Raw genomic sequence first — 57,671 nt, forward strand, 5'->3', positions numbered from 1 at the left:
TTCAGCTAGCTCCCGTTCTACCCGATAGGTGGCAGGTTCAGGAACAAGTAAAATTATTGGTTCCCCTGGACAATCTGTCATGACCTGACGTATGCGCTCATATACGGCACGTGTCTTGCCTGATCCAGCCCGTCCATAATAGACGCTAATACTCATGAGACCTCCCTAGTGAAACTTTCACCATCTCAATTGATGTAATTCACAAATGTATGTTGCTCATATCATTTAACGCATTAGATATAGCACTACACAAATTAGTTGTAGCACTATACGAATTAGATATAGCATTAAACGAAGTTTTTCGATATAATAAATTACTATACTGATTATTATTATATAGTAATATGACATTCTATGGCTAATTGTACAATATTTGACTCATCTGATTATATTTATTTATAATTAAGATAATATTTTATATTTTATTTACAATTAGCATGAATTCCTATATAATACAATTTAGTATCTGTGTTATTTGTAAAATCATGTATTTAGGAGTAAATTATTATGAACAAAAAACATTTAGCAACTGCTTTTGCAGTATTTGCAGCGACAACAATGTCTTTCTCTGCTTTTGCTGCAACTATCGATGCTAATGCACGCGCTTATGAACGTGCTTCAGCAGAGCAATATTCTTATCCTGCACCACAAGCGGCTACGCCAGCTTACCAAACTAGTTATGCCACAAGTGCACCGCGCCCTGGTTACAAACCATTGCCAGCAGTGCCTTATACAGCAGGCGATATGGCTCAACAAATGCCTGTATCTAAAGAATTAGGTGATCCAATCTTTGTGGCACCACAAACAACAGCTGTAGGTCTTCAAATCATGGATCCTATCCCTACTGAAGCCCAACCGGTATACCAAGAAACTGTAAACTCCGTAACAGCTAATGGCAACGGCAGCTCCTACATTTCTCGCTACAAAGCTAACCAATTAAATGCGTTTGACTTATTGTTAAATGGCAAAACTTACACATATGACTTGCCTGCATACACTAATGGCTACCAAGTTAAAACTGCTAGCTCTTACAACCGTGCTGGCAACGGTGTTGCGAATGTATTCTCTACAAACGTAATCACTGAAGCAGTTGTAAATAACAACTCTTTGCGCATCACTGTAAACATGACTCAACCAACAGCTATAGCAGCTGCTAAATTGCGTTCCATGCAACAAACTGGTCAAGTAGCAAATGGTGAAGTAGCTGCATTGTTCGCTTACAATGAAAGCTATGATGGTGTAAAACAAGCGGCTCATTACGATATTTTCAACAATAACGGTCGTTACATCGTTGTTAAATCCGGTGCTGTAACTGTACCAAATGGTGCGCAACATCCTTACGCAACTGCATTATTCGCAGTAACTGAAGACACTGTAGCAGCTGTAACCGTATCTGGCAACACTGCTGAAGCTTCTGATTTAGTAAAAGGCACTGCATACGCAATTGCACAATCTGCTAAGGTGTCCAATAACAAAGTATCTACTAAATCTAAAAAATAATTCGTTACGAATTTAATTTTATCTGGTGAAAGCCCCCAACTTTCACTAGCACAAAAGACTATAAATCACTAACTCCCCCAATGAGGCAACTCATTAGGGGAGTTTTTATGTTCTTTATATTACGTTGTATTATAGTCCCGTTCCAGTTCTATTATAGCTCCGTTATAATCGCGTAAAGACCTCTAATGCCTTATACGCCATTAATCGATAACCACGCTCGTTGGGATGAACCTCTCCGGCAAAGACAATTTGTCCAATTTGATCTGCTTCAAACAAGGTAGTATAGAAATCTATAACTTTAATATTATGCGCCTCTGCGTAAGCTTTTAGCTGTTCATTAACCTCTCGTACAACCAGATCCAATCCGTCCATATCGCTATCAATTTGAGTTTCTAAACCGATGATTACCTTCCCTTTTGTACTAGCCAGCTCAATAGCTTTCACCAAAGCCTTGTACACATAGGTACTATCTCGACCTTGTAAAATATCGTTAGTGCCACACATCAAGAAAATATAACGTGTTGGATCGGATACAGCAGTAACCGCCCAATTTTCAATATTATATATCATCCCCTGTACGGAGCAGCCATCTTCACCATAATTTGTAAAATTAACACCCTCTATGGATGCATCACAGATTTCGACCCAACCCCGTCCATAAGGCACATCATAGCCACGCGTAATGCTATCGCCAAAACAGATGATTTCCATTTACATCCCTCCTGTACTATGACTCAATCATATAATAAAAGAACACCATACACAATATACATATTAATTACAAAAAGGACCCGTTTTGAACTGCCCTCCAATTAGATACAATTTTTAGAAAGGCAGTTCATTTACGGATCCTTTTATATTATTTAAGACGAATGAAGAACAATGCACATGCACCGATAATAGGCGCTATAGCGATAGACATCAAAGACATTTGGTAGCTACCCGTCATGACAAGGACATTGCCCAAGAGAAGTGGTGCCAAGAGTGCACCAATTTGGTTAAACAAATTTACAAAGCCCGCTGTTGTGCCGCGTAAATGAGGCGCTGCAGATTGAACTACAAGGGCATTGGTCAACGCACTATGCATAAAGGCACCTATACCGAGGATTGGACCTGTTACAAAGAGCATATTTGGATTTGCCGTACTTGCAAACAAGATTAAAGCTGGCGCAAATAAGAACATAACGAGCGCCGCTAAATGGTTCTTCTTAATTGGCAAAATATCAGATAAAATACCGATCGTTGGTTTTGCAATTAGCGCAGCCGTACCGAACACGCTCATGACTTGGCCTGCATAGATAGCCGTTACACCTAATTGTTTAACCATGTACAAGTTCGCCCATTGCGTTACGCCCCAAGTCGTACCTGTTGCGAAGAAGCCAGCAATCGCTAAGCAACGAATATTGCGGTTAGAAACGATGTGCTTCAAGTTTTCTACTAAAGACGTTTGTCCTACGCCAAGCTTAGCAGCCGCTTCAGAAGCCTCTGCCTCTCGTTGTGCGAGAACTTCTGCACTAGGCTTACGCACCGTGAAGTAACATAACACGAGTACTACCAATGGCAAGATTGCTGTAGCAAGGAATGCAGTTTGCCAACCGTAATGTGTAGCCACATACGGTGCGTAAAGGTTTACCGTAGTAATACCAAAGGAAGTACAACTCATGAAGATACCTACGGCCGCACCGCGTTGGTTCGGACCGAAGTGATCGCCGATAGCACTCAAGCAAGAAGCTTGTACAGGGCCAGACATAACACCTAGCAAGAAGCGCAAGCCCCAAGCCATGTTATAGTCTGTAATGGTACTCATCAAAGCCGTTACAGCAGCCATACCAATCAAACTAAACAAGATAGTACGTCTATAACCGATTTTATCGGCTAAGATGCCACCTGGTAATACCGTTAACGCATACCCAAAGTAAAAGGCCGAAATGTGTTGAGCCCCCATCTTAGCTGTAAAATGCAACGCCTCATTGAGGATAGGCATAACAGATGCCCAAGACAAGCGCATAACAAAGCTCAACAAGAACGTGAGCCACACGCTAGCGAGAATTAAAATCTGAGTTCGCGAGAAACTAAGTCGATTCATACGAGCTCCTTTCTACAGAATATCTAATAAATATATCGATAGCATACCATAGTGAATAAAGATTGAAAAGCCCTCTAGGCATAAACCTAGAGGGCTTTATTATGGCGGAGAGGGTGGGATTCGAACCCACGGCCCCTTGCGGAGTCACTGGTTTTCAAGACCAGCTCCTTAAACCACTCGGACACCTCTCCATAACGGTACTATTATATCAAATTGACCTAATAATAAGCAATAACGTAATACGTAAAGAAGCAATAATATAATACATAAGCAAGCAAAAAAGCCGACTTGCAGCCAGCTTTTTCATTTGTATTTAACATTTAGTATTGCCCTAATCTTTTAGTTATTTGTCATATATGCTAGAATAGGTCTTTTTTCCACATGCCTATGATAGCAATGATGGAACACACCACGGAAATACCTACTACTTCGTAGAATCCATTCGGATCATCCTGGAACGGCAACGCCACATTCGTTCCCCACAGACTGAATATGATTGTGGGCACCGCCAAAGTAATCGTAAGGGCCGCCAACATTTTCATAACCATGTTGAGGTTGTTAGAGATGATAGATGTGAAGGCGTTCATCATGTTCATCAAGATATTGGAATACATTTCAACCATCTCGATGGCCTGTTTATTCTCGATGATAACGTCCTCTAGTAAATCTTCATCCTCTTCGTACATCTTGAGCAAATGTCTATAAGTGCTGTGACCACGCAAGCGCAATAGGCGTTCCATAACAGTTCCATTCGTACGCAACGCAGAGGTAAAGTATGTCATGGATTTCTGTAATTCCAATAGTTGGAAGAAGTCTTTATTCTTCGTTGTATGACGCAACTGAACTTCAATATCGTCGGTACGGCGATTAATTTGTTGCAAATAACGTAAGAACAATGTGGCTGTACGGTACAAGATTTGGAACAAGAACCGCGTCTTTTTATATGTATAGAATGTAGACAGTTGGTTTGAAATGAACGGATACAACACCTCGGATTCTTCAAGACATACAGTAATGAAGAAGTCAGGCGTCAAAAAGATACCGAGCGGCACCGTATCGTACATATCATTACCGCGAATCGCAGGAATGTTGATAACCACGAAAATATAGTTGTCCTCTAACTCCACGTGAGAACGTTCTTCCATATCGAGGGCGGTCTTTAAAACGTCCGTTGGAATTTCCGTCAAAATATTGATGAGGGACAACTCATCGGGGTCTGGGTTCACCAAATTTACCCAAGAACCTTTTGTGGCATCTGATACAGTGCAGTCCGAAACTAACTCTTCTTCTATGTGTTTGTACACCGTGATCATGCTATCCCTCCTTTCAACGAACATATAGTAATCATCTAATAAATTATATACTATTTTATAGCTATTATTCAATTCAATTGTGAAAGTTTTGTTTATGTAGTATATACATAAATCACTTTATGTCTATTAACAATGCACAATTGTATATGTTAAAAGCATCTCAAAACATCCTTTTATCAAATCTACCAAAAAATCTAGCGAGCACATAGATTAATAAAGCTGCTAAACTAAAAAATCCACCAAAAGATTAAACCACTAAAACTTACAGTGAGTAAGTATGCAAACAAATAATCAGCAATATATCATTAGGTTAAATCTTATAAAAATAACCTCTATACTAGCTTATCGCTAATATAGAGGTTATTTGTTTTATCCTACTCTGTCAAATCAGAATCATGTCATTTGTTATATTTCTGCATTAATCTATAAGATTACTTTCACCAAATTAACGGCGCAAGATACGAATAGAGTTCAAAATACAAAGAATGGATACGCCAGTATCACCGAATACCGCCCACCACATGGATGCATAGCCCATAAGGCCTAGCGCCATGATAAGAATTTTAACGGCAATAGCGAATACTACATTTTGCCAAGCAACACGCAATGTTGCTTTGGACAAGTCTAGGATATGTGCAATGGCAGTCAAGGATGGACGCATGAACACAACATCTGCCGCCTCGATAGCCGCATCAGCACCACTACCCATCGCGCCACCTACATCAGCACCTGCAAGTACTGGAGCATCGTTGATGCCATCCCCTACGAACATAGTTGGACCATATTCAGAGCGAATATCTTGTACAACAGACAATTTATCTTGAGGCAACAACTGAGCACGTACAGCACTTACGCCAGTTTCTTTAGCAATGTAATTTGCACTTGCTTCAGCATCACCTGTAAGCATAACAGTTTTAATATCTTGACCATTAAGATTAGCAATCGCTTCAGCAGAGTCTGGGCGAGCTTCATCGGCGATGATGATACGACCTAAGTATGTATTACCTTCTGCGACAAGAACTTCTGTGCCATATTCAGCAGCTTCTGTTGGATAGCCTTGCACATTATAGCGTTCCATAAGACGACGGTTACCAATAAGTACTTGTTGACCATCTGCCATACCTACCATACCTTCACCAGCTAACTCTTGAACGAAATCAGAAGGTTCCACTGTAAGGCCTTGATCTTTTGCTTCAGACACGATGCTTGTTGCGATTGGATGTGTAGAAACGGCTTCGATAGCTGCCGCCATGGATAACAATTGACTGGAACTTACATGAGAGCCTACAGTTTCTACGCTGTGAACTTTGAACTCACCAGATGTGATAGTACCAGTTTTATCAAGAGCTACTGCTTTCACATTAGCCAACGCCTCGATAACTCGACCACCTTTTAATAAGATACCGTGTTTAGACGCATTGCCGATACCGGAGAAGAATGCAAGTGGCACGCTAAGCACCAATGCACATGGGCAAGAAATAACGAGGAATGTTAAGGCTGTGTAGATCCATTTATGCCATTCACCAGTAATAAGGGATGGGATGATAGCTACAGCCAATGCAAAAGCTACAACGATTGGTGTGTATACGCGAGCAAAACGAGTAATGAAACGGTCGATTTTAGGTTTAGAGGATGCTGCATTTTCCACGGCATCAAGAATTTTAGTAACCATGGATTCTTCAAGAACCTTATCTACACGCATTGTAATGCGACCAGATTCGTTGATACAACCAGACATAAGTTGAGTGCCAGGTACGGCGCGAACAGGTACAGGTTCACCTGTTACAGGTGCTGTATTAACGCGTGTTTCACCTTCAAGCACTGTGCCGTCTAGAGGAATTAAATCGCCAGGACGAACTTCGATAGTCCAGCCTACTTCAACCTTTTCAGGAGCCATAACTACGATTTCACCACCGCAGTCTGTATCTACAACGCGCACCTCTTGAGGACGCATATCAACAGCGTTCATGATTTCTGTACGACTACGATCAGTTGCTTTTTCTTCGAAGAACTCACCGATACGGTAGAACAAGATAACGCCTACGGCCTCAGGCAATGCATCGATAGCAATAGCACCCAATGTAGCGATAGACATCAAGAAGTTCTCGTCGAACACTTGGCCTTTTAAGATATTGCGACCTGCGATGCGCAATACTGGGAACGCAAGAAGAATATACGCAACATAGTAAATTGGAGTTTCAATACTCTCTGGTAAGCTGATGGATGGGACAAAGGATGACAAAACATCATAAATCATAAATAACAAGCCTGCTACGATGACTGCAATTGTTACAGCATCACCATCACGATCCTGGTCAGGACCATGATCATCCATAGCCGCTTTGGATTTACGTTCATAATCTGCTACGGTTATGCCCTCTTCGATGGCATCACAAATGTCTTGAATGTCACGTTTAAGAGCTTCACGGTCTTCCCAAGAGCCGGTTAATTTTAATTGATGTGTAGCAAGTGTGAAATTGGCAGTCTCTACCACATCCATTTTACAGATACGATCTTCAATTTTTGCTGCGCAGTTCGGACAGTTCAAATCCTTCAATAACAATGTTTCTTCCATGATATCTCCTTTGATAATAGTGAACGCTTCTATCCTGTATTGTAAGTTAATAGGTAATATTTTTCTAATACTTATTAGACATATCTTGTTTCATATCTTGTTATATATGTTCCTAAACATTTTTCATCAGATATTTTTATTTATATGAATACCTGTTCATATGTTTATATTACATCAAAGGAGATTAAATGTCAATACAAAATCATATTCAACATATATCAAATTTTATTTACTTTAGTTCTAACTATATTCACCTTATATCAAATTTCGTTCTACCAGGAATTTATGTGCTACATCAGCTGGTAGTTGATGTTCCGTTTCAACGGCGTAATTCATCTTCGCCATCTCTTGATCTGTAATCGTATGATTCAAACTTTCTAATACAGGGCGCAGTTCAGGATGAGCAATCAATACTTCGCTACGTACCACATTGCCAGACATATAAGATGGATATAAATGTTTATCATCTTGTAACACCGTAATCGGTGCGATACTTAATTGACCATCAGTCGTGAATATCGGCATTACATCCACCTCATCACGACTAATAGCCGTATATTTTAGCCCTATATCCATATCTTTAGTAGCTTTAAATCTCATGCCATACACGCGTTGTAATCCAGCATAGCCATCTTCACGTCCAAAGAAATCATATTCCCCTCCTAATGTTAGGGATGGTGCTATACGAGCAAGATCAGAATACGTTTTTACGCCATAACTCTGAGCAATTTCATTACGCACCCCTATGCCATAGGTATTATTAAAACCGTACATGCCGACCCACTCAAAATTATATTTCTCTTTATAGGCCTGTGAAAGCTCATTAAATAGACTTTCATCATACGTATCCGTACGTTTTAGCACAGCAGACCAAGCTGTACCAGTATATTCAGGATATATATCAAATTGGCCAGAAAGCATAGCTGGTTGAATATTTGATGTACCACCACCGACACCTTCTGTAACCTCTACGGTTAAATCAGTCTTCTTCTCGATCAATTCTTTTAAAACATTCCCCAAAATAAGCTGTTCCGTCATGGGTTTCGTTGCAATATGAATAACATCGGTCTTCACATGACGGCAATACATAGCCCAACCACCTATACCCATCGCAATTATCATCATCATCGAAACAAATATAATCGTATAGCGCTTCATATGAGGGCTAATACGCGTTACTCTTTCACCTAAAGAAAAGAGAGCATCAACGGTAATGGCTAATAGGGCAATCAGTAGACTGCCTGCAATTGTCAAAGCACTTTGATTCGTTGTAATCCCCCTATAAATCGCTACACCTAAGCCACCAGCACCAATAAAGGACGCAATACCTGTCAAGGCAATGGTCATAACGAGCATGGTCCGTATACCAGCCATAATAGTCGGCATAGCCAAAGGAATCTCTATATTCCACAAACGTTGAATCCGCGTGAGCCCTAATGCAATCCCCGCTTCACACATGGCTTGATCAATCTGGTTAAGACCAGTAAATGTATTTCGTACCATCGGTAATAAAGCATATATAACCAATGCAATGATAGCCGTCGTATTACCAACACCTGATACGTACAACAAAAGGCCTAACATCGATATAGATGGAATTGTATATAGGAAATTAACCACTACCATAACTGGCGCAGCTAGCCGTTTATATTCGTATATAAACACACCCAATAAGCCACCGATGATGGTAGCAATAACAGAAGCTAATACTGAAATTTCTATATGCTCCCATAATAGCTGGAGGAAAAAATCATAGCGATTTATAAGTAATGATATGACATCATGCATTACATACACCGCCTTTCTAAGTCAAAAACACGAAAAATTATATAGGTATATTAGAGTCAACAAAACTAAAGAAATCTTTATAAAGCTATATTTACCCATGATACTATTGTATACCTAATTATTTCTTAACTCTAGTCTATTTACCATACACAGTAAAAGCCATCATTTATATTTATATATCATACAAGTTTAGCTCTTTAATATATCTGAAAGGAATAACAGTTCCTTGTACAGATAGAATTTGTAATTGCTCACTAATCATATCAACAGCTCCTATAAGTTCCGTATATTTTCGTTTGTTGTAGTAAACGATTCGTACCCACTCCCCACAACGTACAGATTGTAAAACTGTATTTAACTCGTCTATTTGATCCTCTGATAACTCTGCCCGATTTTCTTTTGGCTTTGCTACAGCGGCTAATAACGCTTCAAATCCCCTCAATGCCGCAAAGGGCATAAATTGTTTTGCTCGCTGTAACCGAGACATGCGATGTTTCATTAATGTATACCTCCCCTTACGCGACTAATGTATTTCCAATGTATCCATTATAATATCTATTCCCCATTATGACCGCCTACCAAGGTATTTCTAAAGCGCATGGTTCCTTCCTCTTGTAAGCTCGATGCACGCAAAATAGAATTCTTACCAAACTGTTTCTTAATGGATAGCATAGCCTCTTGTACCTGTCGCTCTTTTTCCTCTTCATTTGTAGTAAGAGTGCTAAATAGGTCCACCTCTTGAGGTATGGCGGATCGATTGACTAAATCCTCAAAGCTGACCCCTATACGCCGTATGAGCTCATTCTTATGGCAATGCTGCTCGTATAATTTAATAACCGCCGTCGTCAAGGTCTGTAGAGAATCTGTATACTGCTTAAGCTTTTTAGAACCTCCTGTAGAGCGCATCATTTCATTAGCATAGCCGATATGAACATAGATATGATTTGTAACCCCTTTAATTTGTAAAAGCTCTAACACCAAGGACTCTACCATTTCACGCATAGGCACGCATGCCTCTTCATAGGTATAATTGCGCAACAAAATCTGACTGTGCGAGATAGAGTGCTTAATGGGGCGATACGCATGGATATCCGCAATCGTACAAGGCTCACGGCCCCAAGCATGGTCAATGATGAGCTCTGCATTAATGCCAAACTCCTTGTACAACTTCGCTTCTGGAATCATGGTAATACCATGTAAATCATAAGCACCATACTTATGCAAACGATTAGCTATGCCCTTACCAATCTGCCATATATCGGTCAAGGGCTGATGATACCAAATTTTCTCTTTAAAAAGGCTTTCATCAAGATAACCTATAAAATCAGGTGCATGTTTCGCCAAAATATCGAGGGCAATCTTGGCGAGAAACAAATTCGTTCCAATCCCAACGGTGGCATAAATCTTCGTTGCCGCTAGCACCGCATCAAGCAACATCTGCGCCAACTGACGAGGCGTCTTTTTATATAATGGCAAATAAGGCGTGATATCGATGAAATACTCGTCGATAGAGTACACATGTACATCTTCGGGCGCCACATACTTGAGCAAGGTTCCATAAATCTCAGCAGATACCTGCATATACCGCTTCATATGTGGCTTCACCGTCAAATACTCAATATGCGGTGGAATCTGAAATAATCGGCTGCGATTTTTAACACCTAACTTTTTTAAGGCTGGAGAAATAGCCAACGTAATAGCCCCCTTGCCACGAGAACCATCGGCCACCACCAAAGGTGTTGTAAACGGATCCAGTCCCAAATCGGCGCATTCTACAGATGCGTAAAAACACTTCAAATCAATACACATATACAGCCGATCCGTATCAGCTGAACCCATACAAACACCTCCCTAAAGCGCTAAACAACTAGCTTTTACAAAAATTAAGAACACAAGAATTTGTATGACTAGTATAACAAAAATTCGCAGTATTTTCAAACATATGTTTGTCTTTATAAAGGTAATTTTATAGAAAAATAAAAAGCACCTAACACTAGATATATAATCTAATGTTAGATGCCATATGTTTAACAAACTATTAAAGATAGCTAATTTATTTCTATCAAAACAAACTTAATAACACTAATCCCCCTAATACAATTGAAACAGCGCCATACTCAATAGTTATCGTCACATTATCTATACTTACTTCTCCATTTTTTGCAAGCACACCTGTCGGACTAAATTGAACCATAGGTCCACTGGTTGGTGCAAAAGGAATATAAAACTCTACACTCTCAGCAGTATGAGTTTCACCATTCAAAATATACTTAATATCATAACCATAAATATATCTATCCGCACCAATCACTCTAAATGGTATTTCCTTTGTAACTCGTGGAAGTATAGACACAATCGTTACTGGAGTTCCATTGCGACGTAATAAAAATCGTTTGATAATTAAATACAACCCACTAATTATTAACCCAAGAGCCACACAAAAGAAGTAAAACACAAAAAACTCAGTACCTCTAACCATCATACGCTCCTCTCCCAACAATACAACGAAAACTATCGAGTGCCACTATATTGATGGGACACCTTCATATCTACAGTGATAAAAAGAAAGGACTATACTTATGCAGCGACATCAGGTCACGAGGAGCAAAGAAGTATAGTCCTTTCTTTTTAATTAAAATGTAGCTATGTCACGGGGCCCCATCAATATAGGCCCCCCCACGATAGTTTTCATTATTGTTCCGGCCCTAGGTCTCGGAATTCTACGTCTCTAAATTGTGTTAATTCTCCAACGAATTGGAGTTCCACAGTACCGACGGAGCCATTACGATGTTTACGAATGAGGACCTCTGCATTGTCCCCTTTTTCAGAGTTTTCATCGTAATATTTATCGCGGTACAAGAAGATAACGATATCCGCATCTTGCTCGAGGGAACCAGATTCACGAAGGTCCGAAAGTACAGGCCGTTTGTCTGGTCTGCTTTCAACACTACGAGATAACTGAGACAAAGCGATAACCGGTACGTTAAATTCACGAGCAATCAATTTAAGATTACGAGAGATTTCGGACACCTCTTGTTGACGGTTCTCGCTGCCCTTGCCAGCGTTGCGACCTTGCATCAACTGAATATAGTCGACGATAACGAGATCAAGACCATGTTCCACCTTGAGACGGCGCAATTTGGAGCGCATATCTTGTACGGTAAGACCCGGCGTGTCATCGATAAAGAGCTTGGATTTACTCATGCGGTCCGCTGCGGCAATAACCTTTTCCCAGTCAGCAGGATCCATGTTCGCACGGCGCAATTTTTCAGAGCTCACACCTGCCACGGAGGACAAAATACGACCAACGAGCTGTTCCTTGCCCATTTCCAGGGAAAAGAACGCCACCGTCTTGTCGTACAACATCGTTACGTTTTGAGCGATGTTCAAGGTGAAAGCTGTTTTCCCCATCGCAGGACGAGCCGCTACGAGGATGAGGTCAGATTTTTGTAAGCCGTTGAAAATATGGTCCACATCTTTAAAGCCTGTTGGCACACCTGTAATAGCACCATCATGCTGTTGCAGTGCATTAAGTTTATCTAGATTAGATAAAACCACTTCACCAATAGCTGCAAAGGAGGATTCAGACTGAGTTTGACCGCTTACGTCTAGCACCATTTGCTCTGCCTTATTGAGGATTGCCGTCGGCTCATCTTCGCCAGCATACGTCATGCCTACGATTTTATTCCCTGCATCGATGAGGCGGCGCAACTGAGCTTTCTCGCTGATGATTTTCGCATGTTCCTCTACATTGTAGGAAACCGATTCATTCGCAAGAGATGTAATATAAGCAAGACCACCTACTGCATCAAGGCGCTTACGACGGTCTAGTTCTTCACCAACTGTGATAAAGTCAGCCGTCTTATTGGCATGCACGATTTCTAGAATAGCATCGTAAATAATACGATGTGCATCTCGGTAAAAATCTTCAGATTTAAGAATACTCGTCACCGTATCTACAACGGCACCCATATTGGATCCATTAGTTAATAAAGCCCCCAAAACGGCCTTTTCCGCATCTAGATTATGCGGTGGAATGCGTACATCCATGATAATCCCCTTCACACAACCACTATGGATAAAAGAATTCACCATACTCAAAGAGCATGGTGAATACTATTATTCGGCTACTACATTAACCTTGATAGTACTTGTAATTTCAGGATGAACACGAACTAATACGTCATGTACGCCCAATGTTTTCAATGGTTCTTTAATTTCGATTTTCTTTTTATCGATATCTACTTTGTATTGAGCTTTAGCAGCATCAGAAATATCTTTAGCAGTAACGGATCCGAATACACGGCCTTCTTCGCCCATACGAACTTTTACAGTTACTTCAACCTTAGTCAATTGAGCTGCCAAGATCTTAGCTTCGTCATTTGCAACGGCTTTATTATGAGCAATGGATTCTTGTTTTTGTTTCGCATTATTTACGTTAGTTGCTGTACCTTCAAGGCCGAGGCCTTTTTTGATCAATACATTACGACCATATGCGTCGCTAACTTCAACGATTTCGCCCTTTTTACCAACTTTTTTAACGTCTTCTAACAATACTACTTTCATTGTTGTTCCTCCTCTTGTTCTACGGAATGAAGCGCATCAAGAGCATGCTCCAAAATGGCCTGCTTCGCTTCCTCTATGGTCATACCTTGTAATTGAGCACCAGCCACAGTTCTATGACCGCCACCACCCAAGGCTTCCATTACAACTTGTACGTTCACCTTGCCTTTGGATCGAGCGCTGACGCCGATACCGCCATCATTTAGGGAATATAGTACAAAAGCTGCTTCAATATCTTCATTACTAATGAGCATGTCCGCACTTTGTGCAGCCAACGCCATCATATCCTTCAAACCTTCAGGCGCTACGGAAATAGCAATCCCTTCAGTACGACTTGCTTCAAATACCATTTTAGCACGCAATTGGATAGAATCGAAAGTTTCAATAAACAATTGTTTAACTCTGTCGATATCCGCTCCTGCACGGCGCAAAAATGCTGCAGCCTCAAAGGTACGCGCACCAGTTTGTTGAACAAAGTTCTTCGTATCTAATACGATACCTGCATAAATGCCTGTAGCTTCCGCTTTTGAAAGTTTCACAGGAACACCTGCATATTGTACAAGCTCTGTTACGAGCTCAGATGTAGACGATGCAGATGGTTCCAAATAGGTAAGTAATGGATTTTCTACAAAGTCCGCTGCACGACGGTGATGGTCGATAACGATGCGTCGTTCAGAAATTTCAAGCGCCTCTTGAGCCGCCACCATTTCCTGACGATGCGTATCACACACGACAGTGAGCGTATTCGCATCTACCCATACTCTTGCAGCTTCTGCAGTAATAATATTCTCTTTCCAGAACTCTGACTCGTTAAGAACATTCACCATTTTATCAATGGCGCTAGTTTCTTTTGAAAGTGCAATGCGCACGTCTTTACCAAGTGCTCGAGCAATGGCGGCTACACCGATAATACCACCTAATGCATCGTAGTCTTCACGTTGATGCCCCATGATAAGAATCTTATCAGAATCAATCATAAGCTCATGTATTGCTTGAGATACAACACGAGCACGAACGCGCGTATTCTTTTCAACGCCTGCCGTATTACCACCAAAGAAACGTGTACTTTCACCATCCATAATACAGACTTGGTCACCACCGCGACCTAAGGCGATATCTAAGGCTGCACGAGCACGACCAGATACATCTTTCACAGAGCCTACATTTTCACTAATACCAATGGAAATCGTAGCTGGTACTTGACGTGGAGATGGTACTTTACGGATTCGTTCGAGCACTTTAAAACCATCTTCCTCCATCTCATGAAGCGCACCACGAGAAATGGCAAAGGTATACATATCATCTTGGAAGTTACGAATAAAACCTTCGTAGCGATCGATTTCATCCATAATGATATTATTTATATCTGTCCAAATACTAGTATACTCACGATCACTAAGGCCTTTTGTCAATTCTTCGAGATTATCGATTTGAATCATACCCCATACAGGTTGCCCCTCTTCGGCTTTAATACGGGCTTTTTCTAGGTCTGTAATGTCCTTGAAGTACAATGCCATCACTGCATGTTCTGCCAGTTCATCTTCACTATCAATATCTGATCGGGTATCCCGAGGATCGATAAATTTATAAATAATTTGAAAATATCGATTTTCATATTTTTCCGTCATATATCCGGACTTACCCCAGATTTTATCGATACGGAAACCAGGTAACAAGGCAGACATTTTTTGGAGCTTATTCCAGTCGACCTTAACCCAGTCAGCGAAAACACTATTATTCCACACCAATGTGCCTTGTTTATTAACAAGAACAATCCCCATTGGCAAATTTTGTAAAGCAAAATTAGAAGCTTGTGTGACATTTTTCATCATCGCACTAAACTGTTCTCTTGCTAAACGACGCCGGTTATGAAGGGTATTATAATTAACCAAATACGCCGCTACTACAATGATTAATGCTAAAATCGCAATAGCCCAATTTAAATAGGCCAGCAATAATAGCAATAATACGAGAACGGCAACAATGGTAATTTCTAAACCTTTCCATCTCCGTTGAAAGGATTTCATAACGGCCTCCTTTCTATTATGAGCTACGTTTTTCGAAACGTGCTCTCATATCTAAAAACATATCAAAAATACCATAGAAAACAAGACCATACGGACTCATTGTATATAAGAAGAAAAGAATTATAAATTGAAAGAATCCATTTACTCCATAGTTTTTCATAACTGCCATTAAACAGGTAATACCATTAACTAAGCAAATGAAATCCCCCACAAAAGCAACATTCATTCCGATATCTTTAAGTAAACTATTATCATATCCAATATAGGATAAGCCATAAATAATAATAATCCCTATGGCTAGAACTCCAGCACCCCAAATCGGCATACGCCAAGTAGCCATGGGAGGTAATTCTCTATGAACTGTATTAGTTCGACGACCAATATAAGATACTAACTTAGCCATGATATACGTTATGATAGAGCATGCACAGAACCATAATGACAACATCATACGTTCTGCTTGAGCAAATGAATAATTAAGTTGCTGAATCATCGTATCAATCTGTTCTTGCGGTGCTGATTGCTGTCGTATAGACTCAATCATAGCTTCTTTTAACTCATTATTTACATTTTGTCCTAAGCTAATAAAATCTACAGATGCAAAACTATTAGCAACCACTAATTGTAAGAGGCCCATACCAAGCAATACAGCAGCAGGCACTAATATTAACTTTCTAAAAGACCAGTTTGCTCTAAAAGCTTCCCCCAAAAATATACTAGGCAATGAATATACTAAAATGGTAGACATAGCAATTAATGGTCCAAGAAAGAGTGTTACTAATATAAAGGCTACTATTGAGGAAGTACAGCTATATCTACTACCCCAACGGATACCAATGATAGAAATACCTGCTGGAGCTACCATAGTTGCTAGAAAAGCTGAAAACGGCATGACTGCCCCAATTATAGTCAACATAGCAACAATGGTCGATACAAAGGCAGTTTCCACCATCGCTCTTGTATTTGTTTTATTCATAAATCACCATTCTTACATAAGAAGATATATTAATTGGTATCTTTTAATTATAACAGTTTAAAACGGTAACTTCAAATACCCCATATAGTAGACGAATGCGATAGCAGTGCTATTAATGGTAGTTTTTATTGCTCTTTTAAAATGTCAAAAGTACCACACCATGAGGTGCGGTACTTTTCTGTATTATATAAGATTATACGTCTTGAATAATCGGCAAGATCATAGGACGACGACGGGTTTTATCATAGAAGAATTTACCCAATGCATCACGTACGTTTTGCTTAATAGTTGTCCAGTCTTTGATGCGTTGCATTTCGCAATCTTCAAGAACTTGTTCTACGCGGCGCTCTGCAGCAAGCATAAGTTCTTCTGCGTCACGAACGTATACGAAGCCACGAGATACGAGGTCTGGACCAGCTACGATAGTACCGGAAGCTTTGTCCATCGCCATAACAACGATAACCATACCTTCTTGTGCCAATTGTTGACGGTCGCGGATAACGATATTACCTACGTCACCAACGCCAAGGCCATCAACGAAGATAGCGCCAGCTTGTACGCGGCCGCCTTTGCGACCACCATCTTTATCAAATTCAAAGATTTGACCATTATCACCGATAAGAACTTTCTTAGGATCTACGCCCATGGCCACACCAAGTTCACCATGACGACGCAACATACGGTACTCACCATGAACTGGGATAAAGTATTCTGGACGAACAAGGTTAAGCATTGTTTTAAGCTCTTCTTGGCTCGCATGACCAGATACGTGGATACCACGGTCTTTACCATATACCACATTACAACCTAAACGAAGTAAGTTATCGATAGTTCTACCTACAGCACCTTCGTTGCCTGGAATTGGTGTAGCGGAGATGATAACAGTATCATTCGGTGCCAATTCTACAGTACGATGATTGCTTGTTGCCATACGGGACAAGCCTGCCATCGGTTCACCTTGAGAACCAGTCGTTAAGATCATGATTTGGTCATCTGTGTAGTTGTGCATTACATCTACGTCGATAATTGTATTTGGTGGAATATTCAAGTATCCGCGCTCTTGGGCGATTTCTGTAACATTGACCATGCTGCGGCCCATAACTACAACCTTACGGTTGAACATAACCGCCGCATCAATAGCTTGTTGGATACGGGATACGTTGGATGCGAATGTTGCCAAAACAACGCGGCCTTTTGCTTCTCCAACAGCTTGTTTAATCGCAGGACCTACAGAACTTTCAGAACCGGTAGTACCTGGTTTTTCTACATTTGTAGAGTCCGATAATAGCGCTAATACGCCTTTGTTACCGAGCTCAGCAAATTTGTGCATATCCATCAAACGGCCATCAACTGGGGTTTGGTCAATTTTAAAGTCCCCTGTATGAAGAACCGTCCCGATTGGTGTATTAAAGTATACAGCGCAGGAGTCAGGAATGGAGTGATTTGTTTGGATGAAACCAACAGTCACTTGACCAATTTGAACTTCATCGCCGGCAGCAATCGTACGAAGACATTTTGGAGATACCTTATGTTCTTTAAACTTGCCTTCGATTAATCCACAAACGAGGTTTGTTGCGTATACTGGGCAACTAATTTCTTTCATAAGGTACGCCAAAGAACCGATATGGTCCTCATGACCATGAGTAATTACGACAGCTTTCACGCGGTCTTTATTCTCGATGATATAGCTCATATCAGGAATAACGATATCTACGCCAAGCATATCTTCACTAGGGAATGCAAGCCCTGAATCAAGAACGATAATTTCGTCCTCGTATTGGAAGATGGTCATATTTTTACCAATTTCACCAAGCCCACCTAATGGAATGATTTGGAATTTTCCCTTGTTGGCGCCATTTGGCGTACGACCGACTAATTCCACTTGTTCCTCTTGATTATTCCAACCTGTAGAACGGTTATTTGGGCGGTTATTATTGCGGTTCTGACCATTTTGACCATTGCGACCATTATTAGTACGCGTATTACGTGTATTTTCACCACGCGGTGCACGAGTTTGGCGAGTTTTGCGTTCTTGACCTTCACCTTGTTCGGCATTGCGACGTGTATTTGTACGGCGAGTCGTATTAGTACGGCCACCATTCGCACTTGTGCGAGTATTTGTAGAACGGCGTTGGCGTGTTGCACCCTCACCTTCACCAGCTGTTTGTTGGCGCGTACGACCTTCGCCAGCAGGGCGGCGTGTATTTGTACGGCGACGCGTTTGTTTTTGCTCGCCTTCAGCCGCAGCTGTAAGAGTAGCAGTTTTTGCTACTGTTGGTTCTGCTTTCACTTGCGCAGTAACCTGATTATCTGTTGTATTCACAGTTCCTCCTAAAATTTTGTTCATTAATTTATTTAACATAGTTTTTCTCACCTATCACTTGAATTGATCTATGCCACGAGGAAATGTCACACAAAGAAAAAGGCGCTATTATACTAGCGTCTCGTCAAATGGGCGCAAAAATGCGCTATCAAATTTTGCCGTTCCTAGTTTGTGTGCCATTTGCCGTAGCAAATGAGTATAGTGCACTATCAGATGCTTCAACCGCAAGAGACTTCTATTTTTATCTCAATCCGATACGCAGTGCAATATAGTCCGATCTGTTTTGATGAAAGCCTCACTTTCATACGTTGTGCTCATTATAACATAAAAACAACATAAACAAAAGAGTTCTACGCTTGATTCATCAAAAGTAACATAAAATTTTACTACTACTTAAAAGGGCGGCTCAAACCGAACCGCCCCAAAGCATTTCATTATTTATCATCTGGCATACTTTTATAAAATCCTTCAATATGCACTCACCAGCAATGCAACGAGAATTCGAGTAGTGAAAGCGCTACTCGTAGGCGATATCTTCATAATAGATGCCAACCGTTTGTCAATGGCGATGTTCCTCAACGCCTCACCATATTGATTGGCCTATAGCTTTAGCAAAACCTTCACGGTATAAATTAGCCCCACCGTTAGCCGGATGTCTAAGACCGATGGCTGAAAGGCCGAATCGACCCATCGTATCCGCCGATTTTTGACCGACGGCGAGCACAAGCGGTTTCGGTCCTCCTAATTCGGTGTGCAATGCCAACAGTTTTTTCGTATATTCCCAACCCAACTGCTGCTCCGACTCAGTCGGCGTCCGGTTAGTGAGCGGTTCTCCCGCCTTATGAGGATGAAAGGGAAATATATTCCACAGCAACGCATCGTACGGATCAATCCCCTGTTCGATGATGGCACTCCATACTACCGTATCCGTAGGTTCGTTGAATCCCTGTTCCTGCTGGGTCCGTTTCAGCATAGGGCTCGCAGGGGAGCTGGTTCTTTGTAATGTAACAGGCGTTATCTGATGGGCCCGAATTGTTTTATGCTTATCCAACAACATACGCTCACAGGTAATGGCAATACCCGAAAAACGCCCGCCTTGATATCCGACAGCCTCCGCCACCACAAAGATTTTGGACCGTCCCAACCGCGGCAACAAATACGCCATCAAATTGTTACGACGCACCTGAGCCGCATCAAAGTCAGGTCGAACCATTTCGAGGTCAGGGTTCACCTCACCCCACGGATTGTGAACAAGCTCTCCTCTATATTGACTGAGCCAATCTACAAACTGCTGTACTTTTGCAATCTGATTCGTATCAAACGAGGCCATATATTCATCAAAAGACATCTTCTTTTCTTTCTCTGATGCAAATAAGCACATAGGCTCTCCTCCAATTTATACTACCGAACTATATAATAAATAATGCTGTATATCATGATTACCAAGCTTTTATATACTGTATTTATACACTAAAACCTATAGTAATACAATCCATATATTACGATGCCCAATCATGATATGTGATACTATATCCGATAATCACGCACTACATAAAATGTTGCTGTTACTATATTTATAATAGCACCTATTTCTGAAAGTTTGATGCAAAATTAATATTCAAAATATCCACATACAACATCATATTTATATATAAAACTCGATTTTGTCTTCTTTGGCGAGTTGGAATTGTTCAAATATGTGGTTTCGAATATTGACGAAGGATGCCGAGGTCCTGTCCGTCCTATCGATGAGATTGACAGGGATGATCGTTTGCACCCGTCCCGGATTAGCGGCAAGCACTACAACACGGTCTGCAAGAACCACCGCCTCTTCGATATCATGCGTAACGAATACGACCGTTTTACCCTCTTCACGGCAGATACGGGAGATTTCATCCTGTAAATTGATGCGTGTCAACGCATCGAGGGCCCCTAGCGGTTCATCCATGAAGATAATATCCGGATCGACCGCCAACGCCCGCGCAATGGATACACGTTGCTGCATCCCACCGGACAACTCCGCCGGATAGCGATTGCGCGCATGGTCGAGTCCCACCATTTTCACGTATTTGTCGATGATAGCAGGTCGCTCTTCCTTAGGTACGTTCTTGCTTTCAAGACCCAGTTCAATATTGCTTTCCACCGTTCGCCACGGCAACAGTCCGTAATTTTGAAAGACCGTTACATACCGCAGTTGAGGTGCTTTCACCTCCGCGCCGTCGATGGTAACGGAGCCCGAGGTAACGAGCTCAAAGCCTGCCATAGCATTTAAAAGCGTACTTTTACCTGACCCAGAAGGACCTAAGAGACAAATAAATTCACCTCGTTCAATGTCCAGATTAATATTTTCAAGGATGGTGAGCGGTTCTCCATCTTTCATAAATTTCTTGTGTGCATTGCGCACCGAAATGTAACCCATGTGTCCACCTCCTATTTCTCAATGCCCCAACGTCTATAAATCCATTTTTCGATGAGGGACACGCCCCAATCGAGCAAAAGTCCCACAAAGCCAATCGTCAAAATCGCCACCATCAGAAGATCGTTACGCAAATTATTCCGCATATCGATGATGAGGAATCCAAGACCCGTCTGAGAGCCTACCATTTCCCCTGTCACCAGGAAGATCCACGCCGTGCCGAGCGCGATGTGAAGGCCCGATGCGATGCCGGGAAACACGGCGGGCAATACAATTTTAAATAACAGTTCCGGCTGCTTGATGCCAAAATTTCGAGCCACCTTGATGTATACGGGATCAATATTCTGAATCGCGGACACCGTGGACAACAGAACTGGGAAAAACGCCGCGATAAAGATGATAACGATGGCCGGCGCCTGTCCGATACCGAAAAACAGTACGATAAACGGCAACCATGCCACCGGTGAAATGGGACGAATCACCTGAACGATGGGATTTATATAGCTCCAAATGCCTTTATACCAGCCTAAAATAAGGCCTAAAAACACGCCGGCTACGACGGAAATGACATAGCCTATGAAAAAGCGCACCAAACTGTCTGCAACATCCTTGAACAACACGCCGTCTCCGATGAGCTCCCCAAAACCGAGCAACACTTTGTATGGCGTCGGCAGCAAGGCTTCGTTAAATCCGCTGAGGCGAACGATTAATTCCCAAATTAGCCACGCTGCGATAAATGAGCCTGGCACATATGTATATTTCTTCATGGTCCCCCTCCTATGGTAACAATGTTTGATCTACAAACTCTGAATAGCTCGGCACGTTTTTGATTAAATCAATATGTGTCATGTGATGCACGAGCGCATTGTAACGCTCCTCTGTAAGGGCTAAATCTTTAAACCCAATCACTTTGAGGGAACGTTCAATAACAGGATCCTTAAACTTCATGTATTTTAAGGAAATCTCCTTTTGCGCCTCCGGATGCTCGTCTAAATATGTACCTGCATCGAGATAAGCTTTTGTGAAAGCCTTCGCCAAATCGTGGTGTTCATCGACGAATTGACCGTTGAACACGAGGGCGCAACAGATATTGTCATGCCATAAGTGATCAGGGTCTTCAAAGACCTTCCCAGCTCCCATTTCTATAGCAAGAGAACCAAATGGCTCCGCCACGCTATAGCCAGCGATTTGACCGACCGACAATGCGGACGGCATTTCAGGAGGGCTCATCTCCACTATCTGTACGTCCTTCTCGCTAAGACCTGCCCGTTCAAGCATGAGGTCTACGAGGATTTTTTGAGTTGATTGCTTATGAGGGATAGCAAAGGATTTACCTTTCAAATCCTGTACAGAGTTAATATCGTTATTTACAACGATAATGTTGCCTTCCGTATGACCTAATGCCGCCGCGCGCACATCTATGCCCTGTTCACGAGCCTTTACGCCGAGCTCAACGAGAACGGCTGCAGCGTCTACTTTACCGGTGTTGAGCGCATCCATGAGTTCCGGCCAGGAACCGTATTTAACAAGCTCTACATGGACAGGACCATCTGCTGTCTCCAATTCCTTCGTAGCAAATACCGGCAGCGCATGAGTAATCGGTAAATACGCAACGCGCACGGTCTTCAGCTCCTGTGCTGACTTCGGTACCGTATGCTGATAATATGCATACGCCGCACCTCCGATAACGAGAAGCACAACAGCAATGATTAGATACCAAATTTTCTTCATAATGTCCCCTCTTTCTACCTCACAACAAGGGGCGTTTATGACTCATATCAATTTCCGCATTTTTCTAAACCTTAGATGAAATCAGGCTTTAGAACACCTCGTCTTCTAAACTTAATATAACCTACTATAACAATATGTATTAATTATGTCAATAAATCATATTAATATTGTAGGTATTATTATTTATGTACGAAAAATGTCAATATAGACAAGAGCCTATTCATTTAAATAAGCATTTTAATATAAAAGGCAAATAAATAGATAGTATGTAGAGGATCAACACCAGTAAACGTTCAGATAACATAAAGCTGCAAGATTTTAATTAACCAAAAACAGCAAACAACTAATTAACAAAAAGTGGTAAGGCGCTAATTAACAAAAAACAGGTAGCATCTATTGGATACTACCTGTTTTTAATGTTTATTAAGTTTTCACAATTATTTGAATAGAGTCTTTTTATTTAATACGTAAACTTCTGATGTACCCGCTTCACTAGACTCAGATACATGTGGATAAATGGAGGACTGACGGAAATGCTTAATTTCCCCTTTTGGAACGATTAACATAAGTGGCTTACCAGATTCGATAATCTTGTTAAATTCCTCTTCACTTACTTGTTCCATAAGATATTTCTTCTGCCATTCAGCGCTACGTTTTTTTAATTTATCTCGATCATCCCAGCGGCTTTCATCACCATTAATCTTGATAACCTTATGGCCCGTATAATACACAACAGCCGTACTATAGCCGTTATAGTAATAGACATCCCCTTCATAGGAATCCACTACTGGAACAACATCAATATTACTACGTTGCTTAACGAATGGCTCTAAACCTTCCATAACAACTATAGAAGATATAACCATCGTACCAAGGACAATAATTGTAACTAAACGATATCCTCGTTTCGTATACCATGTATAGAACATAGCCAATATTGCCATAGCAACCACGACATAGAGCAAACAATAAAAACCCCATGGTGCGAAGAAAGAACCTGCTACATAAGCAATCCACAAAAGCAACGTCGGCCCCATAATAATCCATTTTAAGGCTCTAGATTTGCCTTTGCGAATAAGCTTCATAACGCCCAAAGCACCGATAGCACTAAATGGGACTAAGCTAACAAAGGTATATAGAGGGTATTTTGTTGCCATCAAGGTGTAGAATAGCACAATTCCAACACCCCAAGTCATATTATAGATAAACCCTGTATGACGTTGTTTAAAGCCATCGATTATACCGTAAATAACAGCACCCGTCCACGGCATAGAAGCACCAAGGAAGATAGCGAGATAATACCACCACACATTATCTTCTGGATGTTCCGATTGAGTAGCACGCGTTACATTGTGAAGTCCTAAGAAGCCATTGATAAAGTCTTGACCATGAACGCTATACATGTACACATACCACGGCAAACAAACTACACAAAAAGCTAAAATGCCACGCCAATTGAAGATGGCTTTCACCATAGACCAAGAACGATTAATACCTGCAAAAACAAGCAGAATCATACCAGGCAACACAATGGCTACCGGACCTTTAGTGAGTACGCCTAACGCAGCAAATACATAGGCTACAATCATGGCATACGGTTTCTGTTCCACCAGTCCCTTGTAGGAGTAAATCATGACCATCAATGTCATATAAAGGAGCACCATATCTGTAACAACGCCATGAGCTACGGTCCAGAACATGAGAGATGTGCCTAGAACGGATGCCCCAATGAGACCAAGCGCCCACTTACCGCTCATGGTACGCGTAGATTGATACATGGTCGCCACCGACAAAGCACCGAAAATAGCACTCGGTAGGCGCACCACCCAATCAGCAATTCCAAAGACTTTAAAGCCAAGAGCAATGAGCCAATAAATCATGATTGGTTTATCATACCAATAAGTACCATAAATCTGTGGAGATAGCCAATCACCAGAAAGAACCATTTCCTTTGCCGTTAACGCATAATTAGATTCAACGGGATCTGTAACAGGCAACATATTATTGCCAAACATATAAAACACTAGCCACACAATAAATACGACTGGTGTTAATCGAGAGAGTTTCATAAGGGGTCTCCTTATCGACGATTACGATAGTATCTAAAGCCCAGCACTGCAGCTATAATGACAAATACAACGATCATACCAATCAAGAACTCATGATTGTACTCGATAAGGTCTTGCCAATTTTCACCAAGTACCTTGCCTAAGTAAACGAGCAAAATCGTCCAAGGAATCGTACCGAGTACCGTCCAGATGATGAAATGCCACATGGGATAGCGTGCCATTCCTGCCGGAAAGGAGATAAAGGTACGAACACCGGGTAAAAGTCGACCAAAAAATACAGCTACACCGCCATATTTATTAAACATCTTTTCTGCCAGTTCAAATTTATGTTCATTAAAAAATATATATTTACCATATTTCAATAATAAAGGGCGCCCACCATGCTCACCCATCCAGTAGGATACTATAGAACCAACAATCCCTGCTAAGATACCTACTACCATTGTCGTATGCATATCAAATATGCCTTGAGCTATCAAATACCCCGCAAAACCAAGTACGATTTCACTCGGAATAGGCACGTTAGCATTTTCTAGAACCATTGCAATAAACATGGCCGTATAGCCATATGTTTCCATAAACGAAATAATATATTCCACTATTTTACCTCACTAAAAATCCCCATCCGGGTTCTATAATGTACTTATTCTTGTACATCATTTCGTGAAAGTTTCACCCAACCATTTGGTATACCATATATTTTACCATAATAAAGAGACCCTCACCACAAGTGGGGCCTCTTTAAGGTATAAACAGTATGTGATTTTCGCAATAGCTTTTTTTGCTATTGTGTACAGCTCATTAAAACAACTAACAATTAACTAGCTATACGGCATCCAACCTCCTCTGTTTAAGCAAGACCATATGGTACACATATAGGACATGTTTCTTCACTACGAGGACTTTGTAAAATATCCGCTTTAATGCCGAACCAATTTGCTAGATTCTCTGCAGTCATCATCATATGCGGAGCTCCATCACCGACGATAGTCCCCTCTTTGATGGCAATAATGCGGTCACTATAGCGCAAAGCTAGATTCAAATCATGTAGCACCATAACGACCATGATATTTCGTTCCCGCTGTGTACGTTTAACCAGTTCCATCAATTCAATTTGATGACGACTGTCAAGATAGGTAGTCGGTTCATCGAGGAGTAAAATATTTGGTTCTTGAGCCAAACTTAATGAAAGCCATACGCGTTGCCGTTCACCGCCGGATAGTTCCCCTATGTGACGATACCGATATTTCCATACATCTGTGCATTTCATCGCCTGCTCCACAGCAGCTAAATCAGCATCAGATAGTTCCTTAAAAATCGATACATACGGATTTCGTCCGGATCGAACCAACTGCTCAACTAACATTCCTTCAGGGGCTGTCGTAATTTGCGGTAACAAAGCTATATGGCGCGCTAATTCCTTTGTATTCCACGAATGTAAAGATTTTTCATCTAGCGATATGGAGCCTTGTTTTAGCTTAATAAGTCGGGCCAAAGCTTTCAAAAACGTTGATTTTCCCGAACCATTCGGACCAATGATAGATATTATTTCCGGTTTATCAAAGACGATGGATTGATTCTCCAGTATCAATCGTTTTCCATAGCCTACCGTTATATTATCGACTGTTAACACACTCATCTTCGCCCCACCCCTTTCAATAGATACAAGAAGAATGGAGCACCCAAAAAGCTCATCAGTACGCCTACAGGGATTTCACCAGGCGCAATCATCATGCGCGCCAAAGTATCGGCATAAACAATTAATATGCCACCAAAAACCATAGACGTAGGAATCAAATAACGATAATCCACACCTACAATGAGACGCGCCACATGAGGCACGATAAGGCCTACAAAGCCCAACATTCCCGACACGCTCACCGCTGATGCGGCTAATAAAGAAGCTAATACGAGTAAGGACAATCGACATCTTTCAACATGCACACCTAAAGTGCGCGCCGTATCATCGCCTAAACTAAGCAATGTAAGCCATCTGATAGATATCATAGATCCAATAATTCCTATAGCCGTATAAGGCCAGATCATCATTACATCGTCCCAGCTGCGCCCTACAAAACCACCTGCCATCCAGCTCACCGTTCCTTGAACACGATCTGGATAAAATACGGATAGAATCGTATTAAACCCGCCAAAAAAAGCAGCCACAGCCACACCGGCCAAGATAAGGCGCAACGGATTGAGCCCACCTTGCCAAGAAATCCCATAAACCAAAAACGATGCCACTAACGCACCAACAAAAGCGCCAATAGGAACAAGCATAACGTAAGTAGGCATGAGAATCATGATAATCATAGCCGCCAAAGCACCGCCAGAGGTAATGCCGATAATTCCGGGATCCGCCAAAGGATTTCGCAAGATACCTTGTAAAATCACACCAGCTAAGGCAAGATTCATGCCAGCTAAAAAGCCCACTACAACACGTGGTAAGCGTATAGTCATGATAATTTGACCAATTTTCGATGTGTCGCCACCCGTTATGATTTGGTATAATTCGCCCCAAGTTAATGGAACGGCGCCCAGTTTCATACTCAGCAACACCCCTGCTATTAACAGAATCAGCGCAGCCACAAAAACGCGTAGGCCACGACGTTCCTGCACATTAATGAGATTGTCCATATAACACCTTTTCCGCATATAATAACACTTGATCCATTCGAGCGGTCGGCACCGACGCAAACAAAGGACCCGGCAAGACCTCTATATTCCCATTAGCAACAGCAGGTACATTCTGCCATGCCGGCGTTTTAAAAGCCTTTTTAAAAGCTGCTATATCTTTCTCACCGCTACTACCATGATTAATCAAGATAACCTTGTCACAATCAAGAACGGCCATCGTCTCCAGATTAAGCGGAATATATCCATCCAAAGCATTCTCCGATACATCCTGCGGCAAATATACATCAGCCACATTTTTTGCCCCTAATCTTTGGAGAATATCTCCCACATATGTTTTACTGGAGGCTAGTTGGTAACTCGTAGGTGTCCCAAAAACGATGAGGACACGCGGTGCAGACTCATCTTTATGACGCTGTATGATTTCCGTTAGGATATCATTATATTTCTGGACCAACGCAGCCGCCTCCCTATCATGACCAGTCATGGTGCCCACATGTCGAATATGGTCCATGATGTCATCATAATTGGAGGATAAGTGGTAAAAGCTAGGAATATGATTCGCATTAAAAGCTTTGCGCAACGCCGTTTGAAACGGCATGGCAATGCCGATAACGAGATTTGGGTCGGACATAATAATTCGTTCAATACTTGGAGATACAGCACTATTCATATTCGGATACTGTGCAATTTTAGCCTGCACATCTGCCGGTAACTCCCTTGAATTTACTACGCCTACGGGGCTAACACCTAAAGTGATAAGCAATTCACTATCCGCCGAAGAAATAGATACTACACGACTTGCTATGTTTGGCAACGACACAATTTGCTTCGTATCATCTTCAATCTGAATAGCACCTGCCTCGCTGAATACCTCTCGCTTGCCTTCAAAGCTCATAACCGTAGTGAAAGCCCCCACAACGGCAACAATCCCCAATAAACATAATAACGGCTTATTGATAATGATCACCTCGCAGATTACTTATGCAAGCTAAACCTCATACATTATAGTTTCAAATTAATGCCACTATATTACATACACCAATACATATGCATGTATTTCATTCATACATTAAGGCCTCAGCATTTCATGCGTACATTAATGTCTCACTATTACATACGCAAGTTAAGGCCCATGCGATAAGTAGCACCATGAATATCCCGTAAGTCTTGTTTTTCGCCAAATATATTTTCAACCCCTACATACATGGATGCATTATCATTCAACTGACGAGTCACCATAACATTCCAAGTTTGAATGTTTTTCTTCTTCGGAATACTGAGACGTGGGTTAACAACGATAGCATCAATGCCATCAAGGTAGTTAATATAATAATTACCCCAGAACGCGCCAGTCCAGCGACCTTGATGATAATTAACACCACCACTGAATACATGACGACCACGATTTAACAGACGATTATGGGTAACGTCATTCTTCGCATCCAAATAAGTATAGTTACCGAATACATCCCATTTATCATTGAGTCTATGATTTACAGATAATTCCACACCTTGCAATACAGCACGAGGTAAATTGGAATACGAAACATAAATACGGCGATTTGCCATATCAATACGATTGGCACCACTTTCAATATAATTTTTAATCACATTGTGGAAATAGGACGCCTTAACATTTGTCCGTTTCCAATCTTTTTCTACGGAGAAATCAAAGTTATAAGAGCTTTCAGGTTTCAAATTAGGATTACCTTGCAAATATATATCGAAAGCCCCTAATCGCCCTCTTGGCACATTAGATGCCATAAGCCAATGATGATACATTTCCGTCATACCAGGTGTGGAGTAGCCTGCACCATAGTTCATTTTAAAGCGAAGACTATCATTTGCTTTATAGGTAACACCAATCTTAGGCGACCAATGGCTATCAAATGCATTTGACGTATCATAGCGAACAGCAGGAATAATTACCCATTTACGACTAGGTTTCCATTGATGTTGCACAAAGTAACTACCGTAATTAATGGTTGCCTTACCCGCGGTATCTGTAATGCCTTCTCGAGTTCTTGACCATGCTATGGAGCCATTATTAATACGTGTACTAATCGCTTCTTGACGGCGGAATTGAACGCCATACGTCAAGAGATTCTTCTTATCAATTGCCGTGTTAACCTGTGCCTCTGTAATCCATTCTTTATTATAATATTCATCCCAAATGGATAGTTTTTTTATGCCACCCGTGCGCTTATATTGATCATAAGTGTCTTTGTAATGATTGTAGTAAGACTGCACCATAAGCGATGACCGGCCGCGACGGCCATTCCAACGAAGACCTGTGCTTGTAGTAGTCGTATTTTTATCAACCGATTGAGTCAATGCGCTACCCTTTTTCGTATTCATGTCCAAATCTTCAGTTTCTCGATCTATAAAGAAGGAAAATTTATCCCTTTTTCCCGCTTGATAAGATACGTCAAAATGAAGCGGTATTCGGTCACCATGATAGTTATTATCCGATCCAGAGTCATTATTTCCCGCTATATTCCTGCGAATACCGGCACCAATCGATCCGTTCCACTTTCCTTGTTGTCCACTACGAGCCAATACATTGAAGTTATATCCTGTTGCACTCGATGCATCACGCCGGGAAATTTCAGTATTAACCTCTACACTTGGCTTTCTGGATTGTTTTGTAATAATATTAATAACCCCACCGTTCGCTTCGGAACCATAAAGGGCACTCGACGGACCACGCGTTATTTCGATGCGCTCCACATTATCCATGCCTTGACGAAGCCAACCCATGGCATTAGCTCTCGTTTTCGTCAACTCTCCAGTAACACGTCGTCCATCAATAAGAATTAATGTATGACGAGATTCGGCACCACGCATTGTAATATTTTGTCCACCGTGAGCATCAGTGCTGAAAGCAACGCCTGGCACACTTTGTAAGGCTTGCTCTAAATTACGATATTGACGATCTTTAATTTCTTCTTGTGAAATAATCGTTGTCGCAATTGGCACATCCCGAACTAAAGCCTCCGTACGAGTAGCAGTAACCGTAATATCTTTCATGCGTCTCGACTGCTCATCACTCGCATTATTTTGAGATTCATTCATACTAACTACACTTGTAGAACTATTATTTTCTGCACCTACCACACCTGCAGCAGATGTTAGATACACAACACACAATAGTGCTGCCCATGATTTTTTCATCACACACCTCCAGAAAATATATTAGGGCTCTAATAGCATAAAACGATATCTAATCTCAATTATATATTCATTAAGAATAACTATCAATATTATTTTATGTTATCAAAGTAATATATATACATATAAAAAAACTAGTATCTATAAAGATACTAGTTTTTCATTATACTTATAAATTATAGTGAATTGTGATATCTGCATATTGCTGTGTACCTGTAGAATTTTCAGCGCCACCCACACTATAAGCATATTCCCTAGCATGTTCTGATAACATAGGGTCATCAGAGTTAAGAACTTCCACACTGGCAACACTGCCACCTGGGGCAAAATAAATTCTTAGTGTTACATCACCTTGAATTCCCATAGTGTATGCATCTGTAGGGTAATTACTATTAATTGCACTTTGTAAATTACTCCAATACCCATCATAACTGAATGTGCCGCCACCACCGACATCAACTTCAGTACCTCCGGTACCTTCACGATCGCTAAGCCCTTCTCCGCTACCTGTTGATGCATACCCGATCCCAGAACCTTCAGCTCCGACAAGTCCACTCCCCGTATTGCTACCAACAGAAGATTGTTTAACCGTTCCTATTTCACCAGCACTCGCTTGTTGACTAGACGGACTTACATCACTTTTTGTAGGAACAGCAGAGTTGCCATTTTGTCCTCCATGACCGGCTCCTCCGTTATCAAGTTGAACATTATTATTTTCCAATTCTTTTGAGTGTTGGATCTCATGAGCTTTTTCTTCTTTAATTTGCTCTTTAATTTCCTCTACTTGTTTCTCTGCTTCCTGTTCCGTTAGAAAATTAATTTGTAACGATCCAGTCATTTGAGATTCGATATAATCAGAAAAAGAAACAAAGGCAACACCAACCGTAATAATACTTATAACTGTAGCAATAACAAAGGCTTTTTTATAGGTCATATGTGGATATTTCCACACATCTACATATTTTTTCGCCATAGCATCACCTATTTATTAACAGTGGCAATACTAATACTTGCAGCGCCGGCTAATTTCATCTCATCCATTAATTCCACAACCTTGCCATAACTCAAATCCTTGTCAGCACGAATAAGGAAGTTTTGATTTTTATTCTCTCCAATTTTGGCTTTCACAGAGCTAATAAGCTGTTCTTTCGTCACATATCCATCATCAATCATCAGCTGCCCAGATTTTTCAAAATCAATTAAAACCGGGCGCAACTCTGCGGACTGTTGTGTTTTTGTTTTTGGTAGCATAATAGACAAGGATTGTTGCGGAATCGTATATATGGTGCTAATCATAAAAAATACGAGCAAGAAAAAGATGATATCAATCATAGGGATAACCATCAAAGTAGGCTTTTCTCCCTCCATACGGCTCATTCGTTTCATGCAGCATGCCCCCGATCATAAGAATCTAAGACACGAGAAAATGAATCTTCTAAACGAGATATTGTCATACGTACATGATGAGTAAATCCGGCATGAAAACACAATGCCACAATAGCCACGCAAAGACCAGAAGCAGTTGCGACAAGGGCTTCCCCCACACCACCGGTAATAGCAGTAGGTACCGCACCGTCAGCACCGAACACCTGAAAGGCACCGATCATCCCCGTTACAGTACCAAGCAATCCTAATAATGGTGCTATCGTAACAATGGTAGAGAGCCAATCAAGACCACGGGAAGCGTGCGTATAAACATGGGCCACCATATCCTCCATTTTGGATTGCAATACATTGCGATCATGACACTGTCCAAGCACGCGAGTCAGATTATACGAAATATTAGCTGTATATTTAGATTCTAAGCTAGTTAATAAGGATTGCCAATTTATTTCGCTCTCTTCTAATGCATCATTCAAAGCAAACATTTCCCGCTTCAATTGTCGATAATAAGCTATACGTTCTATCGCTATAGCTACGGTTATGATAAGTGCCACTAGTAGCGGCCACATAACAAATCCACCATGTAAGAATAATTCCCACGCCTCTTTCATCGTAAACCTCCTTTATAAGTAGCTTAATTCTATATACTAATTTCCTACACTAACAAACTGATTATAAATAGACTATCCTATTATAAATTGATAAATAAAATCACTTAATAAGTCTATCACATCATACTACATTTTCCAATCTTATATGTATAACAAGCACTTTAGAGAACATTATAATCTATGAATCTGAAATAATTTTGAATTTATATCTCAATTAATGCGCAAAAAAAGCGACCAGGATTTCTCCATGATCGCTTTTATACTACCTTTAGATTATATTTGTACCTTTCTAGACTACAGCATAGAAGCAGTACTATTGCAATTCAGTAGTTTGTGTCTTTACTTCACGAGCTGTAGTAAATGCTGCTAATTCTGCATCACCAGAACCAAGAATTACTTTATTAGCCACTAACGCATTAGCCGCTGTTTTAGCATCTTGTAAAGTAATTCCAGCACGAGGAGCACTAATTGTGACTGATGTGCTTTTACCACCGACCGTAGAAAATGTAAGATATACAACGCGTTTTTCCGCCATGTGGGCGCCTCCTTTCACGTTTCATAAACAAGTTCATCGAATCTAGATAGGCTGTAAACATGTTAGATTACAAGTATACGTATCTTCGATTCATATCAATAAGGATGGGAATGTGTGGACTTGCTATTTCTACACCTCTTTACGACTATCTGAGAATGTACGAATCTAGCAATAAAATGTGTTTGGAGCACCTAAAACAAGAATGAGTAGAAACTCTACCCTTAATGCCCTAAGGATACTTCATTGACGCGGACCACGTCGGACAAGCTGTGGTCATACAAGGCTGCCAGCGCATTACCAACGGTTTTCACATTATCGTCAGACGCTTCTTCTGCAACACGAGTATAAGTTACGTCTTTGTACTTCGGCGCATCTTCGGTACCGATGTTAAAACGCAACACCAATTTAGTGCGTTTAATGTTAGCCATCGTATCACCTCCTTTCACCCTCTTATATTCCTGAGGGCCTTGTTCGACAACCCCCTTGCCGTTATTTAAGGTACTTATGGTGAAAGTAGCTGAACTCTGACTGTAATACTATAAATTGAAATAGAAAAAGACCTCTACCTAATGATATCTAGAAGATTAATATTCTAGATATCACCAGTAAAGGTCTATAAAGTGCTCTTATTACGAGTACTATTCAAATACATATTATTCGGTTTTCAACGCCAATATAAAGTCATATGCTTTAACAGCAGCTTCAGTGTCCACAAAATGTAGAGGATTTAACATACGACAGAATTTAAAAAGATATTCATGTTTACGCAAAATGTCTTTTATATGTAGCACTGTCTCACGGGCTGTACAGGCTGAGCTATAGCCATTCATCATAGCATATAGGTAAGAAATAGGTAAATTATCCTCCCGAAGGAAGCTGTGAACGAAGACGAGTAAATCCCAGCCTTGCGGTGTTAACTCAGGCCAACGACGGCTATTCTCCCAATCGAGCAATGTGATCTTATCTAGTTCAGGCTCATAGGTAATGTCGCGCATAGCAGGACGGCCATGACTCAAGCCATAATCATGCAACTGACCTAATGTCTTGCCAAACATATAAAAAATATGACTTAACATATCCTGCAAACTATCATCCTCTGGATGTTGAGCGGGCAATTGGCTATAATATGTTAACGTTTTACCACAAGCTTCTGTAACAAAATAATGTTCTCTAAAACCAACAATAACAGGAGCTACTGGCAATTGCGTATTCACAAAAGAAATCTTGTAAAACTCATAATCAAAAGAAGCTCTAGGTGCGGGCTTAATCCAACTAGAGCGATGGTTACTTATATCCTGTTTTACAAAGTACTGTTTGTTGTTAAAATCCACAGAAAAAACACGATGTTCTGTCTCTTGATCAATCATTCGATCGATATATTCTAATAGCATATCATTCATTATTTTCCCCCCGTATATACACTCTATAATGCTAATCGCCCTCTCAAAGCATAATAACTAGCATTTCCAATATAATATCTCCCAAATTTATATTGTATAGTCTAGTATGTATAGCATTATAATAATTTATGAATTACAACATATTAGCTATTACTCATATAAGTGTATACAATTTATGTACTTATTATACTACAATTATCAATCGATATCAAAATCAAATTTATTTATAAAGTTAGTATTTTACTGTATTTATTTTACATTTATCGGTTTATATATATTTCACGATTAATATTTCAGTACACTTAAATCCAAATCTATTACTATTACTATTACTATTACCATTAACATTACTGGAGCTCTATTTATAAAAAAGAAAAATCCCCTAGCCTAAGCTAGGGGATTTTTCTGGTAATTATGATAATAGGTTTAGATTCAGACTACTATATAGACCAACTCTGATCATGTCTAAATCAAACGAATTAACCTACAAATTTTGTCACTGCCGCAGTATCAGTTAAGTGACGTTTAGGCATACCCATTTCAGCAGGAGAAATGCCAAGAGCAAGACCTACTAATTGGGACATGTGCAAGATTGGCATATCTTTGCCACCGCCAACAACTTCTTTAGCTTCTTTTTGGAACATATCAAGTTGCATTTGGCAAAGTGGGCAAGGAGTTACTACGCAATCTGCGTCTTCTGTAGCTGCATCTTTGTTGATGGAACCAGTCATTTGCATTACGGAATCATGTGCAGGGTATACAGCATGGAAACCGCAGCAATCAAGTTTACGGGAGAAGTCAATTGGTGTAGCACCGATAGCAGAGATCAAATCTGCTAAAGATGTAGGCATTTGATAATCTTCGAAGCCCATTTCAGTTTGAGGACGAAGAATATGGCAACCATAGTATTCAGCTACACGTAAACCAGTTAACGGTTTAACAACTTTAGCTTTCAATTTATCCAAACCGTAATCGCGGATCAATACCCATAAGAAATGAGTAATATCAGTTGTACCGCGGTATTGTTTACCGATTTGAGCTAATTTTTTATTAACTTCGTTCTTTTCTTTTTCGTTTGCATCAAGTTCATTTTTAGCTTCACGAAGCATCAAAGTACAAGTGTTACATACAGTTAAAAGGTTCAAACCTTTTTCTTCTGCCAATGCAATGTTACGAGCATTTGTAGCAAGTGTAATTTCTGGAGCGATGTCTTGAACGTGGGACGCGCCACAGCAAGTCCAACCGTCAAGTTCTTCCAACTCGATGCCTAATTTTTTAGCTACAGCAACTGTTGCTAAGTAGTCTTCTTTGGCAGCGCTTTCAAGAACGCAACCTGGGAAAAATGCGTATTTCATTATTTGCTTACCTCCTCAGCTGCTTTCATAAGTCTGCGAACACCATCAATACCATTTACAGGTTTTTGAGGTACTACAAGTTCGAATGGATTGATTTTGCTGTGTTTCCACAAACGTAAAGCATAGAATGCTTGTTTAGCGGAATCAACAACACCATCAGATTTCAAGCTCATAGAAACTTCTTTCAAGCGACCAGTTTTGTAAAGGTCCTCTTTGAAAGCAACTGCATGGCGAACGCCTTTGCTGTTAGTAAGACCAGCTTTTGTAGCTTCTTTACGCAAGTTGGAAATATCTTGAGCAGGTTTTAAGTGTTTAGGGCAACGGGAGATACAGTTCATGCAATGAACGCATTTCCAAAGGCCATTGTCGAATGCAGGTTGAATGTGAGCCATAGGTGCATCATCACGGCTATCCAATACGAAACGGTTAGCTTTTGTGAATACATATGGTTCTAAGAAGTCATCTTGACGTGCAGTCAATTTGTTACATTCAGATGCGCAACAACCGCAAAGAATACATTCTGTACCAGCAACGAATTTTTTGAAGTCAGCTGGAGTTTGGCGAACGATTTTGTCCCCTTCGTTGAATTCAGCTTTAAGGAAAATCCAAGGAGCAACTGTTTTCAAGCGATCAACTTTGGATTCCCAGTCAACAACTAAGTCACGGATAACACGGAAGTTGCCGATCGGAGCGATTGTCAATTCGTCTGTGCCATAACGTTCTGTTAATTCATCGATTTTAGATTCACAGCCGAGCATCGCTTCGCCGTTTACACGAATGGAGCAAGCGCCGCAAACTGCGGAACGGCAAGCTGCCAAGAATGTCAATGTTGGATCCTGTGTATCTTTAATTTTTTGAAGGCCCCAGAGGATTGTACGGTCAGGTTCGTAATCAAATTTGAAAGTCTGTACAAACGCGCGACCTTGTTGGTAACGGTGAATATGGTAGGTGATTTGTCTCATCTTAGTACTTCCTTTCTTGTGGTTCGTATTTAGTGAACACTACGTCGCGTTCTGTTAATTCGTATTGACCGTCAGCACCTAATTTGATCAAAGAATGTTTTAAGTATTTTTCATCATTACGTTTAGGATGGTCTTCACGAATATGAGCACCACGAGATTCACGGCGGTGTAAAGCGCCCATAGCAATAGCTTTTGCTACTGTTAACATGGAGCCGATTTCACAATAGTTTACGAATGCCATATTGTAAGTACGTTCAGGGTCACCTACATAGCAAGTTTTATAATCTTCAATCAATTGTTCGATTTCTTTTAAGGCTTCAGTAATACCTTCTTCATTACGGAAGATACCTACTTTATTCCACATTGCATCAGCCAATGCATCGCGGATTTCTACAACCGGACGACCGCCTTCACGGGATGTTACTTCTGTGAAACGAGCTTCCCAAGCTTTTGCAGCTGCAGCAAGTTCCGCATCTACGTTAGGTTGTTCATGTGTTTCAGCATAATCAGCTGCGCCAGCACCGGATACCTTACCGAATACTACACCGTCTGCCAAGGAGTTACCACCCAAGCGGTTCGCACCGTGGATGGAGATACAAGATGCTTCGCCAGAAGCGAACAAACCAGGCAATTCACATGCACAAGTTTTGTAATCCACTACGTCGATACCGCCCATTGTATAGTGACATGTAGGACGAATAGGTACCGGTTGAGTCAATGGATCGCAATGTTCGAAGCACATAGCTAAGTCGCGGATACCATGAAGTTTTTCAATAATAACTTCAGGGCCCAAGTGACGAAGGTCAGCTACTACATATGCGTTAAGGCCAGAACCGAAACCACGACCTGCAGCGATTTCATCTTCGATCGCTTTCGCTACAACGTCACGAGATGCCAATTCCATTTTGTTAGGCGCATATTTTTTCATGAAACGTTCGCCTTCAGCGTTAAGAAGGTAACCACCTTCACCACGAACCGCTTCGGACATCAAGATACCAGTACGACCAAGACCAGTTGGATGGAATTGGATCATTTCCATATCTTTCAAGCCGTTACCAGCGCGGAATGCTGCTGCCATACCATCGCCTGTGGAAAGGAATGGGTTTGTAGTACGAGTCCAGAAGATACGGCCTGCACCACCAGTAGACAAGATAATAGCTTTCGCTTTAATTTGTTCTACTTTACCTTCTTTCATGTTCCACACAACAGCGCCACCAACGTGACCTTCTGCAGATTTAACAAGATCTAAAAGATACCATTCTTGTAAGAAGTGTACGCCTTCTTTCAAGCATTGTTCGTAAGTTGTGTGCAAAATAACGTGACCAGTTTTATCCGCAGAGTAGCAAGTACGTGGATAGGATTGACCACCGAAGTTACGTTGCGCAATTTTATTCTCTTCAGTACGGGAGAATGGAGCACCCATGTGGTCCATTTCAAGTACGCCTTCTGGACAACGAGAGCAGAAGAATTCGATTGCATCTTGGTCGCCAAGATAGTCAGAACCTTTTACAGTATCGAAAGTATGAGTTTCAACTGTATCTTCAGCTGCAACGTTGTTCAAACATGCATTTACACCGCCTTGCGCCATTGCTGTTGCAGAGCGAGTTGGGAAAATTTTAGTAATAAGAGCTACTTTTAAGCCTTTGCGACGACCTACTTCAAGAGCCGCACGCATGCCGGCGCCACCGCTACCTACTACTAGAACATCAAACTGTTCCATAATGACCTCCTCATAACTACCTATTAATAAGAAACCTGTTAGACTATCTCATTTCAAAAACTTATAAAAATTTTTGATAACCTAATCATTTTTCTTTCAAGAAAAACCCCATACTTATGCGATTTTTCTTATTTCTTTACCTATAATTATAGAGAGCATTTCAGGTCATGTCTAAACCCTATTATGCATAATTAATTTTGATTAATCTAATTGATAATTTATTTCACTTAGCATTTTTAAGGTAAAAAGAGGAGTCAAAAAATTACCTATATGAATAATTTTTACAAGAAGTTAAGGATTTTACGAAAGTAGTTCGGTTCCGAAATTTTTCTATATTTTTATTTCCTTTGGTATCTATAGAATTCGCATAAACACTAGCTTTTTAATTATTGCTAACCATTCCTAATAATTAATATCCATTAAATTCCTACTAAATTTACCTCGAATTTAATCATCGAAAATTATCGTATTTCTCCGTTCATAACAAGCATTTATTTCTGTGATAATAATTATCATAAGTTTTTTTAGTGATTTATCGCACATCATCTAAAATCGATAAAATCACCCTCATCTATGCGCATACGGCAATCTTCGATATAGTTAGATTTTATTCATTAGTAGAATTCATTAAGTTTCAGTCTTTCACCATTTTTAAGGCTTTCAAAAATGAAGAAAAGTCTTGTAAACTCGCATGTACATTCATCTTTTGCTCATTACTATTGTATAAGGTATGATAATAGATAAATAAGTTATATAATATTATATATATAGTCACCCTTATATGGTGTTGTGGCTTTCAAAAAAAGAAAGTTTATATATATATATATAATGACTATAATTAATGTAGTTGGAGAGCTATATTTTTAAATCATACATAAGGAGAACAGAGAATGAAAATTTTACTTGTAGAAGACGAAGAAATGCTGAATGGTATCACGGCTAAATATTTACGTGCAGAAAATATGACAGTTGATACATGCTTCAATGGGCAACAAGCGATCGATTACGTTAACACATCTAGCTATGACGTTATCGTAATGGATATTATGATGCCAATCCTCGATGGTATCAGTGCTCTTGCACAAATGCGTAACGACGGTAATACAACACCTGTATTGCTTTTAACAGCAAAGGATTCCTTGCAAGATAAAGTTACAGGCCTTAACACTGGTGCAGATGATTACCTTGTAAAACCTTTCGATCTTGAAGAGTTAACTGCTCGTATTTATGCATTGGCTCGTCGTAATGCGCGTCATGCACAAAACGATATCCATGTAGGTCCACTTACCATCAATGTTCCTCAACGTACAGTTAAACGCGACGGCGAAACAATTACATTGACTGCAAAAGAATTCGACCTATTATTCTATTTAGCAAGTAACGAAAATATCGTATTATCTCGTCAACAAATCCTTGACCATGTTTGGGAATACGATTATGAAAGCTACTCTAACCTTATCGACGTATACATTAAAGATTTGCGCAAGAAAATTGATACTGATGAAAATGTAAAACTCATTCAAACGGTTCGTGGAGTAGGGTATGTCCTCAAAACAGAAAACTAATGATCCTCACCGAGATCTAGATACCATGTCTGGGGCAGCCACCGATTTATTTAATCGGCTGCCCCTAACCTTTAAAATTATGTCGTGGTATACCATCTTTTTGCTTATCATTTTGATGGTTGCATCCGCATGGATTTACGCATATACACATGAATCCGACAACAAAGAAGTGCGCGAGCGCTTACAGCAGCAAGCGATGATTATGGCTACGGATATCCGCAAGTTTAAACCGTACCAAGATAATACATTCTTCTTTGTATCAACTCAAGACGGTTATATTATTAAAGGGGCCTTGCCAGATGGGTTTCCAAACCAAACAATTCTTTCCTTAGGCCAAGTTGGTGAAATTGCTGCAGGTGATGATACCTTCTACTACTACGATACGCCTGTCAATGAACCAAACTATCGTGGTATTTTGCGTGCTGTTACAAAAGTAAAAACAGCCTCTAAAAAGACGGAAAACCTTTTATACAGCCTATTATTAGGAAATATCATTTTCTTACTAATTTCCTCCCTAGGTGGTTATCTTTTTATCAAAAAAGGACTTAAGCCCGTCCGAACTTTGACGAAAACAGCTAAAGTCATCGGTAAGAACAACGACTTGAGCCGTCGTATCGACATTCCTGCTCGCACGGCAAGAGATGAAATCTACGAGCTGACCACAACGTTTAACCGTATGATTTCAGGTCTTGAGGATTCTTCCAATCGTGAAAGACAGTTTAGTTCTGACGTATCTCATGAGCTACGTACACCAATTGCCGTTATTAAAGCAGAAAGTGAATTTGCTTTAAAATACGGTCGTACAGAAGCAGATCTACGGGAAGGTTTAACACATATCTTAGAGCAAGCTAAGTTCATGACTAACCTCGTAAGCCAACTGCTTGATGTAGCCCGCCTTGAAAATGCACAAGGTCTAAGCTTTGCACCTGTCAATGTATCATTGATGTTATCCAATATGGTCCACGACTATACAAGACTCTGTACAGAAAATACAGATAAACAGATTACGATTACATCTCATATTGAGCCTAATTTACATATGAATGCTCACGAAGTATCATTACGTCGAGCTATCACAAACCTAGTGGACAATGCCATTAAGTTTACAAACTCTACTATTGATATTTCGGCTAAACTCGTAGGCAGAGACTTAGTCATTACCGTAACAGATAATGGTATTGGCATCGAACCTGAAGCTCTGGATCATATTTGGGATCGGATGTATCAGACAGAACAATCGCGAAATAAAAAGTCTAATCACGGCATCGGCCTAGGCCTATACTTTGTAAATAAAGTTATTAACTTACACCATGGCACAATAACGGCCACGAGTGAACCACAAGTAAAAACTACATTTACCGTGCGATTGCCGTACAACACAACGGAAGAATAACATAAAAGGGACTGACCATTGGTCAGTCCCTTTTCTATATCGATTTTAATCTTAAAAGCCTATAATATAGAATTAATTAAACCATAAAAAACTAGCATATAGAAGCTCCTTCTATATGCTAGTTTTTGTGTATTTAATTTTAAAGCAACTTATTATAGATAATTAACTTTAGCCTACAAATTGTTGCCAAAACGGCATATATACATATTCTAAGAAGGTCCATACAAGCAGACCCGCTACAGCACCAACGATAGCACCATTAATGCGGATCCAGCTGAGATCGTCCTCCACCTTAGATTCAATAAAGTAAATAAATTTATCTGTACTGAGGCCACCTAATACTTGACGTATGATAGTTTCAATGAGGTCATACCCTTGTTCAAGTACGTAGTCGCCAATATCGTGTAAGGTTTTTTCAATACGATTTCTAAGATCGTCCGATTGACCGTATACATTCCATAATTCAAGAGCAATATTAACTAAAACCTGAGCCGGAGTCTCTCCGTTTTCATCCCCTACGAGCAATAGTTCTTCTATATAAGGGCATAAATGGTTTTCGATAACAGATTCCCAATCTTGTTCGCGAATCCAGCGTTCCCACGCTTCATTAAGAGCATCGCAGACTTCATGATTCTCTTCAATATTACGAATAGGTTCTACCCATTGTCGCAACCAAGCAGTTCGTTCGGGACTGTTTGGCCGCTTCCAGCTTTCCAGCATCGCATAGGCCTCTTGAACAATAGCCTCTGCCATTTCTTGATAGTTTACTACATCGGTAGCTTCGGACATAGAAATAAGGAAATCAGACCAGAAGCCTTTTCGCTTTTTCTTATGTGCCTCTTCTGCTACGACAGCAGTAAGCCAGGTAACCATAGCGGGATGATTAATCCGTTCTTGAATCACGTTTAGAACTTGCACAACCATACTTTCATAGCGATTATGCTCACATAAATCGAGTAATACGTGTTTCAAAACGGGCACGAGAGAATGTTGTTGAAGCAATCCACGAATGCGTTTTGCCCCCCATTGTGCCCATTCTTCATTAGTTTGAGATTTCCATAAAAGGTGTAGTCCTTGATGAATCACAAGACGTGCTGCTCGCTGCCCCTCAGGAGACAACAAGAACTTCTCAAACAATGGCACAAATTGCACATTTTTCAATAATACTTTACAACGCTCCTTGGTAAGCATCTTCGTCTCTACAAGTTTAATAACGCCATTAATGAGGCGATCTTTATTTCGAGGAATTAGCGCTGTATGATATGGGAAACCTAGTGGCTTACGGAATAATGCTGTTACAGCAAACCAGTCGGCCACACTACCGATGAGGGCAGATTGAACAGCCCAGTACAACGGTTGATACCAACTTTCATAGCCAAAGAAAAATTGTCCTACAAAAGCAAAACAATACAATACGGCAGTCAAGCCTAGAATGCCATTAGCACGCTGTTTCAAAGTAAGGGATTTCAAATAACTAATCATTTAAGCACCCCCTCTACAATGATGGTCAAACCGTATAAGATGCCGCCAAGGACAGCCCCTATGAGTGAACCATTAATACGCACCATTTGAAGGTCATAGTACATTTTGCCACGAACAATTTGAGTGATTTCATCAGGCGAGTAACGAGATAATTCCTGACCTACCACACTGTCGATGAGGGGGTTCAATTTCTGCAACCACGGAATACTACGCAACAAGAAGAACCGCTCAAACGGAGCCTGTTTGTCTGGATTCAACAAAATTTCGGTGCCGAGCACATTAAAGCGCTCCATAACGATGTCCATGAGGCGTTTCCAATCCAATGTATCCCCATCGATAAGTTTGCCTTCCCATTCTTCAAGAACCATTCTAATCCACTGATTTTTATGTTCTTCAATGAAAGCTTGCCACTCTGTATTAGTTTCCAAATTATTGAAAAAGCGAATAGCTTGGCCCCATACATAGCGCCCCAATGCAGAGTCAATAGATTCATTTTCCTTCAAGAATTGAACGGCTTTTTTCTGTACCGTTTCTACCAATCGTTCTGGTGAAAGTCCATCTCCGCCAAAGGCGATGGCCAATTCACGAAAGAAAGAATCCTTTGTATAAGTTTTCATAATGTCTAGCATGACGCGATACAAATACGGATATACCTGATTTGATGCGATAACACGCTGACATGTGCGGTTAAAATAAAGCCAAAACACGCTTGCTGTGTGACGTTCTAACATACAACGGCCAAAGAGAATAACAAGGGGTGTTGCTTTCCAGTTTGTAACCCCCTTATAAATGGCCTTATTAATCTCTTGACGCATCGGTTCAATATCCATATGAGATAAAACTTGATTGCCCACACCGTACAAGAGATTTCGAATTTGAACTTGTCCGACATCGCTCATGCCGTATTCAACGATACGGACCATAACGCGTTCTTTTTTGATAGCATAATACATCTGTGGCACGCGCAATAGCTCTTCGCTGAGCATAGTGCGGCCTATCTGAATTAATCGTTCCTTACTGCGCGGCAAGATTGCCGTTTTGAAAGGAATGCCTAAAGGCTTCGTAAAGAGAGCCGTTACTGCATACCAGTCCGCGAGGCCGCCTATCATAGCTGCCCCAGAGATATGCATGATAAAGGCCCAAAATGTATCATGTCGCTGCGGATATGAAATTAAAAATATAATAGCCATGACAACCAACAGGGTGGTTGCCACTGGTTTAGTTTTCATCATCACTTGATCCTAACTTACTCAATTACGCATATAGACTGTTCCTATATAACGTAGTGACCTCGAGGTCTACGGACTTTCACACTTATATCTACAATCTAAAATGTAGCCTCATCGCCATCTTTTTGAGGTTCCCAAATCGACACCTCCCCAAAGAGAGCTTTAAAGTACACAGACGGTGTCCATAATGGACCATTCAAATGCATTGGAATAAAGGCTTTATTCACCTGTACACGGCGCAAAAATTCAATACTGCCCCATTCCATAGCGTCTTCCAAACGATTGTCTACAGGGAACATCGCTACATCTACGGACAAGCCCTCTAATTCCTTGAACTCACGCCAAGCCATACGCTTTGCATCCGCATTGTTTTCTGGCGTATCACCAAGCCAATGCCACCAGTTAAGGTCTCCTGCATGGAAGATAGAGTCAGAGTCGATATTCGCCGTATTTGTCTTTATGTAAAAAGAGCCACCTTCATCGGTGCTGCCATACATATGGATGCCTACATCATCTAATAGTGCATCTTGGCCAGGGCGCATGGTAATACATTTTTTTACCTTGCCCTCTAACGGCACATCTTGATGACAAATATAGCGCGTTTGAGGACCATCAAACTCCGTAATGGATGGGTTAAAGTGATCTCCATGAGTGTGACTTACGAAGAACCAAAGTTCACGACCTCGTTTAGCCAACTGCCAAACAATATTATTAGGATCCTTATAATAATCAAACACATAGCAACGCTTACCATCCTCTACGAGAAATCCGCTATGCGCTAAAAAAGTAACATGTAACATTATTATCAATACCTCTAATTTATTGAGAATTTATATCATTCGTATTTTTTATTATACCATATTTTTCTAAATACATGGCATAAACAAATGGCTATTCATGACACATATAAAGGACTTTTTTAAAGTCTTATCAAATATATAGTGCCCCATATGTATCATAATAAGGGCAGAAATGCCGCTGGCATTTCTTAGATGCGGCCAGCGGCTTTCATATAGTCGATATATTGGTTACCCCAGTTTTCAAGGGAAGCTAATACAGTTTTAAAACCAGCTCCCACTTCGGTAAGGCTATATTCAACCTTTGGTGGAATGGTTCCATATACTTCACGATGTACAAGGCCGTCATCTTCCATTTGGCGCAACGCTCTTGTAAGTGTAGCTTGTGTAATTGGATGTAATCTCCGCTCTAGTTCACGGAAGCGCACAGGACCTTCAGATAATTCATGCATAATCAACAAAGACCATTTACCAGCCAATAACTTTTGGCTCGTTGCAAAAGGACACCGCCCCACTAAATCATGAACATTTACAAGTTGCTCTGCCATTGTCATTCTCCTTATATATCTAGCTTAAGTAGCTTGTTATAACAAAATTAACATCTATAACTAAGCTACTCTTTATAGCTACACTACAATTTCTATTTCGGTATTAGAAATATTTCCACTTAATGTAGTTCAAATCATATCACAATTTTTTAGAATTGCAAGTATTTTATAGTATCATTTTTTAGGGTACAAAAATTTTTGAAAAATTTTTAATCAGTAAATATCACAATTCTATCATATTTGATAGTACCTATCTCAAATAATTCTACTATTCAAAATATTTGCACCAATATATAATAAACTCACTAACTAAATACAATTATCGGTTGGTGAATCAATAACTATTAGATTTAATCATCAACATTTATAGCTAAACAATTGTATCAATTTTACAGCATTAAACAGATTACACATTATCAATTGAAGGATTAGGTGATATTATGAAACGCATGCCTACACTATTCGTCGGTCACGGCAGCCCTATGATGGCTTTAGAACATACAGAAACAACAAATACTTTCAAACGTATAGGACAAAATATAATCAACAACTATGGCAAACCAAAAGCCATACTCGCCATCTCTGCTCATTGGTATGCAGATGGCACCTATGTTCAAAGCACAGAGAATCCAAAACAAATTTACGATATGTATGGATTTCCGCAAGAACTCTACGAAGTTGTATATCCTGCAAAAGGTGACAGCAATTTAACGAAAGAAGTACAAAAATTACTGGGTAACTCCGTTTCTATAAATGACACTTGGGGCATCGATCACGGCATGTGGACCGTATTAGTTCACATGTTTCCTGATGCATCGATTCCCGTTGTCCAACTATCTATCAATAAATACCTAAGCCCAAAAGAAGCCTATCAACTAGGAACAAAGCTTCAGTCATTACGCGATGAAGGCTATCTTATCATGGGCAGTGGTAATATCGTTCATAATCTAAGACGCATAGAATGGGATAATCCATCCGGCACCTCTGCCACAATTGAGTTTGACCAATATATTTCTAAGGCCGTCTTAAAAAACGATATAGATGCTATTGTTAATTACACTCGACATCCTCAGGCTAGCTATGCTGCACCTACACCAGATCACTATCTGCCATTAATCTATATTATGGGTGCTAGTGAAAGTACAAAACCGACTGTATTTAATCAAACCTATAGTTTGGGTTCCCTATCGATGACAGGATTTATCTTTGAGGATGAGCCTCAAAACATACTTTAAGCCCATAAAGATACAAAAATCTCCTAGGAAATTTTATTTCCTATTCACATAAAACCTTACATTACTATGTATAAACAAAAATAAATAAATATATATGTATTTATTTATTTACACAAAAGAACCGCTAGTTACAAAAACTAGCGGTTCTTTTCTTTACCATACTAATGACTCTACTAAATGAGTTTTTTAATGAAAGCTTCCATTTCCATCGGTTTTACAACAGGCTCGAAGCGCCCTACCACATTACCTTTACGATCTATAACAAACTTAGTGAAGTTCCACTTTACCTCATCGTCCTTTAAATAATTAGGATCGATACCATTGAGATAATCTGTAAGCATTTCAGTTTTATCACTAGGTGGGAAGCCTTGGAATGGTTGTTCTCGTATCATGTATTTGAAAAGGTCTAATGCACTTTCATCGCGTACATCTGCTTTCCCCATAACGGTAAAAGTAACACCGTAATTCAATTTGCAGAAAGATTGGATTTCGTTATTAGAACCAGGTTCTTCCTCTCCAAATTGATTGGAAGGAACAGCAATAATTTCTAATCCTTGCTCTTTATATTGCTTATAAAGAGCCTCTAGACCCTCATATTGGTGAGTAAATCCACATTTGCTTGCCGTGTTAACAATGATAAGAACCTTACCTTCATAAGTTTGTAAGGATTGTAATTCACCAGACTTAGTAGGCAGGGAAAATTGATATACAGACATGGAATCTCCTAATTTAAATTAAAAATCTTTATTACACTAATAATGTTTTCACATCATAATTAAATTTTGCCGTTGTTTCCGCCGCAGTTTTTTGCCATTCTGTTGTTGCTGTACCATCTTTTTCAAGGAAGAATCCAGAATCAAGATAGCGAATGATAATATAATTGGAATCTTTTTGATCAAAGCCATTACCACGAGTGAAATCGATACCATGACCTGTATTGCGCGTTACGATAGCTTCCAACAAAGGCAACGTAATGGCATTCAACGTAATTTTCATATCACATTTGTCGAAAATCTTTTTAAAGAAAGAACTAGGTTTTTCTTCTTTATATACTAATAGTTTACTAATTGTACCATTAGATGCACACACTACGCGACGAATTTCATTAATAGGAATATCTACCTTACCATTCGAAATAACACCGTTTTTAATAGTAATTTCTCGTTTACCCATATAGGAGTAATCTAGTGGCAATTGAAGAGTATCTAAATTCGCAGGGAAGTCCGCTGTCAATTTATGGCGAGCAAAAGCAGCAATGATTGCTTTGGTTTCACGAATATTATGACCAGTATTATAATCTGTACGGTCAGTATCTAAATCTTGACCTTCTATATTTTTCCAATTATGGTCTCTAAATATAATCGAATAGTTACTATTTGAATTTAAATATCTTGTAAGATGAAGCTCATTTACATCATCAAAATCAATGTCAGTTATAACTTGTCCATTCGAATCTTTACAGAGTACACCATTGTAACTAACCGTTAATATACGATCCGTACTTTCAAAAACAACAGGATTTGTGTCGAATACAGAAATCATAGCCCTCTCCTTTTCACGACTTCAAACATACCTACACCTGTATATATCAAGTGCATTTACTCAATATATTGATTAAAGATATTAATCAAATATAGTTAACTTAATCATACACCTTCTATATGAATTTATGCAAATGATGTATTTCCCCCATACTATAGCTACAAACTCATGATTCTCAAGATAACAAAAGACACCAACCATTCAATTGGTGTCTTTACTACATACAAGGAGCCATTTTGCAATAGCTCCTTGTTCGTTATATAGATGATATTATAATCTATTTCATGTCAAACAAAACAGAATTTTCTAAGAAAATATGTTCATGCAGGCCTTCTTCTAAGGCTTTCATGGTCTTAAATACATAGACATAAGTAGCACAACCATCTGCTGGTGCCGTGTACTGATTGGTCAATGCACTTAAGGATTCCAAAAGTACACCTGCAGCTTCGTGTTCAGCACGAAGTTCTTCAAAGTCTACGGGTTTACCCGCTTTAAACTCAGGGAAGTCTACATGTTCTTCATGCCGGAAATGAGGTACAAGAGCGGATTTAAGTTGCAAAAAGGTTTGATAAATCTTTGTCAATTCCTCACCATGATGGTCATAATGTACATTTAGCAGTTTTGCCAACCCTTGGTCAATTTCATCAATCATATTTAATTGTTCTCTATGATAGGTATGAACAATGTAATCAATCAATTGGTCTTTAGAATAGCTAAGCACCTCTGCACGAGAAGATTTCTGAGCAACTTGTACATCATTTAGCATAGCAATGTATGCATCCACATCTTTACCTTTTTCTGCAATAGCCTCAGCTAAAGGATGTCCACCACCACAGCAAAAATCAATTCCATCTTTTGCTAATACATCCATTAACTCTGGATTTACTTTAACCGCATCAGCTACGGTCATGGATTTATTAATAGTTTCAAAACTCATAAGATACACCTCCAATGGTTTACGCCGATCTATATTCTTATAGTTATACTATACGGCCAACCATGGATTCTGTCTGTCGCAGTGGCTACGAATTTGAAAGTAACATGACAATAATGGTAACGCTGTAAGAAATAACATAGCGTGATGAATATAAAAATATATGGATATATGTTGAACATACAAAAAGCTGGCCTTATAGAGCCAGCTTTCAGCATATCAAAACATATATAACATATGTGTATATATAATTGTTTAGGCAGCTATTAAATGCTTTCAACAGCAGCGATAGCAGCAACGTCTACAACGTCTTGAGCAGAGCAGCCACGAGAAAGGTCATGAACTGGTTTAGCCAAGCCTTGAATCAATGGGCCAAGAGCATCAGCGCCGGAGAAGCGTTGTACCAATTTGTAACCAATGTTAGCAGCTTGAAGATCAGGGAAGATCAAGATGTTAGCTTTACCAGCTACGTTGGAGCCAGGAGCTTTCTTTTCTGCTACGGAAGGAACGATGGAAGCGTCCAATTGTAATTCGCCGTCAAATTTGAAATCAACGTTGCGTTCTTTCAAGATGTTAACAGCTTCAACCACTTTATCTACTTCTGGAGTGGAAGCGGAACCTTTTGTGGAGAAGGACAACATGGATACGCGAGGGTCAGCCATACCAACAACTTTGCGAGCTTTTTCTACAGTGGATTCTGCAATATCAGCCAATTGTTCGCTAGTTGGATTAGGCAATACGCCGCAGTCAGAGAATACTAGCATACCGTCGTCGCCATATTCTTTTTTGCTTGTGAACATGAACATGGAAGAAGATACAGTTTTAAGACCTGGTTTAGTACCTACAACTTGCAATGCAGCGCGCAATACGTTTGCTGTTGGGCAAGCGGAACCAGCAACCATACCATCTACTGCGCCAAGGCGAACAAGCATAGAGCCGAAGAACAAGCAATCGCCTTTCATAGTTGCGTCAGCTTTTTCAGGAGTCATACCTTTTTTAGCGCGCAATTCTACGAATGTATCAACCATTTCTTGGTAACGATCGTAGTTAGCAGGATCGATGATTTCAGCACCTTCGATGGATACACCAACAGCTTTAACAGCCTCAGCGATTTCAGCAGGATTACCAACGAGTACAGGTGTTACAAAACCTTCTTTCAAAATAATTTCAGTTGCTTTCAATACGCGTTCATCTTTGTATTCTGGCAACACGATTTTTTTACCTAATGGTTTTACTTGGTCTTTTAATTTTTGAATTAAATCCACGATTTTTGCCTCCTTAACATTGGCTTTACGCCATATCAATACTATTATTATAGCAAATTCAACCTATTGGTAAAAGTAAAAATTATTTCTTACCATATCATTCCTAGTTTTGTACCCATTTAGTGAAAGTTGGAATTCATTCCAACTTTTCTATTTTTTAGTACTCAATTTGGATTTCATTCCAACTTTTACACTTTTTTATGACTAATTTGGATTCTATTCCAACATTTAACAAATATAGATACTAAGAATACTTTATAAACTATTGGCTTAGTAACATATTAGACGTTACAATAGTACTAAGAAAATAATTGCTGCTATGCCAATAATCATGGAGATAATAAATATCACTATTTAGGAGGTCTTATGGCAAATACAAAGACAACGATCAACGCTGTTATACATCCAAAATACAATGACACACCTATAGACATAGAGAAAACAATTAAAGCCTTGGAACGCAATAATTTTGTAGTCCATTATTTCGAAACAGGTACTGAAGCTATTTCCTATTTAAAAGATCGTATTCAAAACAAACATGTAGCCATCGGGGACTCTCGCACGTTACTAAAACTCAATGCTTATGAAGCCCTATCCGAAGTCAACGAAGATGTAACGGATATTCAACGTCCCCTTCCTGGTGAAAGCTTCCGCGACACCGCATTGCGCACCATGGGGCGTGATGTATTTCTCACCTCAGTCAATGCTCTTGCTCAAACGGGGGAAATAGTCAATATTGATGGTACGGGTAATCGTGTTGCCGCCTCACTCTTTGGCTCTCAAGAAGTATTTTTTGTGCTAGGCATCAACAAAATTACGCCGGATTTAGCTTCCGCCATCTATCGTGCACGCAATGTGGCCGCTCCGCTCAACAGCAAAAAGAACAAAAAGAGCTCTCTCAATCCATGTGCCACATTAGAAGAGAAATGCTATGACTGTGGTTCTCCCGACCGCATATGTAATGCATTAACCATTTACTATAAAAAGATGCGCAATATGCAAACCATGGAAGTCATCATCATTAATGAATCTTTAGGCTTCTAATTGTTTGCGGCCCATTCAAAAAATCTTGTATATTCATTTCTCCAAGTCCATACACTACTCTATAAATTGTGGACCACCGAGGATCTACGGCACCACTTTCAAGATCACTAATATAAGATTGGGCTAAACCAGATTTATCTGCCAATTGATATTGAGTCATTCCCAATTGTCTGCGCCAAAGTAAAATCAATACACCAAGCTTGTGAACTTCTTGTCGAACTTGTAGATCTTGACAACATACGATAGGATTCATGCCAACCTCTATCTACTTTCTCCCTCAACACATATTTATGCCTTTACTATAAATCTGGGCTCAATCATTTCCTAGTAGTAGTTGAAAAGCGATAACACAAAAGCCTTAACAAAAACTAATGTGTAAATCATTTTAGTTAAGGCTTTTGTACTATGCAGATTTCATTGCGTAGGATTTCATCATTTCGTGGAATTTTAGTATATATAAAAGTTATTATCATTAAAAATACAGATAGCAAATCAAAAATACAGGTATTATCTACATATTGCAATTTTTATACAGCATTTATACATTATGCATACACTTGATTTATAAAATCACCTAGTTCTATTCATAATACAAGAAGACTATACGATATATAGTAAATGCGATATATAGTAAATACGCAATATTGTTAAAATACATTTAGGAATAATAAGTCTATTAACAATACAAAAGGACTATACAGCTGAACTGTATAGTCCTTTCTATGTATTTATATAAAATTATTGATTTACACTTTCTTGTGCTTTTTTGATTTCCATGTATTTAACCATGCCATCAACAGCTTTTTTAGCTTCACGCATAGCCAATACTACGGTAGCCGGTTTATGAACAACGTCACCACCTGCAAATACGCCTTCACGACTAGTCATACCATATGGATCTTCAGATGTAATAATATAACCTTTTTCATCTACTTTTAAGTTATTACCTTCACCTACAAGACGAGCATTTGGTTTATGACCTGCGGCGATAATGATTTTATCAACAGGCATGACTTGGAAATTACCAGTGCCATGGATACCTGCACCATCTTCGTTAAGCGCCATCACTTCATATTTGAAGCCTTCTACCTTATCTGTACCTTCTACGCCTACTGGAGAAGCGAACCATTGGAATTGAACGCCTTCAGCACGGGCTTCTTCGTATTCAGACAACAAGGCTGGCATTTGTTCTTGGCTACGACGATATGCTACTGTTACCGCTTCGCAGCCTAAACGTACGCATGTACGAGCTGCATCCATCGCTACGTTACCACCGCCGATGATGATAACACGGTCACCTTTTTTAACAGGAATTTGATTTTCATCAAGTTCCCCATTTTCTACCAATTGTACATTCGTCAACAAGTACATTGCTTGGAATACACCAGGTACTTCATCGTTTTCCATGCGCACGTCTTGAGGAATATGCGTACCAGTACCGATGAAGATAGAATCATATCCTTCAGCAAAGAGATCGTCCAAAGTTTTATCTTGGCCGATAAATGTATTGCATACGAACTTAACGCCTAACCCTTCAAGGCGAGCGATCTCACGACGTACAACGGCTTTAGACAAGCGGAATTCCGGAATGCCAAATAAGAGTACGCCCCCTGGTTCAGATTGACCTTCAAATACGGTTACTTCATAACCGAGTTTAGCCACATCACCTGCTACGGACAAACCTGCAGGACCAGACCCTACTACCGCTACCTTACCAAGATCTTGTTTAATCTTCTTAGGTTTGCGAAGTTCATTGATGCTTTCAAAGTCAGCAGCAAAGCGTTCTAATTTACCGATGTTAATAGGCGGTTTTTTTGCCTTATTCATGATACAGTTGCCTTCGCATTGATTTTCACGTGGACATACGCGACCGCAAATAGACGGTAAATTTGTTCGTTCCGCTAAGATATCATTAGCTTCACCAAAATTACCACGTGCGATAGCTTGGATGAAACGAGGTATTTCGTTTTCAATAGGACAACCCATACGGCATAAAGGTTTTGGACAATTTAGACAACGTTTCGCCTCCGCGAGCGCTTCCTCCATCGTATAATCCGCATCAAAATGTAGTGGTTTTAATTCGTTACTCATGGCACATGCCTCCTAACAAGGATCCAGTATACTATACTTACAGCGTTGCATGCACCTAAGCATTCCGATGAGCCCTCTCACATAGGGACGCCGCCACATGCTGCTAACATTTATCTTTTGTAACCATTCGATAGACGTGTGGTCACTGGTCAGACTCACACTATTCTATAGTATATTCTAAATTGTGAAAGTCCCAACAGTCAAGCAAATATAGCACCTTTTGTATACGAATATAGCCCCTATTCATGCAAGGATTGCATAGATTTTATACAAGTCCATTTACATATAATAGGATGCATGTATACTGATAATAGATACAGTAATAAGAATTAGAGATACACCTTACAGAATAGAAATATCTATTTCGTAATTGAATATATACATACATATAAGAATTAAAGATATAAAAGCCAAGGTATATCCTTATATGAGGTTTCTTATGAACACAGCAGAATTCACTAGCAAATACTATATAGACCGCCGCGGTTCTCATTCCCGAAAATGGGACGGTGAGCATTTAAAATTCAGTCGCACCGACCTATTACCATTATGGGTGGCAGATATGGACTTTATGCCACCTCAGTGCATCCAAAATGCCATCTGTAACTATGTGAAAGCCAATCCGTTAGGTTATACTATGACAAATCCAAATTATATAGAGGCTGTTATAAGCTGGTATAAACGCCGTCACCATTGTAAGCTTCAAGAAGAATGGCTTACAAGCGCCCCCAATGTAATTACTGGTATTATGTGGTGTATTGGGGCTTTCACAAAACCAAACGATTCCATCGCCGTTCTAAGTCCTGTATACGGCGCCTTTGATACGAGCGCCAGCGATGCACAACGTCAAATCATCGCTGTTCCCATGATGCGTAACAAAGATAATCGCTACACCGTGGATTACGATGCATTTGAAAAGGCTATCACCGAACATGATGTGAAGCTGTTCATTCACTGCAACCCACACAATCCTGTGGGGCATGTGTGGACGGAAGAGGAGATGGACCGATTATTTAGTATCTGCCAACAGCATAATGTGCTCATCATAAGTGATGAAATCCATCAAGATCTCATCACAGGACCAACAGCCTTTACATCAGCCTTAACCGTAAAGAACGGAGCCTATGCAGATAACATGATTGCCATGTCCTCCTTGTCCAAGTCATTCAATATGGCTAGCTTGCACCACGCAGAGGTTATCATTCCTAACGAAAAGCTACGAAGCCAATTCAACGCCTATAAAGCTCATGTATACCATACGGACTCAGACGTTATTGCCGAAACTGCCATCACAGCAGCCTACACTCACCCAGAGGCCGAAGCATGGTTAACAGATGTACTGGCCATGGTTCGTGAAAACTATGAATATCTATGCCGAGAGCTTTGTACGGCATTACCAAAAATCCGCATCAGCCCTATGGATGGCACCTATTTAGCGTGGATTGACTTTAGTGCCTATGTAAAGCCCGAAGATATGCACGACCTATTCGAAAACAAATGCCGCCTCGCACCAAGCTTTGGCGAATGGTTCGGAGGTGAAAGCTACGCAACCTTTGTACGTCTTAACTTAGCTACAAGCCTAGAAAATATAAAAAGCGCTACCCACAGCATTATTAGAAATATTTAATATATCAGCCATATTAAGCATAATAATTGTATTTAATCATACTATCCCCTACACAACCTTAGTACATACAGGGATGTATGTGCGGTAAACTATAAGGTATGCAAAAAGGCTGCTCTACCATCAAATCGTGTAGAGCAGCCTCTTTTCTATACATGTCTTACTTTTCTATATATGTCTCATATATGTTACCTATTCAGGTTACCACATATATAGGGTCTTATTTAGTTCTAGCGAAATGATCTTTTGCAAATTGCATGTCTTGTACGAGTTCCAATGTACCAATATAGTTATTGTTTTGATCACGAACAGCCATGTAATTGACATAGAACGGACGACCTTGTTTTTCAAGCCATACTGCTACATTATCGCGATCACCTTTACGGAAGGAATCAATGATACCACGTACGATTGGTTCTACCTTTGGCGGATGGCAGGAATACACATCGCGACCGATAGCTGTCGTAGGGCGTTTAAAGACCTTTTCACCATCGTTGAAGTAACGGTTAATGTCTTCGTGATCAACGAAGGTGACTTCCATTGGCATTGTATTAAGCATGGCATTCAATTGATCCACAGTCAAGGTACCACCGATTAGAGCAATGGTATTATCATCGCCACTTGCTTTTGTTGTTTGTGTTGCTAATGCGGTTTCAGCCTCTGGCCAAGCAGTGCGTTTTACTCCAAAAATCTCTTCATATTGCGCTGTATCTTTGTAGATTTGGTACCACTCTTCAGTGCTGAAGTTTTCTGCGCAGATTGGGAACAAAATATTTTGTTCTTTATAAATCATTTCTTGAGCACGTGTAAGAAGCTCATCAAAACGTCTATACCAATCATCTACGCTTTGGCTAGACTTAGCTAAATCACCTAGTTGGTCCCGAATATCACCATCAACAGTCCACATGACCATAGATGGACCAGAAATATCATAGGCTACTTTCAAATGCGGATACAAAAGGTCACCCTTCTTAGCATAGTGAACAGATACTTGACGCACTGCATTTACATCATCAACAGTTGCCGTTTTATCCGCCACCTTAGGTCGAATGGATTCAATTAACGCATCAAGAGCCTTGTTTTCTTCTGTTAATTGATGGAGTGGATGTCCTACAGTTTCAATCAAGGACACCACACTTTTGCTCTTCTCTTGAGCCTCTAACACAGCCTCAACCTTAGCATGTTCTGACTCCATTTGTTCATGAATGGTAGAACCGTGGAACAAGGCAGAGTGAAGGTCACATAATTGTTGCACCTCAGCTAACGGTGTACCTTCACGCATGAGACCTTGCTCAGCTTTCATAATTTCACTAGCCTCAACATGGGCGAATTGACTAGCAAAATCTTCACGAACGGCACCAAGCTCTTCGCCCGTACCTAACCGTTTCAAGAAGCCTTTAAGCTGCTCTACACGTTCGCTGTCTTGAACAGTATCATCAGCATTGGCTCCGAAATTCTCTTCCGTGTTAGCTTTTGCTGTAGTAGATGCTGCTGCATTTGTTTCTACTGCGTCTGCTGCGTCTGCTGCAACTGTGCTAGATGCTACGTTAGCAGATGCGTCCGTAACATTAGGCTTTGTAGTCGCTTCAGTAGGTATCACACCAGGATGCACCGCAGATTCCGCATCATCACCCGATAAGTTTGGCATGTCACCTTCTAAGGTAAAACCTGCTTTCATAAAAGCACCCACGATATCAATCATGGATACACCCTTCATCTTAGCCCCTTTTGGGATAGTCATGATTTTGCCAACAGAATTCAACATCACCTTATTTGTGATT

50 protein-coding genes, 1 tRNA gene and 1 pseudogene (2 of these 52 cut by a window edge) are annotated in these 57,671 nt (G+C 40.2%); 6 read left to right on the plus strand and 46 right to left on the minus strand.

Going from position 1 to position 57,671, the window contains the following annotated elements:
* Window positions 1–156, minus strand: the beginning of a protein-coding gene (locus tag KHY58_RS03275; RefSeq protein ID WP_120054959.1) for a PD-(D/E)XK nuclease family protein. The gene continues 3,339 nt to the left of window position 1, outside the view; the window shows 156 of its 3,495 coding nt (coding positions 1–156); its start codon is at window positions 154–156; the stop codon falls past the left edge of the window.
* Window positions 157–507: 351 nt separating this feature from the next.
* Here KHY58_RS03275 and KHY58_RS03280 point away from each other — a divergent pair, with 351 nt between their 5' ends.
* The gene (locus KHY58_RS03280; RefSeq protein WP_021148621.1) at window positions 508–1,500 is read left to right on the plus strand and encodes a hypothetical protein; all 993 of its coding nucleotides are present in this window, start codon (window positions 508–510) and stop codon (window positions 1,498–1,500) included.
* A gap of 162 nt (window positions 1,501–1,662) precedes the next feature.
* On the opposite strand, the gene KHY58_RS03285 is transcribed toward KHY58_RS03280, so the two are convergent.
* From KHY58_RS03285 to KHY58_RS03445, 34 genes and pseudogenes are all read right to left on the minus strand, one after another.
* Window positions 1,663–2,211: an SGNH/GDSL hydrolase family protein gene (locus KHY58_RS03285; RefSeq protein WP_120054961.1), complete on the minus strand. Its 549-nt coding sequence runs from the start codon at window positions 2,209–2,211 to the stop codon at window positions 1,663–1,665.
* Window positions 2,212–2,359: 148 nt separating this feature from the next.
* Window positions 2,360–3,586: an MFS transporter gene (locus KHY58_RS03290; protein WP_008602189.1), complete on the minus strand. Its 1,227-nt coding sequence runs from the start codon at window positions 3,584–3,586 to the stop codon at window positions 2,360–2,362.
* Window positions 3,587–3,688: 102 nt separating this feature from the next.
* Window positions 3,689–3,777, minus strand: a tRNA-Ser gene (locus KHY58_RS03295).
* Window positions 3,778–3,945: 168 nt separating this feature from the next.
* Window positions 3,946–4,899 carry a magnesium transporter CorA family protein gene (locus tag KHY58_RS03300; RefSeq protein WP_004694714.1) on the minus strand — a complete coding sequence of 318 codons (954 nt, stop codon included), beginning with the start codon at window positions 4,897–4,899 and terminating at the stop codon, window positions 3,946–3,948.
* A gap of 445 nt (window positions 4,900–5,344) precedes the next feature.
* Window positions 5,345–7,474 (minus strand): heavy metal translocating P-type ATPase, encoded by a 2,130-nt coding sequence (locus tag KHY58_RS03305; RefSeq protein WP_004698110.1) that lies wholly within the window; start codon window positions 7,472–7,474, stop codon window positions 5,345–5,347.
* Window positions 7,475–7,729: 255 nt separating this feature from the next.
* Window positions 7,730–9,262, minus strand: coding sequence for a glycine betaine ABC transporter substrate-binding protein (locus KHY58_RS03310; RefSeq protein ID WP_156697309.1), 1,533 nt, complete (start codon window positions 9,260–9,262; stop codon window positions 7,730–7,732).
* Window positions 9,263–9,434: 172 nt separating this feature from the next.
* A complete protein-coding gene (locus KHY58_RS03315) occupies window positions 9,435–9,761 on the minus strand; it encodes a YolD-like family protein (RefSeq protein WP_004694706.1) in 327 nt (108 codons plus the stop codon).
* A 56-nt stretch (window positions 9,762–9,817) separates the two neighbouring features.
* On the minus strand, window positions 9,818–11,101 hold the full coding sequence (locus KHY58_RS03320; protein ID WP_278471986.1) for a DNA repair protein: 1,284 nt from the start codon (window positions 11,099–11,101) through the stop codon (window positions 9,818–9,820).
* A 223-nt stretch (window positions 11,102–11,324) separates the two neighbouring features.
* Window positions 11,325–11,744 carry a hypothetical protein gene (locus tag KHY58_RS03325; RefSeq protein ID WP_239649300.1) on the minus strand — a complete coding sequence of 140 codons (420 nt, stop codon included), beginning with the start codon at window positions 11,742–11,744 and terminating at the stop codon, window positions 11,325–11,327.
* A 209-nt stretch (window positions 11,745–11,953) separates the two neighbouring features.
* Window positions 11,954–13,312 carry a replicative DNA helicase gene (gene dnaB, locus KHY58_RS03330; protein ID WP_004694701.1) on the minus strand — a complete coding sequence of 453 codons (1,359 nt, stop codon included), beginning with the start codon at window positions 13,310–13,312 and terminating at the stop codon, window positions 11,954–11,956.
* 69 nt (window positions 13,313–13,381) lie between these two features.
* Window positions 13,382–13,828, minus strand: coding sequence for a 50S ribosomal protein L9 (rplI, locus tag KHY58_RS03335; RefSeq protein ID WP_004694699.1), 447 nt, complete (start codon window positions 13,826–13,828; stop codon window positions 13,382–13,384).
* The gene (locus tag KHY58_RS03340; RefSeq protein ID WP_004698232.1) at window positions 13,825–15,852 is read right to left on the minus strand and encodes a DHH family phosphoesterase; all 2,028 of its coding nucleotides are present in this window, start codon (window positions 15,850–15,852) and stop codon (window positions 13,825–13,827) included. Before KHY58_RS03340 ends, rplI begins: the two co-directional genes overlap by 4 nt.
* Window positions 15,853–15,868: 16 nt before the next feature.
* Window positions 15,869–16,828: a DUF2232 domain-containing protein gene (locus KHY58_RS03345; protein WP_278471989.1), complete on the minus strand. Its 960-nt coding sequence runs from the start codon at window positions 16,826–16,828 to the stop codon at window positions 15,869–15,871.
* Window positions 16,829–17,021: 193 nt separating this feature from the next.
* A complete protein-coding gene (locus KHY58_RS03350; RefSeq protein ID WP_155085846.1) occupies window positions 17,022–19,190 on the minus strand; it encodes a ribonuclease J in 2,169 nt (722 codons plus the stop codon).
* A gap of 435 nt (window positions 19,191–19,625) precedes the next feature.
* Window positions 19,626–19,751, minus strand: a pseudogene (locus tag KHY58_RS10005) (DUF805 domain-containing protein); the annotation flags it as partial.
* Window positions 19,735–20,532 carry a uracil-DNA glycosylase gene (locus KHY58_RS03355; protein WP_278471991.1) on the minus strand — a complete coding sequence of 266 codons (798 nt, stop codon included), beginning with the start codon at window positions 20,530–20,532 and terminating at the stop codon, window positions 19,735–19,737. The pseudogene KHY58_RS10005 and the gene KHY58_RS03355, both read right to left, overlap by 17 nt.
* 264 nt (window positions 20,533–20,796) lie before the next feature.
* Window positions 20,797–21,570, minus strand: a complete 774-nt coding sequence (locus KHY58_RS03360) for an ABC transporter ATP-binding protein (RefSeq protein WP_278471993.1) — start codon at window positions 21,568–21,570, stop codon at window positions 20,797–20,799.
* 11 nt (window positions 21,571–21,581) lie between these two features.
* The gene (locus KHY58_RS03365; protein ID WP_004698267.1) at window positions 21,582–22,334 is read right to left on the minus strand and encodes an ABC transporter permease; all 753 of its coding nucleotides are present in this window, start codon (window positions 22,332–22,334) and stop codon (window positions 21,582–21,584) included.
* 10 nt (window positions 22,335–22,344) lie between these two features.
* Complete coding sequence (locus KHY58_RS03370) at window positions 22,345–23,298, minus strand: ABC transporter substrate-binding protein (protein WP_004698283.1); 954 nt, start codon at window positions 23,296–23,298, stop codon at window positions 22,345–22,347.
* Window positions 23,299–23,735: 437 nt separating this feature from the next.
* Complete coding sequence (locus KHY58_RS03375) at window positions 23,736–25,367, minus strand: ArnT family glycosyltransferase (protein WP_278471997.1); 1,632 nt, start codon at window positions 25,365–25,367, stop codon at window positions 23,736–23,738.
* Window positions 25,368–25,378: 11 nt separating this feature from the next.
* Window positions 25,379–25,966 (minus strand): DedA family protein, encoded by a 588-nt coding sequence (locus KHY58_RS03380; protein WP_004694680.1) that lies wholly within the window; start codon window positions 25,964–25,966, stop codon window positions 25,379–25,381.
* 251 nt (window positions 25,967–26,217) lie between these two features.
* Complete coding sequence (locus KHY58_RS03385; protein ID WP_278472001.1) at window positions 26,218–27,006, minus strand: ABC transporter ATP-binding protein; 789 nt, start codon at window positions 27,004–27,006, stop codon at window positions 26,218–26,220.
* Window positions 27,003–28,004, minus strand: a complete 1,002-nt coding sequence (locus KHY58_RS03390; protein WP_008602154.1) for a FecCD family ABC transporter permease — start codon at window positions 28,002–28,004, stop codon at window positions 27,003–27,005. Before KHY58_RS03390 ends, KHY58_RS03385 begins: the two co-directional genes overlap by 4 nt.
* Complete coding sequence (locus KHY58_RS03395) at window positions 27,988–28,971, minus strand: ABC transporter substrate-binding protein (RefSeq protein ID WP_278472003.1); 984 nt, start codon at window positions 28,969–28,971, stop codon at window positions 27,988–27,990. Before KHY58_RS03395 ends, KHY58_RS03390 begins: the two co-directional genes overlap by 17 nt.
* A gap of 143 nt (window positions 28,972–29,114) precedes the next feature.
* Window positions 29,115–31,178 carry a TonB-dependent receptor plug domain-containing protein gene (locus KHY58_RS03400; RefSeq protein WP_278472005.1) on the minus strand — a complete coding sequence of 688 codons (2,064 nt, stop codon included), beginning with the start codon at window positions 31,176–31,178 and terminating at the stop codon, window positions 29,115–29,117.
* A gap of 166 nt (window positions 31,179–31,344) precedes the next feature.
* A complete protein-coding gene (locus KHY58_RS03405) occupies window positions 31,345–32,148 on the minus strand; it encodes a cell envelope integrity protein TolA (protein ID WP_008714762.1) in 804 nt (267 codons plus the stop codon).
* 8 nt (window positions 32,149–32,156) lie between these two features.
* Window positions 32,157–32,561, minus strand: a complete 405-nt coding sequence (locus KHY58_RS03410; RefSeq protein WP_227037265.1) for an ExbD/TolR family protein — start codon at window positions 32,559–32,561, stop codon at window positions 32,157–32,159.
* The gene (locus tag KHY58_RS03415; RefSeq protein WP_008602145.1) at window positions 32,558–33,169 is read right to left on the minus strand and encodes a MotA/TolQ/ExbB proton channel family protein; all 612 of its coding nucleotides are present in this window, start codon (window positions 33,167–33,169) and stop codon (window positions 32,558–32,560) included. Before KHY58_RS03415 ends, KHY58_RS03410 begins: the two co-directional genes overlap by 4 nt.
* A 313-nt stretch (window positions 33,170–33,482) precedes the next feature.
* Window positions 33,483–33,704 carry a DUF2922 domain-containing protein gene (locus KHY58_RS03420; protein WP_021148713.1) on the minus strand — a complete coding sequence of 74 codons (222 nt, stop codon included), beginning with the start codon at window positions 33,702–33,704 and terminating at the stop codon, window positions 33,483–33,485.
* A 221-nt stretch (window positions 33,705–33,925) separates the two neighbouring features.
* On the minus strand, window positions 33,926–34,132 hold the full coding sequence (locus tag KHY58_RS03425; RefSeq protein ID WP_009352393.1) for a DUF1659 domain-containing protein: 207 nt from the start codon (window positions 34,130–34,132) through the stop codon (window positions 33,926–33,928).
* Between the two features lie 225 nt (window positions 34,133–34,357).
* Window positions 34,358–35,104, minus strand: coding sequence for a serine/threonine protein kinase (locus KHY58_RS03430; protein ID WP_021148714.1), 747 nt, complete (start codon window positions 35,102–35,104; stop codon window positions 34,358–34,360).
* 479 nt (window positions 35,105–35,583) lie between these two features.
* On the minus strand, window positions 35,584–36,459 hold the full coding sequence (locus KHY58_RS03435) for a CoB--CoM heterodisulfide reductase iron-sulfur subunit B family protein (RefSeq protein ID WP_278472010.1): 876 nt from the start codon (window positions 36,457–36,459) through the stop codon (window positions 35,584–35,586).
* Window positions 36,459–37,421, minus strand: a complete 963-nt coding sequence (locus KHY58_RS03440) for a succinate dehydrogenase/fumarate reductase iron-sulfur subunit (RefSeq protein ID WP_004698188.1) — start codon at window positions 37,419–37,421, stop codon at window positions 36,459–36,461. The genes KHY58_RS03435 and KHY58_RS03440 overlap by 1 nt, the downstream gene beginning before the upstream one ends.
* A gap of 1 nt (window position 37,422) precedes the next feature.
* Window positions 37,423–39,141, minus strand: a complete 1,719-nt coding sequence (locus tag KHY58_RS03445; protein WP_105087227.1) for an FAD-binding protein — start codon at window positions 39,139–39,141, stop codon at window positions 37,423–37,425.
* An 890-nt stretch (window positions 39,142–40,031) separates the two neighbouring features.
* Between KHY58_RS03445 and KHY58_RS03450 the strand changes: the two genes are divergently transcribed.
* Together KHY58_RS03450 and KHY58_RS03455 are read left to right on the plus strand one after the other, a co-directional pair.
* On the plus strand, window positions 40,032–40,706 hold the full coding sequence (locus KHY58_RS03450; RefSeq protein ID WP_004698139.1) for a response regulator transcription factor: 675 nt from the start codon (window positions 40,032–40,034) through the stop codon (window positions 40,704–40,706).
* Window positions 40,684–42,099 carry a sensor histidine kinase gene (locus tag KHY58_RS03455; RefSeq protein WP_278472016.1) on the plus strand — a complete coding sequence of 472 codons (1,416 nt, stop codon included), beginning with the start codon at window positions 40,684–40,686 and terminating at the stop codon, window positions 42,097–42,099. The genes KHY58_RS03450 and KHY58_RS03455 overlap by 23 nt, the downstream gene beginning before the upstream one ends.
* A 168-nt stretch (window positions 42,100–42,267) precedes the next feature.
* On the opposite strand, the gene KHY58_RS03460 is transcribed toward KHY58_RS03455, so the two are convergent.
* The 4 genes from KHY58_RS03460 to KHY58_RS03475 all read right to left on the minus strand — a co-directional run bounded on the left by KHY58_RS03460 (window position 42,268) and on the right by KHY58_RS03475 (window position 46,155).
* Window positions 42,268–43,581, minus strand: a complete 1,314-nt coding sequence (locus tag KHY58_RS03460) for a DUF445 domain-containing protein (protein WP_004694647.1) — start codon at window positions 43,579–43,581, stop codon at window positions 42,268–42,270.
* Window positions 43,578–44,813: a DUF445 family protein gene (locus KHY58_RS03465; RefSeq protein WP_004694645.1), complete on the minus strand. Its 1,236-nt coding sequence runs from the start codon at window positions 44,811–44,813 to the stop codon at window positions 43,578–43,580. Before KHY58_RS03465 ends, KHY58_RS03460 begins: the two co-directional genes overlap by 4 nt.
* Before the next feature lie 95 nt (window positions 44,814–44,908).
* On the minus strand, window positions 44,909–45,610 hold the full coding sequence (locus KHY58_RS03470) for an MBL fold metallo-hydrolase (protein ID WP_105087228.1): 702 nt from the start codon (window positions 45,608–45,610) through the stop codon (window positions 44,909–44,911).
* Between the two features lie 188 nt (window positions 45,611–45,798).
* Window positions 45,799–46,155 carry a winged helix-turn-helix transcriptional regulator gene (locus KHY58_RS03475; protein WP_004694640.1) on the minus strand — a complete coding sequence of 119 codons (357 nt, stop codon included), beginning with the start codon at window positions 46,153–46,155 and terminating at the stop codon, window positions 45,799–45,801.
* 440 nt (window positions 46,156–46,595) lie between these two features.
* Between KHY58_RS03475 and ygiD the strand changes: the two genes are divergently transcribed.
* Entirely contained in the window at window positions 46,596–47,390 is a 795-nt protein-coding gene (gene ygiD, locus KHY58_RS03480) for a 4,5-DOPA dioxygenase extradiol (RefSeq protein WP_128114481.1), read from the plus strand.
* A 173-nt stretch (window positions 47,391–47,563) separates the two neighbouring features.
* Here the strand turns inward: ygiD and KHY58_RS03485 are convergent, their stop codons facing one another.
* The 4 genes from KHY58_RS03485 to pta form a co-directional block, all read right to left on the minus strand.
* Window positions 47,564–48,106, minus strand: coding sequence for a glutathione peroxidase (locus tag KHY58_RS03485; RefSeq protein ID WP_004694635.1), 543 nt, complete (start codon window positions 48,104–48,106; stop codon window positions 47,564–47,566).
* Between the two features lie 31 nt (window positions 48,107–48,137).
* On the minus strand, window positions 48,138–48,932 hold the full coding sequence (locus KHY58_RS03490; protein ID WP_008602116.1) for a hypothetical protein: 795 nt from the start codon (window positions 48,930–48,932) through the stop codon (window positions 48,138–48,140).
* A 277-nt stretch (window positions 48,933–49,209) separates the two neighbouring features.
* A complete protein-coding gene (locus tag KHY58_RS03495; RefSeq protein ID WP_278472022.1) occupies window positions 49,210–49,869 on the minus strand; it encodes a DUF542 domain-containing protein in 660 nt (219 codons plus the stop codon).
* Window positions 49,870–50,132: 263 nt separating this feature from the next.
* Entirely contained in the window at window positions 50,133–51,131 is a 999-nt protein-coding gene (pta, locus tag KHY58_RS03500; RefSeq protein ID WP_278472025.1) for a phosphate acetyltransferase, read from the minus strand.
* A 366-nt stretch (window positions 51,132–51,497) separates the two neighbouring features.
* On the opposite strand from pta, the gene KHY58_RS03505 reads away from it, so the two are divergent.
* Window positions 51,498–52,175: a lactate utilization protein gene (locus KHY58_RS03505; protein ID WP_278472028.1), complete on the plus strand. Its 678-nt coding sequence runs from the start codon at window positions 51,498–51,500 to the stop codon at window positions 52,173–52,175.
* Here KHY58_RS03505 and KHY58_RS03510 read toward each other — a convergent pair.
* Window positions 52,153–52,428, minus strand: a complete 276-nt coding sequence (locus KHY58_RS03510) for a helix-turn-helix domain-containing protein (protein WP_004694625.1) — start codon at window positions 52,426–52,428, stop codon at window positions 52,153–52,155. The two genes, KHY58_RS03505 and KHY58_RS03510, sit on opposite strands and share 23 nt — an antisense overlap.
* 485 nt (window positions 52,429–52,913) lie before the next feature.
* A complete protein-coding gene (locus KHY58_RS03515; protein ID WP_205112635.1) occupies window positions 52,914–54,266 on the minus strand; it encodes an NAD(P)-dependent oxidoreductase in 1,353 nt (450 codons plus the stop codon).
* A gap of 439 nt (window positions 54,267–54,705) precedes the next feature.
* Here KHY58_RS03515 and KHY58_RS03520 point away from each other — a divergent pair, with 439 nt between their 5' ends.
* Entirely contained in the window at window positions 54,706–55,893 is a 1,188-nt protein-coding gene (locus KHY58_RS03520) for a MalY/PatB family protein (protein WP_004698128.1), read from the plus strand.
* A 217-nt stretch (window positions 55,894–56,110) separates the two neighbouring features.
* On the opposite strand, the gene KHY58_RS03525 is transcribed toward KHY58_RS03520, so the two are convergent.
* Window positions 56,111–57,671, minus strand: partial view of a DUF438 domain-containing protein gene (locus KHY58_RS03525; RefSeq protein WP_278472032.1) — the 3' portion only. It continues 95 nt past the right edge of the window; only the last 1,561 of its 1,656 coding nucleotides appear in the window; its start codon lies beyond the right edge, outside the window; its stop codon occupies window positions 56,111–56,113.

The organism is Veillonella parvula, assembly GCF_018366295.1.
Lineage (GTDB): Bacteria > Bacillota > Negativicutes > Veillonellales > Veillonellaceae > Veillonella > Veillonella parvula_P.

Bases quoted from the DNA above. Each gene is read 5' to 3' on its own strand.
- KHY58_RS03280 (WP_021148621.1), top strand. From the start codon at position 508: ATGAACAAAAAACATTTAGCAACTGCTTTTGCAGTATTTGCAGCGACA.
- KHY58_RS03285 (WP_120054961.1), bottom strand. From the start codon at position 2,211: ATGGAAATCATCTGTTTTGGCGATAGCATTACGCGTGGCTATGATGTG.
- KHY58_RS03290 (WP_008602189.1), bottom strand. From the start codon at position 3,586: ATGAATCGACTTAGTTTCTCGCGAACTCAGATTTTAATTCTCGCTAGC.
- KHY58_RS03300 (WP_004694714.1), bottom strand. From the start codon at position 4,899: ATGATCACGGTGTACAAACACATAGAAGAAGAGTTAGTTTCGGACTGC.
- KHY58_RS03305 (WP_004698110.1), bottom strand. From the start codon at position 7,474: ATGGAAGAAACATTGTTATTGAAGGATTTGAACTGTCCGAACTGCGCA.
- KHY58_RS03310 (WP_156697309.1), bottom strand. From the start codon at position 9,262: ATGCATGATGTCATATCATTACTTATAAATCGCTATGATTTTTTCCTC.
- KHY58_RS03315 (WP_004694706.1), bottom strand. From the start codon at position 9,761: ATGAAACATCGCATGTCTCGGTTACAGCGAGCAAAACAATTTATGCCC.
- KHY58_RS03320 (WP_278471986.1), bottom strand. From the start codon at position 11,101: ATGGGTTCAGCTGATACGGATCGGCTGTATATGTGTATTGATTTGAAG.
- KHY58_RS03325 (WP_239649300.1), bottom strand. From the start codon at position 11,744: ATGATGGTTAGAGGTACTGAGTTTTTTGTGTTTTACTTCTTTTGTGTG.
- dnaB (WP_004694701.1), bottom strand. From the start codon at position 13,312: ATGGATGTACGCATTCCACCGCATAATCTAGATGCGGAAAAGGCCGTT.
- rplI (WP_004694699.1), bottom strand. From the start codon at position 13,828: ATGAAAGTAGTATTGTTAGAAGACGTTAAAAAAGTTGGTAAAAAGGGC.
- KHY58_RS03340 (WP_004698232.1), bottom strand. From the start codon at position 15,852: ATGAAATCCTTTCAACGGAGATGGAAAGGTTTAGAAATTACCATTGTT.
- KHY58_RS03345 (WP_278471989.1), bottom strand. From the start codon at position 16,828: ATGAATAAAACAAATACAAGAGCGATGGTGGAAACTGCCTTTGTATCG.
- KHY58_RS03350 (WP_155085846.1), bottom strand. From the start codon at position 19,190: ATGTTAAATAAATTAATGAACAAAATTTTAGGAGGAACTGTGAATACA.
- KHY58_RS03355 (WP_278471991.1), bottom strand. From the start codon at position 20,532: ATGTGCTTATTTGCATCAGAGAAAGAAAAGAAGATGTCTTTTGATGAA.
- KHY58_RS03360 (WP_278471993.1), bottom strand. From the start codon at position 21,570: ATGGGTTACATTTCGGTGCGCAATGCACACAAGAAATTTATGAAAGAT.
- KHY58_RS03365 (WP_004698267.1), bottom strand. From the start codon at position 22,334: ATGAAGAAATATACATATGTGCCAGGCTCATTTATCGCAGCGTGGCTA.
- KHY58_RS03370 (WP_004698283.1), bottom strand. From the start codon at position 23,298: ATGAAGAAAATTTGGTATCTAATCATTGCTGTTGTGCTTCTCGTTATC.
- KHY58_RS03375 (WP_278471997.1), bottom strand. From the start codon at position 25,367: ATGAAACTCTCTCGATTAACACCAGTCGTATTTATTGTGTGGCTAGTG.
- KHY58_RS03385 (WP_278472001.1), bottom strand. From the start codon at position 27,006: ATGAGTGTGTTAACAGTCGATAATATAACGGTAGGCTATGGAAAACGA.
- KHY58_RS03390 (WP_008602154.1), bottom strand. From the start codon at position 28,004: ATGGACAATCTCATTAATGTGCAGGAACGTCGTGGCCTACGCGTTTTT.
- KHY58_RS03400 (WP_278472005.1), bottom strand. From the start codon at position 31,178: ATGAAAAAATCATGGGCAGCACTATTGTGTGTTGTGTATCTAACATCT.
- KHY58_RS03405 (WP_008714762.1), bottom strand. From the start codon at position 32,148: ATGGCGAAAAAATATGTAGATGTGTGGAAATATCCACATATGACCTAT.
- KHY58_RS03410 (WP_227037265.1), bottom strand. From the start codon at position 32,561: ATGAAACGAATGAGCCGTATGGAGGGAGAAAAGCCTACTTTGATGGTT.
- KHY58_RS03415 (WP_008602145.1), bottom strand. From the start codon at position 33,169: ATGAAAGAGGCGTGGGAATTATTCTTACATGGTGGATTTGTTATGTGG.
- KHY58_RS03420 (WP_021148713.1), bottom strand. From the start codon at position 33,704: ATGGCGGAAAAACGCGTTGTATATCTTACATTTTCTACGGTCGGTGGT.
- KHY58_RS03425 (WP_009352393.1), bottom strand. From the start codon at position 34,132: ATGGCTAACATTAAACGCACTAAATTGGTGTTGCGTTTTAACATCGGT.
- KHY58_RS03430 (WP_021148714.1), bottom strand. From the start codon at position 35,104: ATGAATGATATGCTATTAGAATATATCGATCGAATGATTGATCAAGAG.
- KHY58_RS03435 (WP_278472010.1), bottom strand. From the start codon at position 36,459: ATGAAATACGCATTTTTCCCAGGTTGCGTTCTTGAAAGCGCTGCCAAA.
- KHY58_RS03440 (WP_004698188.1), bottom strand. From the start codon at position 37,421: ATGAGACAAATCACCTACCATATTCACCGTTACCAACAAGGTCGCGCG.
- KHY58_RS03445 (WP_105087227.1), bottom strand. From the start codon at position 39,141: ATGGAACAGTTTGATGTTCTAGTAGTAGGTAGCGGTGGCGCCGGCATG.
- KHY58_RS03450 (WP_004698139.1), top strand. From the start codon at position 40,032: ATGAAAATTTTACTTGTAGAAGACGAAGAAATGCTGAATGGTATCACG.
- KHY58_RS03455 (WP_278472016.1), top strand. From the start codon at position 40,684: ATGTCCTCAAAACAGAAAACTAATGATCCTCACCGAGATCTAGATACC.
- KHY58_RS03460 (WP_004694647.1), bottom strand. From the start codon at position 43,581: ATGATTAGTTATTTGAAATCCCTTACTTTGAAACAGCGTGCTAATGGC.
- KHY58_RS03465 (WP_004694645.1), bottom strand. From the start codon at position 44,813: ATGATGAAAACTAAACCAGTGGCAACCACCCTGTTGGTTGTCATGGCT.
- KHY58_RS03470 (WP_105087228.1), bottom strand. From the start codon at position 45,610: ATGTTACATGTTACTTTTTTAGCGCATAGCGGATTTCTCGTAGAGGAT.
- KHY58_RS03475 (WP_004694640.1), bottom strand. From the start codon at position 46,155: ATGGCAGAGCAACTTGTAAATGTTCATGATTTAGTGGGGCGGTGTCCT.
- ygiD (WP_128114481.1), top strand. From the start codon at position 46,596: ATGAAACGCATGCCTACACTATTCGTCGGTCACGGCAGCCCTATGATG.
- KHY58_RS03485 (WP_004694635.1), bottom strand. From the start codon at position 48,106: ATGTCTGTATATCAATTTTCCCTGCCTACTAAGTCTGGTGAATTACAA.
- KHY58_RS03490 (WP_008602116.1), bottom strand. From the start codon at position 48,932: ATGATTTCTGTATTCGACACAAATCCTGTTGTTTTTGAAAGTACGGAT.
- KHY58_RS03495 (WP_278472022.1), bottom strand. From the start codon at position 49,869: ATGAGTTTTGAAACTATTAATAAATCCATGACCGTAGCTGATGCGGTT.
- KHY58_RS03505 (WP_278472028.1), top strand. From the start codon at position 51,498: ATGGCAAATACAAAGACAACGATCAACGCTGTTATACATCCAAAATAC.
- KHY58_RS03510 (WP_004694625.1), bottom strand. From the start codon at position 52,428: ATGAATCCTATCGTATGTTGTCAAGATCTACAAGTTCGACAAGAAGTT.
- KHY58_RS03515 (WP_205112635.1), bottom strand. From the start codon at position 54,266: ATGAGTAACGAATTAAAACCACTACATTTTGATGCGGATTATACGATG.
- KHY58_RS03520 (WP_004698128.1), top strand. From the start codon at position 54,706: ATGAACACAGCAGAATTCACTAGCAAATACTATATAGACCGCCGCGGT.